Annotated in this window: 37 protein-coding genes, 7 tRNA genes and 1 riboswitch (1 of these 45 running past the window's edge); of the genes, 30 read left to right on the top strand and 14 right to left on the bottom strand. The window is 69.5% G+C overall.

Features of this window, described 5'->3' with window-relative positions:
• From G7A99_RS02525 to thiC, 5 genes are all read right to left on the bottom strand, one after another.
• On the bottom strand, positions 1-371 hold the 5' portion of the coding sequence (locus G7A99_RS02525) for a hypothetical protein (protein WP_163138780.1). It extends 769 nt beyond the left edge of the window; 371 of the gene's 1,140 nt are visible here — the first part of the coding sequence; it begins with the start codon at positions 369-371; its stop codon lies beyond the left edge, outside the window.
• Entirely contained in the window at positions 371-634 is a 264-nt protein-coding gene (locus G7A99_RS02520) for a PAAR domain-containing protein (RefSeq protein ID WP_018717236.1), read from the bottom strand. The genes G7A99_RS02525 and G7A99_RS02520 overlap by 1 nt, the downstream gene beginning before the upstream one ends.
• Positions 635-1,158: 524 nt before the next feature.
• Positions 1,159-1,536 (bottom strand): PilZ domain-containing protein, encoded by a 378-nt coding sequence (locus G7A99_RS02515; RefSeq protein ID WP_163138779.1) that lies wholly within the window; start codon positions 1,534-1,536, stop codon positions 1,159-1,161.
• A gap of 76 nt (positions 1,537-1,612) precedes the next feature.
• Positions 1,613-2,437 (bottom strand): IclR family transcriptional regulator, encoded by an 825-nt coding sequence (locus G7A99_RS02510; RefSeq protein ID WP_018717238.1) that lies wholly within the window; start codon positions 2,435-2,437, stop codon positions 1,613-1,615.
• Between the two features lie 96 nt (positions 2,438-2,533).
• Positions 2,534-4,414 (bottom strand): phosphomethylpyrimidine synthase ThiC, encoded by a 1,881-nt coding sequence (thiC, locus tag G7A99_RS02505; RefSeq protein WP_163138778.1) that lies wholly within the window; start codon positions 4,412-4,414, stop codon positions 2,534-2,536.
• A 94-nt stretch (positions 4,415-4,508) separates the two neighbouring features.
• Positions 4,509-4,614, bottom strand: a riboswitch (TPP riboswitch).
• Between the two features lie 150 nt (positions 4,615-4,764).
• On the opposite strand from thiC, the gene G7A99_RS02500 reads away from it, so the two are divergent.
• Both G7A99_RS02500 and hyi read left to right on the top strand, forming a co-directional pair.
• Positions 4,765-5,004 (top strand): hypothetical protein, encoded by a 240-nt coding sequence (locus tag G7A99_RS02500; protein ID WP_018717240.1) that lies wholly within the window; start codon positions 4,765-4,767, stop codon positions 5,002-5,004.
• 68 nt (positions 5,005-5,072) lie between these two features.
• Positions 5,073-5,855: a hydroxypyruvate isomerase gene (gene hyi / locus G7A99_RS02495; RefSeq protein WP_018717241.1), complete on the top strand. Its 783-nt coding sequence runs from the start codon at positions 5,073-5,075 to the stop codon at positions 5,853-5,855.
• A gap of 9 nt (positions 5,856-5,864) precedes the next feature.
• Here hyi and G7A99_RS02490 read toward each other — a convergent pair whose 3' ends face one another.
• From G7A99_RS02490 to uraH, 4 genes are all read right to left on the bottom strand, one after another.
• Positions 5,865-6,596, bottom strand: coding sequence for a GntR family transcriptional regulator (locus G7A99_RS02490; protein ID WP_163138777.1), 732 nt, complete (start codon positions 6,594-6,596; stop codon positions 5,865-5,867).
• A gap of 88 nt (positions 6,597-6,684) precedes the next feature.
• Positions 6,685-8,046: an 8-oxoguanine deaminase gene (locus tag G7A99_RS02485; RefSeq protein ID WP_163138776.1), complete on the bottom strand. Its 1,362-nt coding sequence runs from the start codon at positions 8,044-8,046 to the stop codon at positions 6,685-6,687.
• Positions 8,047-8,053: 7 nt separating this feature from the next.
• Entirely contained in the window at positions 8,054-9,250 is a 1,197-nt protein-coding gene (locus G7A99_RS02480) for a urate hydroxylase PuuD (RefSeq protein WP_163138775.1), read from the bottom strand.
• A 39-nt stretch (positions 9,251-9,289) separates the two neighbouring features.
• A complete protein-coding gene (gene uraH, locus G7A99_RS02475) occupies positions 9,290-9,643 on the bottom strand; it encodes a hydroxyisourate hydrolase (RefSeq protein ID WP_018717245.1) in 354 nt (117 codons plus the stop codon).
• A 151-nt stretch (positions 9,644-9,794) separates the two neighbouring features.
• On the opposite strand from uraH, the gene uraD reads away from it, so the two are divergent.
• Positions 9,795-10,331: a 2-oxo-4-hydroxy-4-carboxy-5-ureidoimidazoline decarboxylase gene (gene uraD, locus G7A99_RS02470; protein ID WP_018717246.1), complete on the top strand. Its 537-nt coding sequence runs from the start codon at positions 9,795-9,797 to the stop codon at positions 10,329-10,331.
• Here the strand turns inward: uraD and folD are convergent, their stop codons facing one another.
• Positions 10,332-11,186 carry a bifunctional methylenetetrahydrofolate dehydrogenase/methenyltetrahydrofolate cyclohydrolase FolD gene (folD, locus tag G7A99_RS02465; protein WP_163138774.1) on the bottom strand — a complete coding sequence of 285 codons (855 nt, stop codon included), beginning with the start codon at positions 11,184-11,186 and terminating at the stop codon, positions 10,332-10,334.
• Positions 11,187-11,357: 171 nt separating this feature from the next.
• Here folD and G7A99_RS02460 point away from each other — a divergent pair.
• From G7A99_RS02460 to G7A99_RS02385, 16 genes are all read left to right on the top strand, one after another.
• Positions 11,358-11,434 (top strand) — tRNA-Pro (locus tag G7A99_RS02460).
• 63 nt (positions 11,435-11,497) lie between these two features.
• Positions 11,498-11,574, top strand: a tRNA-Arg gene (locus G7A99_RS02455).
• Between the two features lie 29 nt (positions 11,575-11,603).
• A tRNA-His gene (locus G7A99_RS02450) sits at positions 11,604-11,679 on the top strand.
• Positions 11,680-11,687: 8 nt separating this feature from the next.
• Positions 11,688-11,763 (top strand) — tRNA-Lys (locus G7A99_RS02445).
• Positions 11,764-12,002: 239 nt separating this feature from the next.
• Complete coding sequence (locus G7A99_RS02440) at positions 12,003-12,878, top strand: hypothetical protein (RefSeq protein ID WP_018717248.1); 876 nt, start codon at positions 12,003-12,005, stop codon at positions 12,876-12,878.
• A 12-nt stretch (positions 12,879-12,890) separates the two neighbouring features.
• Positions 12,891-13,814 (top strand): hypothetical protein, encoded by a 924-nt coding sequence (locus G7A99_RS02435; protein WP_018717249.1) that lies wholly within the window; start codon positions 12,891-12,893, stop codon positions 13,812-13,814.
• Positions 13,815-13,855: 41 nt separating this feature from the next.
• Entirely contained in the window at positions 13,856-15,661 is a 1,806-nt protein-coding gene (locus G7A99_RS02430) for a hypothetical protein (protein ID WP_026320953.1), read from the top strand.
• A 187-nt stretch (positions 15,662-15,848) separates the two neighbouring features.
• A tRNA-Leu gene (locus tag G7A99_RS02425) sits at positions 15,849-15,936 on the top strand.
• 52 nt (positions 15,937-15,988) lie between these two features.
• Entirely contained in the window at positions 15,989-17,308 is a 1,320-nt protein-coding gene (gene tig / locus G7A99_RS02420; RefSeq protein WP_018717250.1) for a trigger factor, read from the top strand.
• Positions 17,308-17,961 carry an ATP-dependent Clp endopeptidase proteolytic subunit ClpP gene (clpP, locus tag G7A99_RS02415; protein ID WP_018717251.1) on the top strand — a complete coding sequence of 218 codons (654 nt, stop codon included), beginning with the start codon at positions 17,308-17,310 and terminating at the stop codon, positions 17,959-17,961. The genes tig and clpP overlap by 1 nt, the downstream gene beginning before the upstream one ends.
• 181 nt (positions 17,962-18,142) lie before the next feature.
• Positions 18,143-19,423 (top strand): ATP-dependent Clp protease ATP-binding subunit ClpX, encoded by a 1,281-nt coding sequence (gene clpX / locus G7A99_RS02410; RefSeq protein WP_018717252.1) that lies wholly within the window; start codon positions 18,143-18,145, stop codon positions 19,421-19,423.
• A 169-nt stretch (positions 19,424-19,592) separates the two neighbouring features.
• Positions 19,593-22,040 carry an endopeptidase La gene (lon, locus tag G7A99_RS02405; RefSeq protein WP_163138773.1) on the top strand — a complete coding sequence of 816 codons (2,448 nt, stop codon included), beginning with the start codon at positions 19,593-19,595 and terminating at the stop codon, positions 22,038-22,040.
• 300 nt (positions 22,041-22,340) lie between these two features.
• Entirely contained in the window at positions 22,341-22,613 is a 273-nt protein-coding gene (locus G7A99_RS02400) for an HU family DNA-binding protein (protein ID WP_163138772.1), read from the top strand.
• 13 nt (positions 22,614-22,626) lie between these two features.
• Positions 22,627-22,702 (top strand) — tRNA-Val (locus G7A99_RS02395).
• Positions 22,703-22,707: 5 nt separating this feature from the next.
• Positions 22,708-22,784: transfer RNA gene (locus G7A99_RS02390), tRNA-Asp, on the top strand.
• 122 nt (positions 22,785-22,906) lie between these two features.
• Positions 22,907-24,832, top strand: coding sequence for a SurA N-terminal domain-containing protein (locus tag G7A99_RS02385; RefSeq protein ID WP_163138771.1), 1,926 nt, complete (start codon positions 22,907-22,909; stop codon positions 24,830-24,832).
• A gap of 64 nt (positions 24,833-24,896) precedes the next feature.
• Here G7A99_RS02385 and G7A99_RS02380 read toward each other — a convergent pair whose 3' ends face one another.
• Positions 24,897-25,688: an enoyl-ACP reductase gene (locus G7A99_RS02380; RefSeq protein ID WP_018717256.1), complete on the bottom strand. Its 792-nt coding sequence runs from the start codon at positions 25,686-25,688 to the stop codon at positions 24,897-24,899.
• Positions 25,689-25,861: 173 nt separating this feature from the next.
• Here G7A99_RS02380 and G7A99_RS02375 point away from each other — a divergent pair, with 173 nt between their 5' ends.
• From G7A99_RS02375 to der, 6 genes are all read left to right on the top strand, one after another.
• On the top strand, positions 25,862-27,667 hold the full coding sequence (locus tag G7A99_RS02375; protein ID WP_163138770.1) for an extracellular solute-binding protein: 1,806 nt from the start codon (positions 25,862-25,864) through the stop codon (positions 27,665-27,667).
• Between the two features lie 31 nt (positions 27,668-27,698).
• Complete coding sequence (locus G7A99_RS02370) at positions 27,699-28,007, top strand: hypothetical protein (RefSeq protein ID WP_018717258.1); 309 nt, start codon at positions 27,699-27,701, stop codon at positions 28,005-28,007.
• Positions 28,008-28,011: 4 nt separating this feature from the next.
• On the top strand, positions 28,012-29,103 hold the full coding sequence (locus tag G7A99_RS02365) for a microcin C ABC transporter permease YejB (RefSeq protein WP_018717259.1): 1,092 nt from the start codon (positions 28,012-28,014) through the stop codon (positions 29,101-29,103).
• Positions 29,104-29,172: 69 nt separating this feature from the next.
• Positions 29,173-30,222: an ABC transporter permease gene (locus tag G7A99_RS02360; protein ID WP_163138769.1), complete on the top strand. Its 1,050-nt coding sequence runs from the start codon at positions 29,173-29,175 to the stop codon at positions 30,220-30,222.
• Complete coding sequence (locus tag G7A99_RS02355; RefSeq protein WP_163138768.1) at positions 30,215-31,807, top strand: ABC transporter ATP-binding protein; 1,593 nt, start codon at positions 30,215-30,217, stop codon at positions 31,805-31,807. Before G7A99_RS02360 ends, G7A99_RS02355 begins: the two co-directional genes overlap by 8 nt.
• Positions 31,808-31,863: 56 nt before the next feature.
• Positions 31,864-33,291 (top strand): ribosome biogenesis GTPase Der, encoded by a 1,428-nt coding sequence (gene der, locus G7A99_RS02350; protein WP_163138767.1) that lies wholly within the window; start codon positions 31,864-31,866, stop codon positions 33,289-33,291.
• A gap of 15 nt (positions 33,292-33,306) precedes the next feature.
• Here der and G7A99_RS02345 read toward each other — a convergent pair whose 3' ends face one another.
• Together G7A99_RS02345 and G7A99_RS02340 are read right to left on the bottom strand one after the other, a co-directional pair.
• Positions 33,307-34,527 carry an HD domain-containing phosphohydrolase gene (locus G7A99_RS02345; protein WP_163138766.1) on the bottom strand — a complete coding sequence of 407 codons (1,221 nt, stop codon included), beginning with the start codon at positions 34,525-34,527 and terminating at the stop codon, positions 33,307-33,309.
• The gene (locus tag G7A99_RS02340) at positions 34,517-35,815 is read right to left on the bottom strand and encodes a hypothetical protein (RefSeq protein WP_163138765.1); all 1,299 of its coding nucleotides are present in this window, start codon (positions 35,813-35,815) and stop codon (positions 34,517-34,519) included. The genes G7A99_RS02345 and G7A99_RS02340 overlap by 11 nt, the downstream gene beginning before the upstream one ends.
• A 145-nt stretch (positions 35,816-35,960) precedes the next feature.
• Between G7A99_RS02340 and G7A99_RS02335 the strand changes: the two genes are divergently transcribed.
• Positions 35,961-37,577, top strand: coding sequence for a sensor histidine kinase (locus G7A99_RS02335; protein ID WP_163138764.1), 1,617 nt, complete (start codon positions 35,961-35,963; stop codon positions 37,575-37,577).
• Between the two features lie 16 nt (positions 37,578-37,593).
• Here G7A99_RS02335 and G7A99_RS02330 read toward each other — a convergent pair whose 3' ends face one another.
• On the bottom strand, positions 37,594-39,897 hold the full coding sequence (locus tag G7A99_RS02330; RefSeq protein ID WP_163138763.1) for an EAL domain-containing protein: 2,304 nt from the start codon (positions 39,895-39,897) through the stop codon (positions 37,594-37,596).
• A 272-nt stretch (positions 39,898-40,169) separates the two neighbouring features.
• Between G7A99_RS02330 and G7A99_RS02325 the strand changes: the two genes are divergently transcribed.
• The 4 genes from G7A99_RS02325 to G7A99_RS02310 form a co-directional block, all read left to right on the top strand.
• Positions 40,170-41,117: an amidoligase family protein gene (locus tag G7A99_RS02325; protein WP_240466069.1), complete on the top strand. Its 948-nt coding sequence runs from the start codon at positions 40,170-40,172 to the stop codon at positions 41,115-41,117.
• On the top strand, positions 41,090-41,803 hold the full coding sequence (locus tag G7A99_RS02320) for a gamma-glutamyl-gamma-aminobutyrate hydrolase family protein (RefSeq protein ID WP_051088193.1): 714 nt from the start codon (positions 41,090-41,092) through the stop codon (positions 41,801-41,803). The genes G7A99_RS02325 and G7A99_RS02320 overlap by 28 nt, the downstream gene beginning before the upstream one ends.
• Positions 41,800-42,246, top strand: coding sequence for a YqaA family protein (locus G7A99_RS02315; protein WP_018717269.1), 447 nt, complete (start codon positions 41,800-41,802; stop codon positions 42,244-42,246). The genes G7A99_RS02320 and G7A99_RS02315 overlap by 4 nt, the downstream gene beginning before the upstream one ends.
• Positions 42,247-42,407: 161 nt before the next feature.
• The coding region (locus G7A99_RS02310; protein ID WP_163138762.1) for a leukotoxin LktA family filamentous adhesin at positions 42,408-57,671 on the top strand (15,264 nt) is incomplete at its 3' end.

Raw genomic sequence — 57,671 nt, 5'->3', positions numbered from 1 at the left:
ACGATCTGGCCTTCCCCCCATGCCTGACGGTCCCCCCGCGCGAGGAGTCCGGGCAGGGCGTATTCGAGGAGCTGCCGGGCCCTTGCGCCGGGGGCGAGCTCGGCCGGACGGCCGGTCCCGATTCGGTACACGCCCATGAACTCGTCGGCGGCGTTGCGCACGCGCTCGTCGAACGTGTAGTCACAGCCGGCCGGGGCCGGCATCCCGGGCACCAGTTCATCGGTATCGCCAAAACCGCCCAGCAGCCAGGCGTGTGCCACGGCCATGGACTGGGTGTCGAAGTGCCGCGGTGCCGGCGGCGCCTTGTCCTGCCGGGCCGCCGTTCTCTTCTGCAGGCGGTCGTAGATGGAGGGGCGCCGGTACCCGGACATCAGAGCGTCCCCGTGTCTGCGACGGAGGCGATGAGCGTCGCGCCGCAGGCGCACTTGTCGCCCTCTCTGGCGAGGGGGCGGCCGTCGACGAGGGCCGTGGGGTCGCCGGTCACGATCACCGACGGGGTGTGGCCGTCCCTGGGGCAGCTCACGCGGTCGCCGACCCGCGCGACCCGACGTTCCCGAACGAAAGTGCTGTCCGCGCCCTCCAGCACGATGCCGCCGTGGGAGGTGCGGTCTCCCATCAGGATGACCGGCCTCATCGGTGCCGTTCCCCGCGACGTGCGCGTGCTGTCGGCGTGTCCGCGGCCGGGGGCGATGACGGCCGGCCGGAGGGAGCGGTCGCACGACCGGCGATGGCGGAGGCAGTGGACGGGGAGGTCCCCGGTGAGGACGTGCCGGCCTGTACGCGTAGGGGGGACGCGCGGTACGGCGATGCAAAGGCGATGCCTGTCATGAGCACCTTCCGTGGTCTCCAGGTCAATGACAGAGGGTTTTTGCCCGCCTCCCTGGCGGGCATGCGGCCGGTGGGTATCTCCGACCGGCGTTCGCCGCTATCTAGGCCTAAAAGAGAAGGGATGTCAACGGCGGGCGGCGGTCACTGAGACGTCGGTCGCGGTCGAGCGTGGGAAGCGTGGTGGCTGACTTCAGCGGGTGGTGACACGGCGGAATCGGGGCCTTGCGGCGGTGCGTGATATCCCCCGGGTACGCCGTTCGTGCAGCGCTCCCATCGTGGTCTCGGGGGCCGTGTCGTGCGGCGTGCTGTGAGGGCCGGATGACGGCAGGCTCAGTCCGTGCGGTCGCCGAGCCCGGCGAGGGCCTCCAGCTCGCGCTCCAGCAGCTCGGGGTCGCCGAGGTTGAGCTCCACCAGGCGGCGGAGGTGGCCGGCGCTCTCTACCGGCAGGTCGTCGCAGCGCAGGCCGACGAAGCCCGCCTCACGGTGCATGGGCGTGACGTGCATGCGGATGACCACCTCGTCGCCGAGGGGGATCGTGAGGGTGGCGGGGGTATCCGCGATGGCCGCCTCGGCCTCGGGTCGGACCAGGGCGCCGTGCAGGCTGATGTCGATCACCCGCACGGGGATGCCGGCGCCGTCCGCCTCGAGCCGGGCCGGCTGATCCATGTCGATGCGGCTGAAGCGCCGGCGCTCGTCGCTGTCGCTCATGCTCCCCTCTCCGTGTTCCGGCTGCCTGCCGCCAGCGTAGTCCTTCCCGGACGTCGCGCACAGTCCCGGCGGCGGTTCACGGGCCGTCCGGGGCATGGCCGCCCAGGCGGGCGGTGATCTCACGGGCGGTGCGCGAGACCGCCGCGCCGAGCTCGTGCATGAGGCTGTCGGTGATCCGCGCCCTCGGGCCGGAGACCGAGATTGCCGCGAGTGCCGCGCCGGTCTCGTCGTGCAGGGTCGCGGCGACGCAGCGCAGGCCGATGGCGTGTTCCTCGTAGTCGCAGGCGTAGCCGCGCTCGCGGATCTCGGCGAGGTTGGCGTGCAGCCGCGCCGGGGTGTCCAGGGTGTTCTCGGTGACCCGCGAGAGCCCCCGGCGCTGGAGGATACGCTCCACCTCCGCCTCGGTCATGCCGGCGAGCAGCGCCTTGCCCACGCCGGAGGCATGCAGCGGTGCGCGGCTGCCGAGCCTGACGATCATGCGCATCATCTCCTGGGACTCGACCTGGGCGAGGAACACGGCGTAGCCCTCGTCCTGCACGGCGAGGTTGGCGGTCTCGCCGGTCTCCTCCATGAGCCGGTGGAGGTACGGGCGGGCGACGGCGACGTAGTCGCGGGCGCTGATGAAGCCGTTGCCGACGATGAAGGCGCGCACGCCCACGTGCCACAGCCCGAGCTCCTCGTCCTGCTGGACGAACTGCATCTGCTCCAGGGTGTGGAGCAGGCGGTGGGTGGTGGAGGGCGCCAGCCCGGCCATCTGCGAGACCTCGGAGAGCGTCAGCCCGTGGCCGGCGCCGGAGAGGGCTTCGAGGATGCTCAGGCCGCGGGTCAGGGACTGGCTCTGTGCGGCGCTTCGCCCGCTGGTGCGTGGCCGGCCGGTGGATCGTGTTTGTCGTTCCGCCAACGTCGTTCCCCGTGGAAGGATTTTCCACAATTGTATGCCATCGGGATGGCGGTGTGGGAGGCGGCGGCCGCCCCGGCGGGGGCGGCCGCACAGCGGTCAGCGGCGATGGTAGATCGCGCCGCCCTGTTCGCGGAAGGTCTGCGCCTTCTCGGCGAGCCCCGTCTCCAGGGCGCTGTCGGCGTCCAGGCCGCGCTCGCGGGCGAACGCCTGGACCTCCTGGGAGATGGCCATGGAGCAGAACTTCGGCCCGCACATGGAGCAGAAGTGGGCGACCTTGTGCGCCTGCTTGGGCAGGGTGGCGTCATGGAACTCCCGGGCGCGCTCCGGATCCAGCCCGAGGTTGAACTGGTCGTCCCAGCGGAACTCGAACCGTGCCTTGGACAGGGCGTTGTCGCGGATCTGTGCCGCCGGATGGCCCTTGGCGAGGTCCGCGGCATGGGCGGCGATGCGGTAGGTGACGATGCCCTCGCGGACGTCGTGCTTGTCCGGCAGCCCCAGGTGCTCCTTGGGGGTGACGTAGCAGAGCATCGCGGTGCCTTCCCAGGCGATGTTGGCCGCCCCGAGCGCGGAGGTGATGTGGTCGTAGCCGGGGGCAATGTCCGTGGCCAGCGGCCCCAGGGTGTAGAACGGCGCCTCGTGGCAGTGGCGCAGCTGCTCGCCCATGTTCTCGCGGATGCGGTGCAGCGGCACGTGACCCGGACCCTCGATCATCACCTGGGCATCGTGGCGCCAGGCGACGTCGGTGAGCTCGCCCAGGGTGCGCAGCTCCGCCATCTGGGCGTCGTCGTTGGCGTCGGCGATGGAGCCGGGGCGCAGGCCGTCGCCCAGTGAGAAGGCCACGTCGTAGGCCTTCATGATCTCGCAGATCTCCTCGAAGCGTTCGTAGAGGAAGGACTCCCGGTGGTGGGCCAGGCACCACTTGGCCATGATCGAGCCGCCGCGGGAGACGATGCCCGTGAGCCGGTCCACGGTCAGGGGGACGAAGGGCAGGCGCACGCCGGCGTGGATGGTGAAGTAGTCCACGCCCTGCTCGGCCTGCTCGATGAGGGTGTCCCGGAAGATCTCCCAGGTCAGGGCCTCGGCCTCGCCGTCGACCTTCTCCAGGGCCTGGTAGATGGGTACCGTGCCGACAGGCACCGGCGAGTTGCGGATCACCCACTCCCGCGTCTCGTGGATGTCCCGGCCGGTGGACAGGTCCATGATCGTGTCCGCCCCCCAGCGGGTGGCCCAGACCATCTTCTCCACCTCCTCGCCGATGGAGGAGGTCACCGCCGAGTTGCCCATGTTGGCGTTGACCTTCACCCTGAAGTTGCGGCCGATGATCATGGGCTCGCTCTCCGGGTGGTTGATGTTCGCCGGGATGATGGCCCGGCCCCGGGCCACCTCGTCGCGCACGAACTCCGGCGTGATGGTCTCCGGCAGGCTCGCGCCCCGGGGCTCGCCCGGGTGGCGGCGGCCCAGGGCGGGATCGTCGCGACTGGCCTCCAGGCGCTGGTTCTCGCGCACGGCGACGAATTCCATCTCCGGGGTGACGATGCCCCGCCGTGCGTAGTGCATCTGGGTGACGTTGGCGCCGCTGCGCGCCCGCCGCGGGGTACGTTCCGCGGGGAAGCGCCAGGTCGTCGTGCCGGCGTCGGCACGCCGCTCGCGGCCGTAGCGCGAGCTCAGATCGTCGAGGCGCTCGCTGTCGCCGCGCTCGGCGATCCAGTCCGCGCGTAGCGGTGCCAGACCCGCGCACAGGTCGATGGCGGCGGCCGGGTCGGTGTACGGGCCGGAGGTGTCGTAGACCGCCAGCGGCGGGTTGGGTTCGGGCCCGTTGCGGGTGGGCGTGTCCGCCTGCACGATCTCGCGCATGGGCACGCGCACGTCCGCACGGCGACCGCTGACGTGGATGCGCCGGGACCCCGGGAACGGCCGGGTCACGGCCTCGCCGAGGGCGGCCGCGGTGCCGCGGATATCGGTATCGGTGTCGTTCATGATGTGTCGCCTCTGCTCGCAGATAGTGAAAAGGCGACGAAAAGGGGGGAGGGAAGGTTGCACGTCCGCGATGACGGCGGACGCCGGCCGGTGGCCGGTGATGTGCAAAGCTCCCTGCGCCGGTACGAACCGGATCAGGTTCCAAGGGACTCTCTCAGCCCGGCATGCGTCGTCGCACCCGGGCACCCCCGCTTCTTCGTCCAGTAACGTCCCCGGCGCGGCCGGGGACTGTCACCGAGACTAGAACCGGCGTGTCTGCCGGTCAAATGCGGGTTTGATCTGGATCAATGCCCCTGTCGCCCCGTTGCGATGTGATCGTCCGGTCATGTTTTGAACGAGCGGAGGCAGTCATGGCCGTAGTCACGAACCAGTCCTGGGATCACCTCGAGTGCCCGGCATGTGCGGCGTGGCAGGTGGTGCCCCGTGGCGCGGCGGTGTCGCTGGAATGCCGCTGCGGCCGGCCGGATCCGGCGGCGCATCTGCGCCGGCCCGCGACCGGCTACGAGGTAATGCTTGCGAGTCAGCGCCGGTCGCTGTTGACCGTCCACGAGCCCGTGCCCGCGGGCGAGGGCCTGCGCGAGGCGGCCTGACCCGTTACCCGGTCCGGCGGGACCCTGCGCTACACTGGCGGTCCATTGCGGACCGCCGGTGAGTTCCCATGCCCCGTTTCGCCGCCAATCTGTCGATGCTGTTCACGGAGCGCCCATTCCCGGCGCGTTTCGAGGCTGCCGCCGCCGCGGGGTTCCGTGGTGTCGAGTGCCATTTCCCCTACGACTATCCGGCGCCGGTGCTCGCCGGCGCCCTGGCGGACAGCGGTCTGAGCCAGGTGCTGTTCAATCTGCCCGCCGGGGACTGGGCCGCCGGCGAGCGCGGGATCGCCTGCCATCCGGACCGCCGGGATGAGTTCCGGGCCGGCGTGGATACCGCGATCCACTACGCTCGCGCGCTGGCGTGCCCGCGGGTGAACTGCCTCGCCGGGCGGCTCCCCGGGGACGTCTCTGCGGAGTGCGCGCGGGAGTGCCTGGTCGACAACCTGCGCTATGCCGCGCCGAGGCTTGCCGACGCCGGCGTGCAGCTGCTCGTCGAGCCGATCAACACCCGCGACGTGCCGGGCTTCTTCCTCTGCCGCTCCGACCAGGCCCTCGGAGTGATGGACGATGCCGGCGTCGCCAATCTCGCGTTGCAGTACGACGTCTACCACATGCAGGTGATGGAGGGGGACCTGGTGCGGCATATCGAGTCCGCGTTCTCCCGCATCGGCCACGTCCAGGTCGCGGACAACCCGGGCCGCCACGAGCCGGGCACCGGGGAGATACATTACCCCTTCGTGTTCGAGCGACTGGACGCGCTCGGCTACGACGGCTGGGTCAGCGCCGAGTACGTGCCCCGCAGCGGTACCGCGGCCGGACTCGGCTGGCTGATGCCCTACCTCCGGGGGTAGGGCGGCGGGTCAGCGCCGGAGGATCTCGGCGAGGTCCACCGGGCGCTCCTCGTCGCTGAGCGCGAGCCGGGATTCCAGGGTGGAGAGGTGCTGGCGCACCAGCGTGGCCGCCTCGTCGCCGCGGCCCTCGGCCAGGCAGCGCACCAGCTCCTGGTGGTCGTCACCGAGGTAGCAGGCGCTCATCCCGGGGGCCTTGTACAGCGCGATCACGATCGAGGTGCGGATCACCAGCTCCCGGAGCATGCGGCCGAGCACCTCGTTAGGCGCGTTGTCCGCCAGGCACAGGTGGAAGGCCATGGAGTGGTGGACCCGGTCCTCCTGGCGGTCGCCGGTGTGGGCGGCGTGCTCGTCGCGGATGATCCGCTCGAGCCGCTCACGGGCATTGCCGCTGAGGCGGCCGGCGAGCTGGCGGGCCACCTCGCCCTCGACCAGCCGCCGGGCGTCGAAGATCTGCCGGGTCTCCTCGACGCTCGGGTGGGCGACCAGCGCCATCTGGTTGGGGCGGCGTACGATGATCTGGTCGGCCGTCAGGCGCGAGAGGGCCTTGCGGACCACCGAGCGGCTGACGCCGAAGAGCTCGCCGAGGGTGATCTCGGGCAGTCGTGTACCCGGTGGCAGCCGCTGGGTCAGCACCGCCTCGTAGATGGCGTCGTAGATGGCGTCGTCGGATGCGCGACGCCCGCGTCCGGGCGTTTCGAGGCCCGCCTGCTCCAGCGGTCGTGGCTCGCGTTGCTGCGCCATGGTCTCCTGCCGCGTCGGGATGTTTAGGGGTTACGGATACCGCTCGAATGTATCGGTTACCCCCGGGCCTCGCAAACGGTGGCGGCGCTCACGCGTGCGCCGCGATCCGCCGGGCGATGTCGTTGTGCCGGCGAACCAGTGCCGGGAGATCCACGTCCGTGAGCGCACCGTCGCGGCCCCGGAGCCGACCGTTGATCAGGCTGAGTGCGACCTGCGGCGGGCGGCAGAACACGAGCGCGGCGAGCGGGTCGTGGACCGCGCCGCCGGCGAGCGGCAGGGTGTCGAGTCGGTAGCCGACGATATCCGCGGCCATGCCGGGGGCAAGGCGGCCGATGTCATTGCGGCCGAGCACTGCGGCGCCGCCGCGGGTGGCGAGGCTCAGTGCCTCCACGGCGCCCATGGCGTCGGGACCGTCCACGAGGCGGTGCAGCAGCATCGTCTGCCGTGCCTCGCCGAGCATGTCCGAGCCGTCGTTCGATGCGGAGCCGTCCACCCCCAGACCGACACGGGCCCCGGCCCGGCGGAGGGCGCGCACCGGGGCGGCGCCCGAGCCCAGGCGCATGTTGGAGCTCGGGCAGTGCGCCACGCCGCAGCGGTGTGCGCCGAGGCGCCGGACCTCGTCGTCTTCCGGGTGCACCATGTGGGCGAACCAGACGTCCTCGCCGCACCAGCCCAGGTCCTCGGCGTATTCCACCGGGGTGCGGCCGAAGCGCTCGAGGCAGTAGGCCGTCTCGTCGCGGGTCTCGGCGAGGTGGGTGTGGCAGTGCACGCCGTAGTGCCGGGCCATCTCCAGGCTCTCGCGCATCAGCGTCTGCGATACGGAGAAGGGCGAGCACGGTGCCAGGGCGATGCGGGTCATCGCATAGTCCGCGTCGTCGTGATGGGTCTCGATCACCCGCTGGCTGTCGGCGAGGATCGCGGCCTCGGACTCGACCACCGAGTCCGGCGGCAGGCCGCCGTCCGATTCGCCCACCGACATGGACCCGCGCCCGGCATGGAAGCGCAGGCCCATCTCTCGCGCGGCGTGGACCTGGTCGTCCAGGCGGGCGCCGTTGGGCCAGAGATAGGTGTGGTCGGCGGCGGTGGTGCAGCCGGAGAGCATGAGCTCGGCCGCCGCGATCCGCGTGCTCACGTCCATCGCCTCCGGATCCAGGCGTGCCCACACCGGGTAGTGGCTCACGAGCCAGTTGAACAGCCCCGCGTCCTGCCCCGCCGGCAGGTTCCGGGTCAGGGTCTGGTAGAAGTGGTGATGGGTGTTCACCAGCCCGGGGATGAGGATGTGCCCGCGGGCGTCGATCACCCGGTCGGCATCGGTGCCGATGCGCGCCGCGGGTCCCACCGCGGCGATGCGGTTGTCCTCGATACGGATGCTGGCGTCGTGGAGCACGCCGCCGTCGTCGCCTTCCATGGTCGCGACGGCCGCGGCGTTGTCGAGGATCAGGCTCGTCATGCCGCTGTCACTCCTTGTTTCGCTCGATCCACGCGCCGAGGGCGGCACGCTCCTCGTCGGTGATGCCGGTGATGTTGCCGAGCGGCATGTAGTGGCTGTCGACGGCGACGCGCTTGATATCCGCGCGGTGTTTGCGGATCTGTGCGGCGGTCTCCAGCACGATGCCGGCGGGCGGGCTGGCGTATCCCGAGAATGAGGGCTCCGGGGCGTGGCAGGTGGTGCAGCGTTCGTCGATGATCGTGTGCACCTGCTCGAAGCTGACCTCGCTCACTGTCCCGCCGGTCCCGTCGCCCGTCAGCATCGAGCGGACCGGCGGGCTCAGAACGGCGACTACCGCGGCGAAGGCCAGCGCGCTCGCGGGCAGTATGAACTGCTTCGCCGCACCGGGCCGGTGACGGATGTTGAAGTAGTGGCGCACGGCCACGCTGATGATCGATACCGCCGCCAGGATCGCCCAGTTCCATGCCGCCGCGTAGGTGCCGGGGAAGTGGTTGCTGATCATGATGAACAGTACCGGCAGGGTGAGGTAGTTGTTATGGCGGCTGCGCAGCAGGCCGTTCTTGCCATAGCGCGGATCCGGCGAGCGGCCTTCCTCCATGGCCCGCACAAGCTCCTTCTGTGAGGGGATGATGACGAAGAACACGTTCGCCACCATGCAGGTGCCGATGGCGGCGCCCACGTGGATGTAGGCGGCGCGGCCGCTGAACACGGTGCTCAGCCCCCACGCCAGGAGCACGATGAGTACGGTGATCAGCGCCGCGAGCAGCCGCGGGCGCTCGCCCAGCCACCGGCAGAGGCCGTCGTAGACAAGCCAGGCGGCCACCAGCGTGGCGATGCCAATGGCCACCGCCTGCCAGGGCTGGAGGGCGGCGACCGCCGGATTGACCATCATCGTCTGTGCGTTGAGGTAGTAGACGATGATCAGCAGGGTGAAACCGCTGATCCAGGTGAAGTAGGCCTCCCACTTGAACCAGTGCAGGGTCTCGGGCAGCTGCGGCGGTGCCACCGCGTACTTCTCGACGAAGTAGAAGCCGCCGCCGTGCACGGCCCAGAGATTGCCGGCGATCCCCGCGGGCTTGCCCGTGCGTTCGAGGTTGTTCTCCAGCCAGTTGAAGTAGAACGACGCCCCGATCCAGGCGATGCCCACGATCAGGTGGATCCAGCGAACCAGCAGGTTCGCCCACTCCATCAGATGCGCTTCCATATCCGAGGGTCCCCGTGAGTCTCGTGCGGCCGGCGGTCTTTAACTGCCCCGGTAGGTGGTGTAGCTGTAGGGTGAGATGAGCAGCGGCACGTGATAGTGCTCGTCGGCATGGGCGATGCCGAAACGCACCACCACTTCGTCGAGGAAGCGGGGCGCGTCGCCGGGCAGGCCCAGCCGGTCGAAGTACTCGCCGACCTGGAAGACGAGCTGGTACTGCCCGGCCCGGAAGGCGTCGCCTTCGAGCAGGGGGCCATCCACGCGGCCGTCGTCGTTGCTCACGGCGTCGGTCAGCGGGGTCAGCACGTTGTCCTCGACCCGTGCCAGCGCGATGCGGATCCCGGAGCCGGGGCGGCCGTGGGCGGTATCCAGTATATGGGTGGTGAGTCGGCCCATGGCACTCTCCTCCTCGTTATTCGCTCGTCAGCGGGTGGGTGACGGTGGTCCCGGTGGCCGTCCGTTGGGAGGTATAAAACACGTTGTCGACAAACGCAAACAAAAGTGTATACATTTTTGGCCGGCTGGTGATGCCAGCCGGAAATGAGTTATGGGGGAAGTCATGGCGGAAGGCGTACTGGAACCGAGACCGAGTCAGCTCAACGAAGACGATTTCGTCGCCCATTACGGCGACGTCTACGAGCACTCGCCGTGGATTGCCCGGCAGGCGTACCGGCGCGGCCTGAGCGTCACCGAGGACACCCCGGATTCGCTCGCGGCGACGATGGCGGCGGTGCTCAATGCTGCCTCCGCGGAGGACCAGCTCGAGGTAATCCGCGCCCACCCGGACCTCGCGGGCAAGGCGGCGGTGCAGGGCGGGCTGACCGACGACTCCGCCCGGGAGCAGGCCGGGGCGGGCCTGGATCAGTGCACGCAGGAGGAGTACGAACGCTTCCAGCGGCTCAACCGGGAGTACTGGGAGCGGTTCAACATGCCCTTCGTGATGGCGGTCAAGGGCCATGACCGCGGGACGATCCTGGAGTCCTTCGGGCGCCGCCTGGAGAACGGCCCGGACGAGGAGCGGCGCACCGCCGTGGCGGAGATCAACCGCATCGCGCGGCTGCGCCTGCTCGACCGGGTGACGTGATCAGCGGGCGCGGGCGTCGGCGGCCTCGAGCGTGTTCTCCAGCAGGGTGGCGCGGGTCATCGGGCCCACGCCGCCCGGGACCGGCGTGATCCAGGCCGCACGCTCGGCGGCCGCGGCGTAGTCGACGTCGCCCACCATGCGGCCTTCCTCGTCGCGGTTGATGCCGACGTCGATCACCACCGCGCCGGGCTTGATCCAGTCGCCGGCGACGAAGCCCGGGCGGCCGACGGCGGCGACCACCACGTCCGCGGCACGGACCTTCTCCGCGAGGTTGCGGGTGCGGCTGTGGCAGATGGTCACGGTGCAGCGCGCGTTCAGCAGCTCCAGCGCCATGGGCCGGCCCACGATGTTGGACTGCCCGATGACGATCGCGTCCAGGCCGGTGAGGTCGACGCCGGTGTGCTCGAGCAGGGTCATCACGCCGTGGGGCGTGCACGAGCGCAGGCCCGGCAGGCGCAGGGTCAGGCGCCCGACGTTCACCGGGTGGAAGCCGTCCACGTCCTTGGCGGGGTCGATGGTCTCGATCACCTTCTGGGCGTCCATGTGCCCGGGCAGCGGGAGCTGGACGAGGATCCCGTCGACCTCGTCGTCGGCGTTGAGCCGCTCGACCAGGGCGAGCAGGTCCGCCTCCGGGAGGTCGGCCGGGAGGTCGTGGTCGATGGAGCGGATGCCCACCTCGGCGCAGTCGCGGCGCTTCATGCGCACGTAGACCTGCGAGGCGGGGTCGTCGCCGACCCGGATCACCGCCAGTCCCGGGGGGCGCCGCCCCTGGTCGCCGCGCTCCGCCACGTCCCCCGCGATGCGCTTTCGCAGCGCTGCGGCGATCCCCTTGCCGTCGATGATGCGCGCGTTCATGTGCTATAACCTCCGGGTGGACAGTGACCGGCGAGTAAGGCGCCGAATTCTCGCACTTGGGCGCCGGCCGCTCAACTCGAACGCTTGACGGCGGCGGGGGCTCTGCGTAGTATTCCGCCGTCTGCAGCGACGGCTGTAAGGCCTGCCCGGCGTGACCCGGCACGAGAAGCACGGGGTGTAGCGCAGTCTGGTAGCGCGCCTGCTTTGGGGGCAGGATGTCGGGGGTTCAAATCCCTCCACCCCGACCAGTACCGTCGCCGCACTGGCCAGGCGACCCGGCGGGTGTGCCGACGCTTGGGGCTGTGGGTCAAGCGCCCGTAGCTCAACCGGACAGAGCATCGGCCTTCTAAGCCGAGGGTTGCGGGTTCGAATCCCGCCGGGCGCGCCAGATTCGAGGGATTGGCCGATTCGACAATGGTGGGCGTAGCTCAGTTGGTAGAGCACCGGATTGTGGCTCCGGAGGTCGTGGGTTCAAGCCCCATCGCTCACCCCAAACAATACGGGCCGTTAGCTCAATTGGTAGAGCAGCTGACTCTTAATCAGTTGGTTCAAGGTTCGAGTCCTTGACGGCCCACCATACCGCTGAAAGGGGCAGGCCCACGGGCCTGCCCCTTTTCTTTGCGCCTTTGCATTCCCTTTGTGGCTGCCGGGTCCGGCAGCCGGATCCCGTGGCGATGACGGAATAATCCCTGCCGGTGGCCGGTGGCCGGTGGCCGGTGGTAAGTGCGACGTAAGTGCCGGGGCGCTAGGGTGTCACCCGGGGACCGTGGCGCGGGGCGCCGCGGCCGGGTGTCCAGGCCACCGGAGCTCGTCGCCATGAGACAGCGTATTGTCCCGCTCGCCATCCTCGCCGCCGCCGTGGCGCTGCCTGCCCTGGCCGCCGCCGTGCCCCGGCCGGTGCCGGGGCGCTGGGTGAGTGTCGCGCGTCTGGAGGCGATCGGCATTACCCAGCGTCACGAGGGGGTGCTCAGTGCGCGGTGGTGTCAGTCCGGTTTCGTGTTCGCGCCGCAGGGCAAGCCACCGGCGACCTTCACGCTGGATCCGGATGCCGGGGTGTACACGGCGACCACCAAGGCCGACAGCTGCGTCACCCACTGGCGGCTGAGCCCCGGGCAGCGCCGGCTGGAGGGCACCTATACCGGGCAGTGTCAGGGCATGAGCATGGAGGCGCGGGTCACCATGCGCCTGCTCGAGGCATCGGGCTCCGTCGAGTCAGCGCCGCCGAAGCGGGGTGGCGGCGCTGACGGGCGGGCCGGTGGCGCCGGCGGGGATATCTCCGGTGGCCGGGCCCTGGGCGTGGTCGCCTCGGCGCTGACCGCGGTGGGGGCCGCCACCGATCCGGGGGCGTTCGGCGACTATCTCTGGAGCGACGTGAAGCAGGGCTCGCGGCATGTGTCCATGTGGCTGACGGCGGACCGGCAGCCCCGCCGGGCCGCCCGGTCGATGCCCGATCCCTGTGATGTCGCGCCCGGCAGCCTGGAGGGTGCGCGCTATCTCCTCGACTTCGAGATCTACCGCCTGGGCGGCGACGGTACTCACATGGCGGTCGCGCGCGTCGTCGACGTCGAAACCGGCAGGATCCTCCAGCAGCGCATGGGCGAGGGCGGCCGCGGTCGCGACGGTGCGGTCGCCGCGGTCGGCGGTGCCTACGATGCACTGGATCTCGGCATCACCGTGCCGGCGAAGCGGTGAGGAGGCGGGGCGGTGAGCGTGGCAGGCGATCCGGACCGCGAGACGCTCGTGCGGGCGCTTGAGGACGAACGCCGACGCGAGCTCCGGCGGTTGGTGTCCCGCCTGGTGGTGCTCGCGGTGATGGTCGTCGCGGTATTCGGTGTCTTCTTCGCCGGTGCGGATACCGTCGAGGACCGGCTCGTGATCCTGGCAATGGCGCTGATCGTGGGGGGCGTCCCCGCCTGGATGATCGGTCGCGGCGGTCCCAACCGCTGGCGACGGCACGTCGCCGAAATGCTCTATCCCGCGCTCGCGCAGGAGGCGGGGTTCACCGACTACGCCTACCGCGGTCCCGGCCTCGCCTTTGACGGCTTCCGTGAGATGGACCTGGTCCCCGCGTATCACAGTGGTACCCGGACCCATCTGCTGGCGGGGACCTTCAGCGGCGTGCGGCTGCAGGCGGCGGAGGTCGAGCTGCGTCGCGGCCGCGAGGGGCGTGGACGGGTGTTCACCGGCCTGGCGGTCCGGGCGCGGCTGTCCGGCGATCCGGGGGTGAGCGTCCGGGTCGGACCCGACGGCGGGCGAATCGTGGGCGCGGTCCGCGAGGCGGTTCGTGCGCCGGCATCCGGGCTGGCTCTTGTCTCTCATGCCGGGCTGCGCGGTGCCGGACTGGAGGTTCGGGCGGACAACGCCGTGCTGGCCTCGCGGCTGCTCGACGCCGGCCTGGCCGAGGCGTTGAAGGCCCTCCGGCCTTTCGGTGCCGTGCGCGCCGCAGTGGTCGATGATGTATGTCTGGTCACGATCGAGACGGAGGCGGCCTTCTTTCCCGAGCCGGCGGTCCGGCGGCCGGTTCCCGGAGATCATTCCCGCGCCGTCGCCGCCAGGCTGTCGGCGCTCGCCGAGCTCGGCCGCCGGCTGGGTGAGGCACTCGCGAGCGGCCCCGCACGGCAGGGCTGATGCCGGGCGCCGCCAAACGCTGCTGCATGAGGAGAGCCGCGATGAACACCAGCAAACGCCTGTTCGCCGCCGCCACCGCTGTGCTCGCCGGTCTTCTGGCGGGTATGTCCGTCGTCCACGCCGGCAACTGCCGGACCCCCGCCAAGGCCGCTGCCGACCTGTGGGACCGTTACGACCAGGTCGCCAAGGCGGTTGGCTGTGCCGTCGGTACTGCCGGCGCCGCGGTCGCAACCGGCGGTGTCTCCCTGCCGGCCTCCGCGGCGATCTACGCCGGCTGCCTTGGCAAGAGCGAGGCAGCCGACCGGGCAACCAAGGGCATGATTGCGGCCTGGAACCGCATGAACCGCAACGGCTGGGGCACCATAGGCCCGCGCAAAATGGTTCTCGGGGCGTCCTACGAGGGCACCATCCGTGGCCCGGGCAGCCGCATGTACATCACGCCGGCGCCGGTGGGCGCCTTCATGCTCGACCTCTCCCTGGGCAAGCGCGATGAGCGCCGCAACAAGGGTCGAACGGAGGTCACGGTCTGCCGCTTCGCCCCGCCCGGCGATGACGGGCTCGTCGACGGCGAGAAGCTCTGGAGCTTCACCATCGACCGTGGCCGCGGCAACCAGGGCCGGACCTGGCACCGTCGTCTCACCGGCGTACGCGGGTACATCGTCACTGTCGCACTGCAGGGCAAGAGCGCGGTGAAGGCGATGAAGTACCGTGTCTCCGCCAAGGAGAGCGCGCCGGACCATACGGTGGTGATCGACGGCGGTGCCGCCGCCGGGCGCACCGGCTACCGTCTGGTCGCCGGCCGCTTCGTCCAGCCGGTGGACGGCCGCGTCGCGGGCCGGCGCGTCAGCATCGATTCGAACGACACGGCCCGTGGCCGTCGGGCGGAGGGGAGCGTCTCCAGCGGCGCGGACGGCTTCCGCGTATACGGCGACGTGCGCTCGGTGAGCCTCGATAATCCGGCGGCCGCGCGGGTCTACGTGGATGGCCGGACGCGCGCCGTGGACACGGCGGGTCGTGACCGCGGTGGCAACACGCGTGACAAAGCCGGCGGCAACCGGAATGCTTCGGCCGGCGGGCAGGGCGGTAACGGCACTGTCGGCAAGCTCGCCGGGAATCCCGGCCTTGACAGCGGCGTCGAGCTACCCAACGGGGTCGTCAACAAAGGCAGTGGTGCCGGGAATGGCGGTGGCGCCGATCCGGACGCCTTCGCCGGGCGCTGGTCCACCGACTTCGGTGAGCTACGGCTGCACCGCGCCGGGCCCTTCGTGGTCGGCGACTACGCCGACAAGGGCGTAATGGTCGGTCGCGTCTCCGGGGGGTGCGCCGCGGGCGTGTTCACCAACGGCGGGCGTAACGGGATCTTCCGCTTTACCCGTGCCGGCGATGGCCGTTTCCGCGGTCAGTGGGCCTGGCACGGCAAGGACCTGCAGGGCAACTGGACCGGCAGACGCACCGGCGATGCCCCTGCGCGCCTGCGCAACTTCACCCGCGACGGCGGGACCACGCATACCCAGTCCCTCGGCCGTGACGTCTTTGACGGACGTTACACCAGCGATTACGGGCCGGTGGGCCTGTATGCGCGGGACCTGTTCGTGGTCGGTGACTACGGCGACAAGGGGATCCTCGCCGGTATGTGGGACGGCAGTGGCTTCGTCGGTCGCTTCACCAACGGTGCACGCACCGGCTGGTTCGATTTTCGCTTCCTCTCGAAGAACGGCGACTTCCGTTCCGGGCGCTGGGGCTGGGTCGGTGACGACGGCGGCGGCGACTGGTCGCTGCGTCGCCGGCGTGATGGTGTCGACCCGGCGGCCCTGACCCTCGCCGAGTCGGTCGGCTGCCCGCGCTGACTGCCGTGTCCGCCACCGCCCGGGCTGGGGCGCTCGCGTGTGTCCCCGCGATGGTTTAGGATACGCGCGCTTGCGGTGCGTGCACTGTGTCCACCGCGTGGCTGCAGGCCACGCACCGTCTCTCGCCCGGCGCGTGGGCGGGCCGTTTAGCGCGGTTCGCCGCGGATTGTATAATCCGCCGGACACTGCGAAAGTGGCGGAATTGGTAGACGCGCTGGGTTTAGGTCCCAGTGGGGTAATCCCCCGTGCGAGTTCGAGTCTCGCCTTTCGCACCAGACATTGAATCGTGAGGCGCGGACACGGCGTTCGCGCAAGAGGTGGTAGTCGATGCAAGTATCCGTGGAGACGACGGAGGGCCTGGGCCGGCGCATTCGCGTGCAGGTGCCCTCCGAGCGCGTGGACAGCGAGGTCGAGAGCCGGCTGAAGGACCTGCGCGGGCGTGTGCGCATGAACGGTTTCCGCCCGGGCAAGGTGCCGCTCAAGGTGGTGCAGCAGCGCTATGGCGAGCAGGTCCGTGGCGAGGTCCTCAACGAGGTGGTGCAGAGCACCTACAGCGAGGCGCTGGAGCAGGAAGGCCTGCGTCCGGCCGCCGCGCCGGAGATCGAGCCGGTACAGACCGATGCCGGCAAGGACCTCGAGTACCAGGCTTCCTTCGAGGTGCTGCCCAGCGTCGAGGTCCAGGGGATCGAGGAGGTCGCTGTCGAGCGCCCCGCCGCGGATATCGGCGATGCGGACATCGACGCGCTGATCGAGCGTCTGCGTCACCAGCAGGCGGATTACAGCGAGGTGGATCGTCCCGCCGACGAAGGTGACCGTGTCACCATCGACTTCCACGGCACCGTGGACGGCGAGGAGTTCGAGGGCAACAGCGGCGAGGACGTGCCGGTGCAGCTCGGCTCCGGTCAGATGCCCTCGGAGTTCGAGGCCGAGCTCGTGGACGTGAAGGCCGGTGACGAGACGCGCATCGAGTACACCTTCCCCGAGCAGTTCCCGGACGAGACCATCGCCGGCAAGACCGCGACCTTCGAGGTCCGCGTCAAGACGGTGGAGGCCCCGGACCTGCCGGAGGTCGACGACGAGTTCGCCAAGGCCCTGGGCATGGAGAACGGTCTCGAGGAGCTGCGCGAGCGCGTGCGCGAGAACCTCGAGCGCGAGCGTGACCAGGCGGTGCGCGCCCGGGTCAAGGAGCAGGTGATGGATGGGCTGCTCGAGCGCAACCCCATCGACCTGCCCCAGGTGCTCATCGATCGCGAGATCGAGCAGCTGCGCGAGCAGACCAAGCAGCGCATGCAGCAGTACGGTGCCGAGGGCGAGGAGCCGGACCTGCCGGCCTCCCAGTTCGAGGACGAGGCCCGTCGCCGCGTCGCGCTCGGCCTGCTGGTCAACGAGGTGGTGCGCGCCAACGAGATCGAGCTGGACCGCAACCGACTCCAGCAGGCGCTGCAGGACATCGCCAGCAGCTACGGCCAGCCGGACCAGGTGATCCAGGCCTACATGCAGAACCAGCAGCTCATGGAGAGCCTGCAGGTGCAGGTGATGGAGGATCAGGTGGTTGACTGGATCGCCGAGCGCGCCCAGATCACGGACAAGCCCATGAGCCTTGACGTGCTGCTGGGCCGTGCCACTGACGAGACCGCCGGAGAGTGATGATGATGAGCGAGCGCGAGGGCCAGATCCGCAGCGAGATCGAGAACACCGGGCTCGTGCCCATGGTGGTCGAGCAGACCGCCCGGGGCGAGCGCGCCTACGATATCTACTCGCGGTTGCTCAAGGAGCGGGTGATCTTCCTGGTCGGCCCGGTCGAGGACTACCAGGCCAACCTGCTTATCGCGCAGCTGCTGTTCCTGGAGTCCGAGAACCCGGACAAGGATATCCACCTCTACATCAACAGTCCCGGCGGCGTGGTCACCGCCGGTCTGGCAATCTACGACACTATGCAGTTCGTCAAGCCGGATGTGAGCACCGTGTGCATCGGCCAGGCCGCGAGCATGGGCTCGCTGCTGCTGGCCGCGGGTGCCGCGGGCAAGCGTTATGCGCTGCCGAACTCGCGGGTGATGATCCATCAGCCCCTCGGTGGCTTCCAGGGCCAGGCCACGGACGTGGACATCCACGCCCGTGAGATCCTCTCCACCCGGGAGCGTCTCAACCGCATCCTTGCCTATCACACCGGCCAGGACATGGAGACGATCCAGCGTGACACCGAGCGCGACAACTTCATGGATCCGGAAACGGCCCAGGAGTATGGCCTGATCGACGCCGCGCTCAAGGACCGCTCCAGCATCGCCGGCGCCACCGAGTGACCCGCGGCCCGCCCCGGCGACAATCGCCGGGGCGGGCATTGAACCTGCCTTCCCCGCCCCCCATCTCCAGCCCTGGAAGGCGCCGGAAAGGCCGCCGTGCGGCCGTCGGCGTGTACTTGCGTGCCTGCCAAAATGCAGGCAAGGTTTCAGCAAATGCTTCTCCCATGTTCGAGGGTGACCAATGACTGACAGAGAGAACGGCAGGGGCGACGACAACGGCAAGCTGCTGTACTGCTCCTTCTGCGGCAAGAGCCAGCACGAGGTGCGCAAGCTGATTGCAGGCCCATCCGTTTTCGTCTGCGACGAGTGCGTCGAGCTGTGCAACGACATCATTCGTGAAGAGATGGAGGAGAAGGCGGCGGGGGCCGGCAGCCGGCTGCCGAAGCCGCAGGAGATCAAGGAGGTCCTGGACGAGTACGTGATCGGCCAGGAGCCGGCCAAGAAGGTGCTGGCGGTTGCCGTCTACAACCACTACAAGCGCATGGAGGCGGGCCAGTCCAAGAGCGACGTGGAGCTCTCCAAGAGCAACATCCTGCTCATCGGCCCCACCGGCTCGGGCAAGACCCTGCTCGCGGAGACCCTGGCGCGGCTGCTGGACGTGCCCTTCACCATCGCCGACGCGACCACGCTCACGGAGGCGGGCTACGTCGGCGAGGACGTGGAGAACATCATCCAGAAGCTGCTGCAGAAGTGCGACTACGACGTCGAGAAGGCGCAGCAGGGCATCGTCTACATCGACGAGATCGACAAGATCTCGCGCAAGGCGGATAACCCGTCCATCACCCGGGACGTCTCCGGCGAGGGTGTGCAGCAGGCGCTGCTCAAGCTCATCGAGGGGACGACCGCGTCCGTGCCCCCGCAGGGCGGGCGCAAGCACCCGCAGCAGGAGTTCCTGCAGGTCAACACCGCCAATATCCTGTTCATCTGCGGTGGTGCCTTCGCGGGGCTGGAAAAGGTCATCCAGCAGCGCTCGGAGAAGGGCGGCATCGGCTTTTCCGCCGACATCAAGGCCAACAGCGAGCGCAAGAGCACGGGTGACACCCTCCGCGACGTGGAGCCGGAGGACCTGGTCAACTACGGGCTCATCCCGGAGTTCGTCGGCCGCATGCCCGTGGTCGCAACCCTCGCCGAGCTCGACGAGCAGGCGCTGGTGCGGATTCTGCGTGAGCCCAAGAACGCGCTGGTCAAGCAGTTCGGCAAGCTCTTCGACATGGAGGGCGTGGAGCTGGAGTTCCGCGACGAGGCCCTCGTCGAGGTGGCGCGCAAGGCCATCGCGCGCAAGACCGGTGCCCGCGGGCTGCGCACCCTCATCGAGCACGTGCTGCTCGACACCATGTACGATCTCCCGAGTATGGAGAACGTCAGCAAGGTGGTGATTGACGACGCGGTGATCCGGGGCGAGACCCGGCCGTACGTCATCTACGAGGGCTCCGAGCAGCAACCCGCCGCCGCCTCCGACTGAGCGCCCCGCTCCGGGGGAGCCGAACCGGGCCCGGGCACCCGCAGGGTGTTCCGGGCCTTCGAGCGTATGTTGAAAGCGTAGTCGCCCGGCTCCATATCCCCCACATCCGAATCGTCGCGATCGCCGCGCTTGCGGCGGTCGCGGGCACAGGCACGAGGGCCAGAATCCTATGTCCACCGAATCGAGCGCCGAGCGCAACACCCCGGTCACCGGGCGCATGCCGGTCCTGCCGCTGCGCGACGTGGTGGTGTACCCGCATATGGTCATCCCGCTGTTTGTCGGGCGGGACAAGTCCATTCGCGCCCTGGAGGCGGCGATGGAAGGCGAACGCCGTATCTTCCTGGTCGCCCAGAAGAGTGCGGAGGTCGACGAGCCGGGGCCGGACGACCTCTACGGCATCGGCACCATCGCCAACATCCTGCAGATGCTCAAGCTCCCCGACGGCACCGTGAAGGTGCTGGTCGAGGGCAGCCAGCGGGCGCGCTTCTCCGCACTTGTGGAGGACGCCGACTACTTTGCCGCCAACGCCGAGGAGATCCCGGAGATCACCGGCGAGGGCGACCGCGAGCTCGACGTGATGATGCGCTCGCTGATGTCGCTGTTCGAGCAGTACGTCAAGCTCAACAAGAAGGTGCCGCCGGAGATCCTCTCCTCGCTGCAGGGCATCGACGAACCCGGCCGCCTGGCAGATACCGTCGCCGCACACATGTCGCTGTCCATCGAGGAGAAGCAGCGCACCCTCGAGATCGAGGACGTGCGCGCGCGCCTCGAGCACCTAATGGCGCTGATCGAGGGCGAGCTCGATATCCTTCAGGTGGAGAAGCGCATCCGCGGGCGCGTCAAGCAGCAGATGGAGAAGTCCCAGCGCGAGTACTACCTGAATGAGCAGATGAAGGCCATTCAGAAGGAGCTGGGCGAGCTCGAGGACGTCCCCAACGAGGTCGAGGACCTCGAGAACAAGATCGCCGACTCCGGCATGCCCCAGGAGGCCCGCGAGAAGGCGGACCAGGAGCTGAACAAGCTCAAGCTCATGTCGCCGATGTCCGCGGAAGCGACGGTGGTGCGCAACTACCTCGAGTGGATGGTGAGCGTGCCGTGGAAGAAGCGCACCCGCGTGCGCCACGACCTGGATCGCGCGCAGCACATCCTCGACACCGACCACTACGGCCTGGAGAAGGTGAAGGAGCGCATCCTCGAGTATCTCGCCGTGCAGAAGCGCGTGCGCAAGCTCAAGGGTCCGATCCTCTGCCTGGTGGGGCCGCCCGGCGTCGGCAAGACCTCGCTGGGCCAGTCCATTGCCCGTTCGGTCAACCGCAAGTTCGTTCGCATGTCCCTCGGCGGTGTGCGCGACGAGGCGGAGATCCGCGGCCACCGCCGGACCTACATCGGCGCGCTGCCGGGCAAGATCATGCAGAAGCTCTCCAAGGTGGGTAACCGCAATCCGCTCTTCCTCCTCGACGAGGTGGACAAGATGGCGATGGATTTCCGCGGTGACCCGGCCTCGGCGCTCCTCGAGGTCCTCGACCCCGAGCAGAACACCACCTTCAACGACCACTATCTCGAGGTGGACTTCGACCTCTCGGACGTGATGTTCGTGTGTACCGCGAACACCATGAATATCCCCGCGCCGCTGCTGGACCGGATGGAGGTCATCCGGCTGCCGGGCTACACCGAGGAGGAGAAGATCAACATCGCCGAGCGCTATCTCGTCCCCAAGCAGATCAAGGCCAACGGCCTGCGCAAGGGGGAGCTGGACATCAGCGCCAATGCGGTGCGCGACATCGTGCGCTACTACACCCGCGAGGCGGGCGTGCGTAACCTCGAGCGCGAGGTCGCCAAGATCGCGCGCAAGGTCGTCCGCGAGGTGGTCACCGGGGCCAAGAAGAAAGGCAAGACCGAGACCGTGCGGGTCACCACCCAGAATATCGATCGCTACCTCGGCGTGCGGCGCTACCGTTACGGTGTGGCCGAGGAGGGTGACCAGATCGGGCGTGTGACCGGCCTGGCATGGACCGAGGTGGGCGGCGAGCTGCTCACCATCGAGTCGGCGGTGGTCCCCGGCAAGGGCAGGCTGACCAACACCGGTCAGCTCGGCGAGGTCATGCGCGAGTCCATCGAGGCGGCACGCACGGTGGTCCGCAGCCGGGCCGAGGCCCTGGGCGTGGATCCGGAGTTCCACCAGAACCGTGACATCCATGTCCACGTGCCGGAGGGGGCGATCCCGAAGGACGGCCCCAGCGCGGGCATCGGCATGTGCACGGCGCTGGTCTCCGCGCTCACGGGCATCCCTGTGAGGGCGGACGTGGCGATGACCGGCGAGATCACCCTGCGCGGTGAGGTGCTGCCCATCGGCGGGCTCAAGGAGAAGCTTCTGGCGGCGCTGCGCGGGGGCATCAAGACGGTGCTGATCCCGGAGGAGAACCGCAAGGATCTCGCCGAGATCAACAAGGATATCAAGGGCAAACTCGATATCCGCCCGGTGCGCTGGATCGACGAGGTCCTGGACGTGGCCCTGATCCGCCGGCCGGAGCCCGCGGGCAAGGCGGAGCCGGAGGCCGGCGAGGCCGAGACCCCGCGCAAGGGCCGTCGCAAGCGCGAGGGTGCCCGCACCCACTGAGCCGCGCGTGGCCCCGGCGTTGACACGTTTCGGGGGCATTGCTATAAATCGTCCCGCCGGTGAACGGCGGGACGGTTATCCTCCCGTTGACCCCGTGCGGGGCATCCCCTTTGCGGATCGAACGCGGTGGATAGGAACAGGACGTCCCAGGGGTCCGCGCCCCCGGAGTTGTGTGTCTCCGTAGGTGACGCTAGGATGCGGGAAGGCTTACGCCGCGGTGCTTTGCCGACGCGGCCGGCACCAGCCAGAGTCGCGGGCAATGGGTTGGTCCATAAAAGAACACCAAGGGGAATCGTTCTGATGAATAAATCCGAGTTGATCGAAGCGGTCGCGCAGTCTGCGGACATTTCCAAGGCGGCGGCCACCCGTGCCGTCGATGCTTTCGTCGATTCCGTCGCCGACGCGCTTCGCGAGGGGGATCAGGTCACGCTGGTGGGCTTCGGCACCTTTACGGTGCGTGAGCGTGCCGCGCGCACCGGGCGCAACCCGCGCACGGGCGAGACCATCAACATTCCCGCGTCCAAGGTTCCCGGCTTCAAGGCTGGTAAAGCGCTCAAGGATGCGGTAAACTAGCGAATCTCAGTTGGGGTGGTTAGCTCAGCTGGGAGAGCGTCGCCCTTACAAGGCGAATGTCGGGGGTTCGATCCCCTCACCACCCACCAAAAACGGAGCGGTAGTTCAGCTGGTTAGAATGCCGGCCTGTCACGCCGGAGGTCGCGGGTTCGAGTCCCGTCCGCTCCGCCACCGAATTATCCCAGCACTCCAGAAAGGCGCCCGCGCGGCGCCTTTTTGCTGTCCGGAACCCCGGAAAACACGGGTTGTCTCCCGGGGGACGTGTACAACCCCAGTCGGCATGGTTGGTGACGATGCTTCAGGCTATTCGTGACAATACCAGGGGCTGGATCGCCTACGTCATCGTAGCGGTCCTGATCGTCCCCTTCGCGCTTTTCGGCGTCTATAACTACTTCACCGGCGGGAGCAATCCGCCTGTCGCCGAGGTCGCGGGCCACGAGATCACCTCGCAGCAGCTCGACCGCGCGGTCCAGCAGCAGCGCCGGCGCCTGCAGCAGATGCTCGGCGACCAGTACGATCCGTCCATGTTCGGTGACGGTGTCCTGCGGCGCCGTGCCCTGGATAACCTCATCGACTCCACCGTGCTCGACAGTTATGCGCGGGAGCACGGCCTGCGGCTCACCGATGCGGCCCTGCGCCGCCAGATCCGCTCACAGCAGGCGTTCCAGGCCAACGGCGAGTTCTCCCAGCAGCGTTATCAGGCGGTGCTTCGCCAGAACGGCATGACACCGGAGCAGTACGAGGCCCGGCTGCGCCAGCAGGGGGCCACCGGCCAGCTGCGCCAGGGTGTCACCGGCTCGGTGATCGTTACCGATGAGCAGCTCGCGCGGTTCGTTGCCCTGCAGCGCCAGCAGCGCAACGTGGCCTGGTTGCGGGTTGACGCCGCCGCCTTCCGCGATCAGGTGAGCGTTGACGGGGATACGCTGCGCGAGTACTACGACGCCCATACCGACGCCTGGCAGCGGCCGCAGCAGGTCAGGCTCGCCTACGTGTCGCTCTCCCGGGACGAGCTCGCCGCCAGCATCGATGTCAGTGACCAGGCGGTGCGCAAGCGCTACGAGTCCGAGCGCGACAGCCGCTTCGTCCAGGGTGGCGAGCGGCAGGTGCAGCATATTCTCGTCCAGGTGCCGGACGATGCCTCCAGGGACGACGTCGAGGCCGCCCGCAAGCGCGTGGCGGACCTGCGTGAGCGGATCGTGGGCGGCGACATCGATTTTGCCGCGGCGGCCCGGGAGTACTCGGACGACACGGGCTCCGCCGACGACGGCGGCTCCCTCGGCTGGGTCGCCCGGGGCGATCTCTCCGAGCCGATGGCGAAGGCGGCGTTCTCCCTGGACGAGGGTGCGGTCAGCGAGCCGGTGCGTACCGATTTCGGCTGGCACCTGATCCGTGTCTCCGATGTGCGCGAGCGCGAGGTGAAGCCGTTCGAGGCCGTGCGCGACACCCTGCGCAAGGAGATCGCCTCGGAGAAGGCGGAGCAGCGCTACGCCGAGGTACGCAACGAGTTCGCCAACGTCGCCTACGAGAATCCGCAGAGCCTGGAGCCTGCCGCTGAAGCGGCGGGTGTGGCCGTGCAGACCACGGACTGGGTCTCGCGCCAGGGGGGCGACGACGGCATCACCTCGAACCAGTCCGTGATGGAGGCGGCCTTCTCCAAGAACGTCCTGGACGACGGGATGAACAGCGAGCTCATCAAGCTCGGCGACAATCGCTCGGTGGTCGTGCGTATCGCCGATCAGCGTCCCGCGACCACGCTGCCGTTCGATGAGGTCCGCGATCAGGTGCGTGAGCGTTTCGTCTCGGAGCACACCGCGACCCTCGCCCGCGAGCGCGGCGAGGCGCTGGAGAACAAGCTCGCCGACGGCACCACGGCGGAGGACCTCGCTGCCGGTGGTGGCGGTGTCGACTACAAGGCGTTCGGCTGGGTCGGCCGTGACGGTGGCGGCGGGCTACCGCGTGCGGTTACCGACCGGCTCTTCCGTATGGCCCATCCCGGGGACGGCGGGACGACTCGTGCCGGGGTCAGCCTGGCGGACGGCGACTACGCGGTGGTCCTGCTGAGCGGTGTGCGTGACGGCAGCCTGGATGACGTGCCCGATGCGCAGCGCGAGCAGCTGCGTCAGCGTCTGGGGCAGCTCGATGCGGCCAGTGTCGGTTCGGCCCTGGTCGAGGCGTTGCGCGCCGAGACGGACGTCACCATCTACGAGGACCGCCTCTAGGCCGGGGACTCACTGCCGGCCGTCCAGCGCGGCGCCGGGGTTCCGGCACCGCGCTGGGTATGCCTTACTCGAACTCGGCGCCGGACAGTGCCACGGCGTGGAAACCCGCATCCACGTGGACCACCTCGCCGGTAATGCCGGAGGCGAGGTCGGAGCACAGGAACGCCCCCGCCTTGCCCACGTCCTCCGGGGTGACGTTGCGCCGCAGCGGTGCCGCCTGGGCGTTGTAGTCCAGCATCTTGCGGAAGTTGCCGATCCCCGAGGCCGCCAGGGTGCGGATGGGGCCGGCGGAGATGGCGTTCACCCGCGTACCCTCCGGGCCGAGGTCGTAGGCCATATAGCGCACCGACGCCTCCAGCGCCGCCTTGGCCGGCCCCATGACGTTGTAGTTCGGCAGGGCGCGTTCACCGCCGAGGTAGGTCAGGGTCAGCAGGCTGCCCTGGCGGCCCTTCATCATGGGCCGTGCCCGCCTGGCCAGCGCCACGAAGCTGTAGGCGGAGATGTCCTGGGCGGTGCGGAAGCCCTCGCGGGTGGTGTTGTCCACGAACGAGCCCTCGAGCTCCTCGCGGGGCGCGTAGCCCACCGCGTGGACCACGATGTCCAGGCCGTCCCACTGGCGCTCGAGCTCGGCGAACACCGCCTCGATATCCTCGTCACGGCTGACGTCCAGCGGCAGCACGATACTGCTGCCACACGCCTGCGCACACTGCTCGACCCGCGGCTTGAGCTTGTCGTTCTGGTAGGTCAGCGCGATTTCCGCACCCTGCTCGGCCATGGCCTCGGCAACCCCCCAGGCGATGGAGCGGTTGCTCGCCACGCCGACGATCAGTGCCTTCTTGCCATCGAGAAAACCCATCGGCTCGTCCCTAGTCTCTGTCTGAAGTGATAGCCCACCCCGGCCGCGCCGGCGGCCGGGGTCCCGCAGGGGAATGGTACACGAGCGTGGCGGCCGCGGGGTGGGGCGAGTGTTGGCGCCTCGTGATGGAGTGCTACTATGCCCGGCAATGTGTCCGTGAGGAGTCCTCGCCGATGAAGGTCCTGGCGAAGCTGTGTGCCGGCGTACTCGTGCTCGCTGCCGCACCGGCCGCGATGGCCGCGCATGCCGTGGCCATGTACGGCAGCCCCAAGTATCCGTCCGGATTCGAGCATTTCGATTACGTCAACCCGGATGCCCCCAAGGGCGGCACGCTGCGGCTGGCGAACACCGTCGCCGCGACCTTCGACAGCCTCAACCCCTTCATCCTCAAGGGTAATCCGGCGGCGGACCTCACCCGGACCTACGACACCCTGACCGTGCGCTCGCTGGACGAGCCGTTTACCGAGTACGGGCTGGTGGCGAAGGACATCGAGATCGCCCCGGATCGCACCTGGGTGCGTTACCGCCTGCGCAAGGCGGCGCGCTTTCACGACGGCGAACCCATCACCGCCGAGGACGTGGCCTTCAGCTTCCGCATCCTCAAGGAGAAGGGGCATCCCCAGTACCGCTCCTACTACAAGGATGTCACCGGCGTGGACGTGGAGGATGCGCACACGGTGACCTTCCATTTCGCCAGCGGAGACAACCGCGAGCTGCCGCTCATCCTCGGTCAGCTCCCGATCCTGCCCAAGCACTACTGGGCGGAGCGTGATTTCGACAAGACCACGCTGGATCCGCCGCTAGGCAGCGGCCCGTACCGCATCGCCGAGGTCGATCCCGGCAAGCGTATCGTCTATGAGCGCGTGGACGACTACTGGGCGAAGGACCTGCCCGTGAACCGCGGGCGCTACAACTTCGAGCGCATCAGCTACGACTACTACCGCGACGCCACCGTCGCGGTGGAAGCGCTCAAGGGCGGGGCCTACGACATGCGCATCGAGAACGTGGCCAAGAACTGGGCCACCGCCTACAACATCCCCGCGCTGGAGGAAGGGCGGCTGGTCAAGCAGTCCATCGACCATAACCTGCCCTTCGGCGTGCAGGGGTGGTTCTTCAACACGCGCCGGCCTGTATTCCAGGACCCCCGGGTGCGTGAGGCCATCGGCTACGCCTTCGATTTCCAGTGGACCAACCGCAATCTGTTCTACGGCGCCTACAAGCGCCTGGACAGCTATTTCGCGAACTCCGAGCTGGCCGCACGGGGCAAGCCCTCAGGGGCGGAGCTGAAGCTCCTGGAGCCATGGCGCGACCAGCTTCCCGAGCGTGTGTTCAGCAAGGCCTACACGCCGCCGAGTACCGCCGGCGAGGGCGGCCTGCGGGATAACCTGCGCCGCGCGGTGGCGCTGCTGAATGATGCCGGCTACGCCATCCGCGACGGGCGCATGGTCAACGAGGATACCGGCAAGCCGCTGTCCTTCGAAATCCTGCTCGACAGCGCCTCGATGGAGCGGGTCACGCTGCCCTTCGTGAAGAACCTCGAGCGGCTGGGGATCGACGCCAGCGTGCGGACGGTGGATCCGACCCAGTACCAGAACCGGGTCCAGCGCTTCGAGTACGACATGATCGCCGAGCGCATCGCCCAGTCGCTCTCTCCGGGTAACGAGCAGCGTGCCTACTGGGGCTGCGAGGCGGCGAAGACGCCGGGCAGTCAGAACTATGCCGGCATTTGCAGCCCCGCGATCGACGCGCTCGTCGACAAGGTCATCCATGCGCCCGACCGCGAGGCGCTGGTCACGCGTACGCGGGCGCTGGACCGGGCGCTCCTGTGGGGGTTCTATGTGGTGCCCCACTGGTACTCCGGCAGTTTCCGGCTGGTCTACTGGGACAAGTTCGGCCAGCCCGCCAGGAACCCGCCCTACGGACTGGCGCTGGACAGCTGGTGGGTGAATCCGGAGAAGGCGGCGGCACTGTCGCAGTGACGGCCGGGCAGGGAACCAAGGAGGTGCGAGCATGTCGGACGCACTGATGCACGGCGCGGAACGCATCACCGAGCGGGTCCGGGAGCGGGCCAACGCGGCCAACGTGGCCCTGCTCTCGGTGTTCTGGAACGGCGATGAGGGCCTGCGCGGCGACGCCGACCTGCAGACCCTGTTCATCGAGGGTGTGGAGAAGACCGCACGCGTGGCGCTGACCAGCGACCAGGTCAGCGGCGCCAGCGAGGGCGGCGTGACCCCCGACGTGGACGCGCTGCTCGAGGAGGCGCTGAACAGTATTCACGTGCCGGCGGCGCCGTCGCCGCCGGAGGGGGGAGCCGGCTGAGGGGATGCCCGCCTATATCGCGCGACGCCTGCTGCTGATGATCCCGACCCTGCTCGGGATCCTGCTGCTGAACTTCGTGATCGTTCAGTTCGCCCCGGGTGGCCCGGTGCAGCAGATCGCCGCGCAGGTGCGCGGCACCACCGATCTGAGCACCAGCCAGTTCGCCGGCAGCAGCGGCGATACCCGTGGCGGGGACGGCAGCGACACCGGCTCGGGTTACCGGGGTGCGCAGGGGCTGCCGCCGGAGCTGATCGAGGAGCTGCGCCATCAGTTCGGCTTCGACCGTCCGGCCTACGAGCGCTTCCTCAAGATGGTGGGCGACTACCTGCGGCTGGATTTCGGCGAGAGCTTCTACCGTGACCGCAGCGTGCTCGATCTGATCATCGACAAGCTGCCGGTCTCCATCTCGCTGGGGTTGTGGACGACGCTGATCGTGTATCTCGTCTCCATCCCCCTGGGGATCCGCAAGGCGGTGCGCGACGGCAGCCGCTTCGACGTGTGGACCTCCGGCGTGGTGATCGTCGGCTACGCGGTGCCGGGGTTCCTGTTCGCCATCCTGCTGATCGTGCTATTCGCCGGCGGGACCTACCTCGACTGGTTCCCGCTGCGCGGACTGACCTCGGAGAACTGGGCCGCACTGTCGTGGCCCGCGCGCATCGCGGACTACTTCTGGCACATCACCCTGCCGGTGATCTCCATGGTCATCGGCGGCTTCGCGAGCCTGACCATGCTCACCAAGAACTCCTTCATGGAGGAGGTGCACAAGCAGTACGTGGTCACCGCGCGGGCCAAAGGGGTGAGCGAGCGCCGGGTGCTCTACGGGCACGTCTTCCGCAACGCCATGCTGGTGGTCATCGCGGGGATGCCCGCGGCGTTCGTGAGCATCCTGTTCACCGGCGCGATGCTGATCGAGGTGATCTTCTCGCTGGACGGGCTCGGCCTGCTCGGATTCCAGTCGGTGGTCAACCGCGATTACCCCGTGGTGTTCGGGACACTGTTCATCTTCACGCTGCTCGGGCTGATCCTGAACCTGATCGGCGATCTCACCTACGTGCTGGTGGACCCGCGCATCGACTTCGAGACCCGGGAGGGCTGAACGCATGCAGCGGCGAAAGGCATGCCCGGGGGCAGACAGCGGCCGTGCTGCACGGCCATCGGGGGGGGCATGCGCGGATCGCGCCTGAGCCCGATCAACCGCCGGCGCTGGCAGCAGTTCCGGCGCAACCGCCGCGGCTGGTACTCGCTGTGGCTGTTCATGGCGCTGTTCGTGCTGACCCTGTTCGCCGAGGTCATCGCCAACGATCAGCCCCTGTTCGTGTGGTACGACGGCGCCGCGTATTTCCCCGTGGTGGCGGACTATCCCGAGACCACCTTCGGCGGCTTCCTGCCCACCACGGCGGACTACCGCGATCCCGCCGTGCAGGAGCTGATCGAAGCGAGGGGCTGGATACTGTGGCCGCCGATCCCCTACAGCTACGACACCATCAACTACGATCTGCCGGTCCCCGCGCCGGCGCCGCCGAGCGCGGACAACTGGCTCGGCACCGACGACCAGGGCCGGGATGTCGCCGCACGGCTGATCTACGGCTTTCGCATCTCCGTGCTCTTCGGCCTGCTGCTGACACTGACCAGCTCGGTCATCGGTGTCGCCGCCGGCGCCGTGCAGGGGTATTTCGGCGGCTGGACGGACCTCCTCGGCCAGCGGGCGATCGAGATCTGGTCCGGGCTGCCGGCGCTGTACGTCATCATCATCCTCTCCAGCTTCGTGCAGCCCGGCTTCTGGTGGCTGCTGCTGATCCTGCTGCTGTTCAGCTGGACCCAGCTGGTCGGGGTGGTGCGCGCGGAGTTCCTGCGCGTGCGCAACTTCGACTACGTCAAGGCCGCCCGGGCACTGGGCGTCTCCGACGGGGTGATCATCGCCCGGCACGTGCTGCCCAACGCCATGGTCGCCACCATCACCTTCGTGCCCTTCGTGATGACCGGTGCGATCACGGCGCTCACGTCGCTGGACTTCCTCGGATTCGGGATGCCGCCGGGGGCGCCGTCGCTGGGTGAGCTGCTGGCCCAGGGCAAGGCCAATCTCCAGGCCCCGTGGCTCGGTATCACCGCGTTCGTCGCCCTGGCGGTGATGCTCTCGCTGCTGGTGTTCATCGGCGAGGCCGCCCGGGACGCCTTCGATCCGCGCAAGACCCTGCAGGGGGGCATGGATGGCTGACGTCCCCCTGCTCGCCATCGAGGGACTCCAGGTTGCCTTCGGCCGGCAGGTCGTGGTTCACGGCGTCGACCTCACGGTTCGCGGCGGCGAGACCCTCGCGCTGGTGGGGGAGAGCGGCTCGGGCAAGTCGGTGACCGCCATGTCCGTGCTCGGGCTGCTGCCGTATCCCCATGCCAGCCACCCGGCGGGGCGCATACGCTACCGCGGCGGGGACGTCCTGGGGGCCGACGACGCGCGCCTGCGGCAGATGCGCGGCGGCGAGGTCGGCATGATCTTCCAGGAACCGATGACCTCGCTGAACCCGCTGCACACCGTGGAGAAGCAGATCGGCGAGAACCTTGCGATCCACCGCGGACTGCGCGGTGCGGCCATGCGCAGGCGGGTGCTGGAGCTGCTGGAGCTCGTTCGTCTGCCGGATCCCGAACGCCGCCTGGGGGCCTATCCCCACCAGCTCTCCGGCGGCCAGCGCCAGCGTGTGATGATCGCCATGGCGCTTGCCAACGACCCGGCACTGCTCATCGCCGACGAACCCACCACGGCCCTGGACGTGACCATTCAGGCCGAGATCCTCGACCTGCTCGCCGACCTCAAGGCGCGGCTGGGCATGGCGATGCTGTTCATCAGTCACGACCTCAACGTCGTGCGCCGCGTGGCCGACCGGGTGGCCGTGATGAAGGACGGGCGGGTGGTGGAGCAGGGGCTGGCCGATTCCGTGTTCACGGCGCCGCGGCACGACTACACCCGTGCCCTGCTGGCCGCGGAGCCCTCCGGCCGGCCCGAGCCGGTGGCCGCCGACGCCCCGACCGTGCTCGCCGCCGAGGACGTGCGCGTGTGGTTCCCGATCCGCGGTGGGCTGCTGCGGCGGGCGCGGGACCACGTCCGTGCGGTGGACGGGGTGTCGCTCAGCGTGCACCGGGGGGAGACCCTGGGGATCGTCGGTGAGAGCGGCTCGGGCAAGACCACCCTGGCGTTCGCGCTGCTGCGCCTGCAGCCCGCCACCGGGCGGGTGATCCTGCTCGGCGACGACATCTCGCGCCGCCGTCCCCGTGCCCTGCGGCCGCTGCGCCGACGCATGCAGGTGGTCTTCCAGGACCCGTACGGCAGTCTCAATCCGCGTCTGTCGGTGGCGCAGATCGTTGCCGAGGGGTTGAGCGTGCACCGCCTCGCCCGGGACGACGCGGAGCGCGAGCGCCTGGTCGCGGAGGCGCTGGAGGAGGTGGGGCTCGCCCCCGAGCTGGCCGGGCGCTTCCCCCACGAGCTCTCCGGCGGCCAGCGCCAGCGGGTCGCGCTGGCGCGCGCGGTAATCCTCAAGCCGGACCTGATGGTGCTCGACGAGCCCACCTCCGCGCTGGACCGCACCGTGCAGTCGCAGCTGGTCGCGCTGCTGCGGGACCTCCAGGCCCGGCACGGACTGGCGTTCCTGTTCATCAGCCACGACCTGGCGGTGGTGCGGGCCATGAGTCACCGTATCCTGGTGATGAAGGACGGCACCGTGGTAGAGGCGGCGGAGACCGAGGCGCTGTTCCAGCGTCCCGGCGAGACCTACACCCGGCGGCTCATCGAGGCGGCACTGGGACCCGCGTGAGCCGCCGCGTTCTGATATCCTTGCGGCGTTTGGCCCGCTGACGGAAACCTACCCCCATGGACCCGGTCATCGCCCTGGTGGGGCGCCCCAACGTGGGCAAGTCCACCCTGTTCAACTACCTCACCCGGAGCCGCGACGCCCTGGTCGCCGACTACCCGGGGCTCACCCGCGACCGCCAGTACGGCCTGGGCCGCGTCGGCGGGCGTGCCTATATCGTTGTCGACACCGGCGGCATCGGCGAGGACGAGGCCGGCATCAACGAGGGTATGCAGGGGCAGGCCCGCCAGGCGGTGGCCGAGGCGGATGCAGTACTGCTGCTCGTCGACGGCCGCACCGGGCTGACGGGCGCGGACGAGACCCTGGCCGCGACCCTGCGCCGGGCGGGCAAGAGCGTCTGGCTGGTGGTGAACAAGACCGACGGGGTCGATCCCCGCCTGGCCGTCACGGATTTCCACACCCTCGGTGTCGGTGAGCCCCGCGCCATTGCCGCCGCCCACGGCCGCGGCGTGCCCGCGCTGATGGACGAGGTGCTCGCCGCGCTGCCCGCCGAGGGCGCCGGCGACCATCCGCCGGTGGACGAGTCCCCGGACGCCATCCGGGTGGCCGTGGTCGGGCGCCCGAACGTGGGCAAGTCCACGCTCATCAACCGCATCCTCGGCGAGGACCGGGTGCTGGTCTACGACATGCCCGGCACCACGCGGGACAGCATCTTCATCCCCTTCGAGCGCGATGGACAGGCCTACACGCTCATCGACACCGCCGGGGTGCGCCGCCGTGCCCGGGTCCACGAGGCGGTGGAGAAGTTCAGTATCGTCAAGACGCTGCAGGCCATCGAGGCCGCTCACGTGGTGGTGATGGTGGTCGACGCCCAGGGGCTGGCCTCCGAGCAGGACGCCCACCTGATCGGCCACGTGCTCGAGGCGGGGCGGGCCCTCGTGCTTACGGTGAACAAGTGGGATGGCCTCGATGAGGGCCACCGCAACGAGGTCCGGCGCTCGCTGGACGTCAAGCTCGGCTTTCTCGACTTCGCGCGGGTGCACTTCATCTCCGCGCTTCACGGTACCGGCGTGGGGCTGCTCTACGACGCCATCGGCCAGGCTTACGCCGCGGCCATGGCCGAGCTGGAGACGCCCCGGCTCAACCAGATCCTCGCCGACGCCACCGCTGCCCACGCGCCGCCGCTGGTGCGCGGGCGCCGGGTAAAGCTGCGCTACGCCCACCAGGGCGGGCGCAACCCGCCAGTGATCGTCATCCACGGCAACCAGACCGCACGACTGCCGGAGGCCTACCGGCGCTACCTCTCCAACACCTTCCGCCGGGAGCTGGACCTGTGGGGCACGCCGCTGCGCCTGGAGTTCCGCACCGGCGACAACCCCTACGCCGACCGGGCCAACACGCTGTCCGCGCGCCAGCGCGCCCGCCGCCGGCGGCTGATGCAGCACGTCAAGCGCCAGAAGTCCAAGCGCGGCGGCAAGGGGCGGTGACCGGGCGGCGCGGCGCTAGCGTTTTCGCCCGCCGATGATCTTCGCCCGTAGCGTGTCGCCGTGGGCTGCGCCCAGGGACTGCACGCGCTCCAGCAGACCCTCGCTCAGGCGGTGACCGGCCGGGATGAGCAGCAGTCCCTCCGGCGTGGTCAGGTCCTTCGCCAGCACCATGCCCGGGCGGAGCTCCGAGATCGGGACCCCCTCCTGGCCGGCATCGTCGCCCTCCGACTGGAGGTCGTGCCAGCGCAGGAAGGCGTTCACGGCGCGGGGGTCGAAGCGCCCGCCGCGCTCGCGCTGCAGCAACGCCCGGGCGTCCGCCTCGCTGAGCCGGCGTGGGCGGATGTGGCCGTGCATGGCCTCGTCGAAGACGTCGATGACGGCGAGCATGCGTGCCGCCACGGGGATCGCGTTGCCCTTGAGCCCGTCCGGGAAACCCTTGCCGTCGTAGCGCTCGTGGTGGTGGCGCACGATGCTCGCCGCCTCCCCGAGCGGCGCGCTGTGGGCGAGCGCGTCGGCGATGACGACCGGATGCCTCCTGAACGACTCGATGGCCGACTCCGGCAGACGCGACTCCGGCGTGCGCTGAATGGACTCCGGCAGGGTCGCTTCGCCGACGTCGTGCAGCCGTGCCGCCAGTGTCGCCTCGATCACACGGGACTCGCTGAGCTTGAGATGACGGCAGAACCCTTCCATGAGCGTTGCCACGCGGTCCCCATGGCCCTGCTTGGCGGCGGTTTCCAGGGTGTACAGGCCCTCGGCGAGGGTGCGCGCGGCTTCGGGGATGGTCTCCGCCGGCGGCTGCTCGGTGGCGATATCCCGGTCGAGGCGTTTGCCCTCGGCGTTGCTGATGGCGGCGACGAGGGTCGCGTGAAGCTCGTCCGCGGACCAGGGCTTCTCCACCAGGGCGTGGATGCCCGCCTCGTTGATCGCGCGCAGGCTGGTCGCATAGTTGCCGTACGCGGTGAGCAGGATGCGCGGTACCGAGGGCGCGCGGGCGGCGAAATCGATAAGCAGGTCCACGCCGTTCTCGTCGGCAAGGCGGTAGTCGCAGATGATCGCGGCCAAGGATTCCTCGTCGAGCACCGCCTTCGCCTCCGCACCGGAGTTTGCGCCGCGCATGGCGTAGCCGCGGCCGATGAGCTCCCGGCGCAGGGCGGTGAGCACGTGGGGCTCGTCGTCGACGCACAGCACGGTGTGACCGGATCCGGTCTCCGGCGCGGCCGTGTCATCGCTCATCGTCGTGCTCCTCCTCCGTGGTGTCGCCCTCTGAGCGCAGGGCGTTGGCCTCCGCCTCGTCGCGCTCGCGTTCCAGCTCGCTGATGCGCTGCTGCATGGTGATCGCCTGGGCCGCGAAGCGGTCGACTGTCTCCTCCAGCGAGGAGATCGCCTGGCGCTGGTTCTCGTAGGCCTCGGCCTGGCTCATGAGCTTGCGGATCTGGCGGCGGTTGCGGTAATTCTCGTTCTGGAACAGCGTCAGCGATTGCTCGGATTCCTGGATCTGGCGTTCGAGCTTGGCGATGCGGGCGAGGTACTCGCGTTTCTGCTGTTCCTTCTCCTGCTCGGAGCTCTCGAGCTGGGTCCGCAGCTCGCGGATGACGGTGCGCTGCTGGTCGAGTGAGTTGACGATGCGCCGGTACTCGGTGTCCATGCGCTCGGTGCTCTGCTCGATCAGCTGATCCCGCCGGCGGAGACTGTGCGGGCGGGTCGGGCGCTGCACGCCGGCGGCGGGCCGTGCCTCGAACGGGGCGATGTCGCCCCGGTCCATGTACTCGTCCAGGGGCTGGCGGCTGTGCTCGTAGTGAGCCAGGTGCTCGTCTAGACGTCGCCCCAGGGCGCCCTCGTCACCGAACTCGGCCCGCAGGGCATGGCGCATCTCGGCGTTCGCGCGGCGCTCGACGACGTTGGCGCTGTGCATCTCGTTGAAGCGCTCGCGGTATCCTTCCAGGGCGCCGATGCGTTCCTGCAGCCGCTGGACCTCCACGGCCTGGTTGTGCGCCGCCCAGGGGTCATTGCCGCCACTGTCCGGCAGCGACGCGGTCTCCGTATGCGAGCGTTCCCGGGATGACTCCGCGCGGCTGGCGCGCATGGCCGTGGTAATCGCCTTCTCCACCCGGTCCCAGAGGCGGATATCGCGCTCCACGGATTCCTGATGCGTGCGCCAGTAGGCCTCCGGTGGCGCCTCCAGACTGGTGAGCTGGGATTGCAGGAGCGCGTAGCGCATCTGCAGGCAGACCAGCTCCGGGTCACCGGTATCGTCGATGTGGGCCAGCCGGTGCAGCTCCGCGGGCGCGCCCTGCCAGCCCTTGCGGAAGCGGTGTACCAGCCGTTTGACGGCCTCGTGGAGAAACGCGGAGAAGGCCTCGACGTCTTCCGCAGGCGCAACGCCCTCCGCTTGCAGGCCGCGGATCCGGCGGCGCTGGCGGCGGTAGAGCACGGCGAGGACGACGACGGCCACCAGCAGGATGTAGATGACCTCTGCCAGCACGACGACGATGCTGATCCAGATGTTATCCCCGAGATTCATGGGCCTGCCCCGTTTTTGCTGCGCTTTTCCCGGGCGTGAGCCGGCCGGCGGCGGGTGGCGGTCGTCGTGTGAAAAGGCTTTGCCAATACCGGTTCGGCAGCCCATTATCTGCACAATGTGAGAACGCCGCCAACCGGGGCGCGATATGATGCCAAGCTCCTTTCTCCCCGGCCTGCGCGGGCTGACCGGGCGCCTGTTCCGTGTCCTTTCGGGCCCGCGGCGACGCTCGTCCCGGCTCAGCGACGAGATGGCGCGCTCGTGCCTCGTCGATCAGATCGCCACGGTAGCCGCTGCGACCTCGGCCACGGAGGCCGCGGAGGCGGTCGTCGCCCGGCTCGCCGCGGCCTTCGGGCCGGGCGGTGGCGCCTGGCTCACGCTGCCGGAGGGGCGTTTTGCCGCCGGTTACACCGAGGATGATGGAGAGGGTATTCGTGCGCCGGTGCCCGGCGTCGGTGACGACTGCGAGCTGTGCCTCGTGCCCGGCCCGGCTTACCGGGGCGGGCCGGGGGAGCATCTGGCGGCGCTGGTGACCGCTACCGCCGATCTGGTCGGTCTGTTCCGCCGTGGCGAGGCCCACCGTCGGGCCCGTGCGGCGGATGAGGCGTACCTGCGGGTTATCGCCTCCACCGCGGAAGAGGGCATATGCCGGGTCGCCCTCGACGGCCGGGTGCTGGATGCCAACGAGGCGTTCGCCCGGATGTACGACTGCCGGCTCGAGGAGTTGATCGGGCACTGCATCATGGAGTATCTGCCGCCGCAGATCGCCGAGCGCATACGTACCGGCCTGGCGGCGCGTGCCGAAGGCCGTAGTGAGCGTTACGAGCTCCACCTCCATCCCGATACCCCGCAGGAGCGCTGGCTGATGGTCTCGGCCTCTCCGGTCCGTGGACCCGACGGCCGGGTCGAGAGCGCCTTCGCCATGGTCACCGACATCACCGCGCTCAAGCTCGCGACCCGCGAGGCAGAGCAGGCGCGGGAGCGCGCCGAGGCCCTGCAGGCCGAGATGCTGCGTACGGCCAAGCTTGCGGCGGTGGGGCAGATGGCCGCCGGGGTCGCCCACGAGATCAACAATCCGATCGGTTTCGTGCGTTCCAACCTGGGCACGCTGCGTGAGTATGTCGGCGTGCTCGAACAGGCCGCGGCGGGTGACGACGATGTCTCGCAGGAGAAGCTCGCCTTCGTGCGCGAAGACATCCCGGAACTGCTCTCCGAGAGCGAGGCGGGCATACAGCGGGTCGCCGACACCGTGCGCACGCTGCGCGGTTTCGCCCGTGACGACAGCGGGGAGTGGACGGGTGTCGACCTCAACGAGGTGGCGGTGAATGCGCTGCGCATTGCCGGGCCGCGCCTCAAGGGGCGGGCGCGAACGCTGCGCGAGTTCTCCGCCGTGCCGACGGTGCGGGGATCGCCGGTGGAGCTCTCCCAGGTGCTCGTGAACCTGCTTATCAACGCGGCCAACGCCCTGGATGGCCACGGCACCATCCGTGTGGTGACGCGGTGTGAGGGTGACGAGGCGGTGCTCGAGGTCGCCGACGACGGCCGCGGGATGAGCGAGGAAGAGCGCGTGCGGGTGTTCGAGCCCTTCTACAGCCGTTCCGGCCAGGAGGGCACCGGTCTCGGGCTGTCCATCGTGCAGAACATCGTCGAGCGTCACGGCGGGCGGATCGAGCTTGCAAGCGAGCTGGGTGCGGGCAGCCGTTTCAGTGTCCGTCTGCCGGCAGCGGCGGACGTGGAGCCGGCCGTGGAGGCGCCGGGCGGGTGAGCGCGGACGGTACGTATCAGCCCTCGTCATCATCGCCCTCGTGCGGGCTGGTGGAATCGCCGTCGAGATACCGTGCGTGGATGCGGGGCGCCGGCGCCGGGCGGTGGAAGTAGTACCCCTGCAGGTAGCGACACCCCAGCTCGCGCAGGTACAACGCCTGTTCGTGCGTCTCCACCCCCTCGGCGACGACTATCAGGTCGAGCTCGCCGGCGAGGGCGATGATGCCGCGGACTATGGCCTCGCTGGCCTCGTTGTCGTGCATTCGCGCGATGAACGTGCGGTCTATCTTCAGGCCGTCGATCTCCAGCTCCGCCAGGTAGCTGAGTGACGAGTAACCGGTGCCGAAGTCGTCGATGAGCACCCGCACGCCGGCGGCACGCAGCCGGTGAATGCACGGCACCACGGTGCCCTGGTTGCTTACCAGGGTGTCCTCGGTGATCTCCGCGACCACGTTTTGCGGGTCGATATTGAAGCTCTCCAGGCGTTCCAGGAGGCGGTCCGCCATGTCCGGGGCACCGAACTGTTCGCCTGAGAAGTTGATACTGATGGACAGTTCCGTCCCGCGGCTCCTGAACCAGCGCCGCCAGTCGAGGCAGACGTTCTCCACGACGACGTTGGAGAGCTCGCGCATCAGCCCGGCCTCTTCGGCGACGGGCAGGAAGTCTCCGGGGGGGACGACCCGATCCGGGTGGCGCCAGCGCACCAGTGCCTCGAAGCCGACCACGGCGAAGTCCCGGCTGCGCACCACCGGCTGGTAGTAGTTGGTCAGCTCCGCGGTCTCCATGGCCAGTCGCAGCTGGGCGGCGATCTCGATGAACTGCCGCGCCCGGTCGCCGAGCTCGTCGGTGTAGAAGCAGTAGCCCTGGGTGTCGAGCCGTTTCGCCTCGCTGGCCGCGGCCTCGGCGCTGCGTAGCAGCTCGCTGTCGGTGAGCCCGCAGCTCGGGTAGGTGCCGATGCCCACGCCGGAACCGAGAGTGATCGTGGTCCCCTGCAGGGTCAGCGGCCGGGCGACGGCGTCATTGATGGCCTGGGCGGTCAGCGCCGCATCCATCGGGTGGGAGATCTGGTCCAGGCACACGAGGAAGCTGTCGCCGGTGTGCCGGGCGACTTCGCCCTCGTCGTCCACCACGGTCTGGAGGCGTTCGCCTATGGCCTTGAGGACGGCATCGCCGAAGGCGTGACCGTAGGACTCGTTGATCGGGCGGAAATGGCGCAGGTTCACCGCCAGAACCGCGCAGATGTCCTTCTCCGGATCGAGGGCCCCGAGGCGGCGTTGCAGGGTGGCGGTAAAGCCTTCCCGGTTAGGCAGGCCGGTGACCGAGTCGAACGTGGTGAGCACGTTGATACGGTGTTTGTAGGCCTCGATCTCGGCGCAGTCGTAGAAGCAGCAGATGTAGCTGCAGTCGGGGCCATCCTCTCCCACCCGGGTGATGGTGCCCGCCAGCCGCAGGGGCGAGCCGTCGCTCGTCCGGGAGCTGACACTGCCGTGCCAGACGCCGTACTGCGCCAGGCGGTCGTCCATGGCCTGGCGTTCCCGGGGGTGGCCGTCAAGGAGCTCCCGGAAGGGGACGAGCCGGCCGGTCACCGCCTCCGCGGAGCGGCCGGATATCTCCTCGAAGGCGTTGTTGACCGCCATTACCCGCCAGTCCGAGTCGAGTATGGCGACGGCGTTGGTGATGCTGTTGAGGGCGAGCTGGGCCTTCTCGCGTTCCTGTTCCGCGATGATGGTCTCGGTGATGTCGCGGATGACCATGACGTTACGGGGGGCACCGGCGCTGTTACGGTACAGCGCGCTGGTCAGTGCCAGGGTGATCTTTGCGCCGTCCGCCCGGCGTGCGGGGACACGGGCGCGCACGCTACGGTGCCGCCGGCGCCGTTCCAGCAGGTCGGTGATCGCGGGATCGGTCTCGTCGACGACGAGCCCGGGTCCGTTCGAGACCAGTGTCTCCTCCGGGTAGCCGAGGATGCGGCAGGCGGCCGGGTTGGCGCTCAGGATGCGCCCGTCCCGGGCGGTCGTGACGATGCCGTCGGCGCTGTGCTCGATCAGCAGGGCGTATTCTCCCGCGAGGTCGCGTCGGGCGAACTCCGTGCGCAGGGCGTGGTAGACCGGGACCCCGGTGGCAAAGGCGAGATACACCAGGGCCAGGGGGATGAAGAACAGGGTGGTGGGCAGCCCCCAGGGCGCGCCGATCCCGTCGAGCCCGAGGGCCAGCCATCCCACCACGCACACCGCGGCATACGCGAGCGCAAGCACCGACGCCGTAATCACTGGATGAGGCCCGGGGGCGCCGCGTTTCAGGGCAGGCTTTTCGCGCCGCATCGTGCCTCCCTCCGATCATGCAGGGGTGTAGGGAATGTTGATTCTGGCCCGCGTTTCAAGCCGTTGTCGCCGGTTGGTCAATATTCATTCATATTGTGACGTTTGTCACGTAAATTCAGCATCCGGAATGGATGCCGCCTAGCCTGGCTGTGCTGGCCGGTGCCTGTTGCGCGTGCGAGACTGAAAAGATGACCGGTCTATGCCAAATGCCAGGGGAGAGACCCGCCGTGCCATCCCAAAGCCCGCCCTTTTCCGACCATCCCCGATGCACGGTGACCGGTGAGCCGCGTCACGTGGGGGTCGAGATCGAGCTCGCGGGCCTCGGGGTCGAGGCACTGTCTTCGCTGGTCGCCGCCAGTGTCGATGGCCGCGTGGAACGTCTCAGCCGCTACGAGCACCGCATCATCGGCGATGCCCGGGGTGACTGGGGCGTGGAGCTGGATTTCGCGTTCCTCAAGCGACGGGGACGGCGTTCGGGGAATGACGGTGTCCCTGAAGATGCCCTGGAGGCGATGATCCGGCTGGGCGCGGAGCAGCTCGTGCCGGTGGAGGTGGTCTCGCCGCCGCTGCCCATCGACGAGCTCGGCGGGGTGGACCGCCTCATCGAGTCGCTGCGCCGGGCCGGGGCGCGGGGTACGGGGGACGGGCTGACCTATGCCTTCGGGCTGCAGCTCAACCCCGAGCTGCCGGCACTGGATGCGACCACCGTGACCCGCTATCTGCAGGCGTTCCTGTGTCTGCACGACTGGCTCAAGGAGCGCGCCCGGGTGGATCTTACCCGGCGGCTGACGGCCTACATCGATCCGTTCCCGCGGGATTACGTGAGGCGGGTGATCGATCCCGGCTACACCCCGGGCCTGGCGACGCTGGCGGACGATTACCTTGCCGCGAACCCCTCCCGTAACCGGGCCCTGGACCTGTTGCCGCTGCTCGCCCATATCGACAGGGAGCGCGTGCGTGCGGCGGTCGACGACCCCCGCATCAAGCCGCGTCCGGCGCTGCACTATCGCCTGCCCAACAGTGAGGTCGGCCGGCCCGGATGGGGGATCATGGCCGCCTGGGCGGACTGGCTGGCGGTGGAGCGCCTCGCCGCCGATCCGTCACGGCTTGCCGGGGTGTGCACCGCCTACGCCGAGCACCTGGATCAACCCCTGTCCGGGCTCGTGCACCCGTGGAGCGAGCAGGCCGGTACGTGGCTGGACGTCCCCGACGCCCCCTGATCGCGGTCACCGGTCCACGGCGTGGCGGTATCGGTCCGCGCCGGTGCATCGACGTCGCCCTGCGCCTTGCCGGCGGGAGACCGGTGCACTGGCATGCCGGGAGCGTCACTGACGGCGTCGCGGTCCACGCCGTGGTGATCTCCGGCGGCCACGATGTGGACCCGGTACTCTACGCGCAGACCCCCCGGGTCCGGCCCCGCCACGATCCGGAGCGCGACGCCTTCGAGTCGGACGTCATCGCCCGCGCCCTTGCCTGCGGCATCCCGCTGCTCGGCATCTGCCGAGGGGCGCAGTTGCTCAACATCGTGCGCGGCGGCAGCCTGCACCAGAGCCTGCGTAGTCGCCGTCGGCACACCGGCAACCGACGGACCTTGCTGCCGTGCAAGAGCGTGCGTGTGGTCGCGGGCAGCACGGTCGAAGCGGTCCTCGGAACCGGGCGGTTGCGGGTGAACAGCCTCCATGATCAGGGTATCGACCGGATCGGCGAGGGGCTGCGGGTGGTGGCGACGGACCGGGACGCCATCGTCCAGGCCGTCGAACGGCCCGGTGCCCGTTTCGTCATCGGCGTGCAGTGGCATCCGGAGTTCCTGGTTTACCTGCCCTCGCAGCGGCGGCTTTTCCGTTCACTGGTGGACGCGGCCGCGGCGAGCGAGGCCGTGCCTTTCGAGACAGCGTCCCGGCCGTGAGCGGCTATCTCGGGCTTTTCGCGCTCGCCTTCCTGGCGGCCACGATTCTGCCGGCATACTCGGAGGTGCTCTTCGGGGGCATGGTTGCGGCCGGTTATGACCCGTTCGCCCTGTGGTTGTGGGCGAGCGCGGGCAATACCCTGGGGTCAGTGGTCAACTGGTTGCTGGGGCGCTATCTGCTGCACTTCCGCGACCGCCGCTGGTTTCCGTTCCCGGCCGGCGCGCTGGGGCCCGCGCAGCGCTGGTTTCAGCGCTACGGGGTGTGGTCCCTGCTGCTGGCCTGGGCCCCGGTGGGTGGGGATGCACTGACCTTCATTGCGGGCATGATGCGTGTGCGCTTCCCGCTCTTCCTGCTGCTAACGGGTATCGGCAAGGCCACCCGCTATGCGGTCCTGCTCGCCTTGATCGTCGGCGCAGGGACGGCATTCCCCGTCCCGGGCTGAGGCTGGTTCCGGACGGCGCTAACGCCGACTAACGCTCGACTAACGCACCCTCGGATACGCTGCGCTGCAGACAAGGCGTACTCCGCAGTCGGTCGTCACCGCTTTGCCGCAGGCAGCGATCGGGCCGGCCCCCAGACAGAACACGAACGGTGCCGACAGCCATGCGTTATCGAGCGAATCCGACCGTAGCCGCCTCCCGGATCGCGGCCGCCCGGGTGGGCGGCGGCTGTGCCCTGTCCCTCGCAGCGGTCGTCTCGGCGTTGGCGAGTGCGCCAGCAGCGGCCGGCAAGGACATCGTCATCACCGGGGAGACCGCCACCCGGGTGGTGCGTGACGGCGACACCACCACGGTGTCCACGGACACCGTGCGTGGGGAAAACGGCTTCAACGATTTCAAGCATTTCCGCGTGCGCCGCGGCAATACCACCAATATGAAGCTGCCGGCGGGAACCCGGCGGCTGATCAACCTCGTGCACGACAGCCGCGCGGTCGTGAACGGCGAGCTCAACGCCATCCGCAACGGCGCGGTGGGCGGCGAGCTGCTGTTCGCCGACCCCCACGGCTTCGTGGTCGGCGCGAGCGGCACGGTGAACGCCGGCAGCCTCGCGGTGGCGGCGCCCACGGCGGATTTCATGGACCGCGTGGTCGAGGACATCGACGGCGACGGCAGTGCCGTCGACGCGCTCGTGCGCGGCGCGTTCCCGGTCTCCGGCGACGGCGTCATCCGCATCGACGGCGAGGTCAATGCGGACAAGGGCGTGCGCATCGTGGGCACGCGCTACGAGCAGACCGGCACCGTGAACGCCGGGGCTGCGCCCACCGACGGCGACCGCGCCGAGGCCACGTTCCGCGCAGCGGTAAACGTCGAGGGCTTCGCCGAGGCGGACGCCTTGCGCGTGGAGGGCGGCTCGCTGGTGGCCGTGACCACCGGTGACGCGACGATCGACGGCGAGGTCATCGCGCAGGCGCGCGACGGCAACGGCGGCGGCGTGCTGGTCACCGCCGGCGGGGACCTGGACATCGGCGGCAACGCGCGCATCGACGCCGACGCCGACGGTGCGGACGGTGACGGCGGCACGGTCGGCCTGTGGGCGGACCGCAATGCGGTCATGTCGGACGGGGCGCACGTGAGTGCGGACGGTGCCGGGGCCGGCAACGGCGGGTTTATCGAGTTCAGCGCGGGCGAATCGGTCAACATCGGTGCCGTGGAGATTACTGCCCGCGCGCCGGATACCGGCACGGCCGGTACCTTCGTGGTCGATCCCGCGGACCTGACCATCAGTGGACGCGAGGACTACGACGGCACTAACGCCGAGTTCACCGCCACCAACAGCATCACCGTTGCCCAGGGGGCCGTGATCAATACCCGGGACACGGCCGGGGGTGTGTCGGACGGTACGGACCGGGATGACGCCGGCCTGTCCGCGTCCCAGGGTGATTCCGGCAGCATCTCACTGGATGCGCCCACCATCACGCTGACCGGCGACGGCACTAACGGCGCGCAGCTGCTCACCTTCGCCACCGGGAGTTACAGCGCCGGCGATGTGACGCTCACCGCCGGTGGCGACCCGGAGATCAACCTCAGCATCGACACCACGCCGACGGCGACCATCGACGTCCAGGCCGGGGCGCTGGTCGACGCCGGGGCCCGGGGCAGCGGCAGCGCGGGTGACGTGGCGCTGGTGGCGACCGCCGTGGACCGGAAGGTGTCGGGCTTCAGCCAGGTATCCGCGAACGTGGACGTGGCGGGTGAGCTCATCGGCCGTGACATCTCGGCGACCGCGGAGGCACGGTCGCTGATCAAGCTCGTCAATCTCCAGAACGCCAGCGACGTGGTCACCGAGGACATCGGCAGCGGCCGCATCGAGGCGAGCTTCGACGATGTTACCGATCTCAGCCAGCTCGGCTACGAGCTGCCCGCGTCGTTTTCCGTGGCGAAAGTGGACGCGACGGTGGACGTCACTGCCGGTGCCAGCCTCGACGCGGCGCGGAATGTCACCGTGGACGCCAACGCCACCCGGCACGTGGACACCGCGGCGGACAATGCCGTGGGCAACATGGCGCTGCCCATCGGTATTGCCGCCATGTACGGCCAGATCAGCGGCACGACCCGGGCCGAGGTCGCCTCCGGGGCGACGGTTACCGCCGGTAACGACCTCGCGGTACAGGCCCGCAGCGACAACACACTGAAGGCGGCGGCGAGCGCCAGCGGCGAGGCGACCAAGTCGGGCAGCAGCGCCGCCGGTTCCGGCTCCACCTCGTACAAGACGGCCTCCACCGTGGGCGGCGCGCTCAGTATTGGCTATGCCGATACCAGCACCGAGGCCGTGGTTCGCGGCGACCTGAGCGTGGGCCGGGATGTTGCAGTGACGGCCCGGGATCGCAACGCCTACTCGGTGAGCGCGTCGTTCATGCTGCAGTCCGCACCGGACGCGCCAACCGCCGGACTTACCGCGGCGTTCGGCGAGTTCAACGCCGATGCCGACGCCCGCCTGGGGAGCGATGTCAACGGCGTCAGGGACGTCCGGGTGACCGCGGATTCGCTCACCGACGGCAACGCCGTGTCCTCGACCGCCGGGATCGACAGCGCCAAGAAGCGGACCAACCGCGTCAGCTCAAGCGGTGGCAGCTCCCGGGCGGCCGGCGGTGTCGGCGGCGGCATCTCCGGCGGGCTCAACCAGCAGGCCGGCGGCGCCTCCGGCGGCAAGATCCAGCTCGGTGCCGCCATGGCCATCGGCCTCACCGACGTGGGCTCCGATGCGCGTATCGAGGATGGCACCACCGTGAATGCCGACGGCAGCGTCGCGGTCCAGGCCCGGACCAAGCAGCAGGCGATCCGTACCATTGCCAGCAACACCCTGGCGGTGAAGGGCGCCAGCGCCAGCGGTTCGTTGACCACGATCAGCACCGGCCTCACGGTCGCCCGTCACACCCAGCACGCGCGGGCGCTCATCGGCAACGACGCCACCGTCACCGCGGACACCGTGGGGGTGCGCTCGGAGTCGCGAACGCCGATCACCGTGGACTATCCGGATGCCTGGACCGGCCCGGAATACTGGGACTCCGCGGCGGACGTGGTCAGCAGCCTCAAGGAGACGGCCTCGGCGGCGACCGGCGTGCTCGATCTGGGTAACAGCCTGTTCTCCTCGTTCACGCAGACCGAGGCCAAGAGTGCCGGCTCCCTCGGGCTCGCCGGTACGATCAACTATTTCGGCGTCGACCACACCTCGGAGGCGTGGATCGGTGACGGTGCCAGCGTCACCGCCCGCGGCGACGGGGACGGCACCCCGGATACCTGGTCCGCGCCGCTCGTGGCCGGTTCGGACGGCACCGACTGGCAGTACGACCAGGCCATCGACGTGAGCGCCCTGTCGCATACCGGGGTGATCACCGGGGCCGGTGTGCTCAACAAGCTCACCGGCGGCTCCTCGTCCAGTGGCGGCAGCTCCTCGAGCTCGGTCGGTGTCGGCGGTGCGTTCTCCTGGATCGACCTGGATGCGACCACCAGCGCCGGCATCGCCGACGAAGCGGTCATCGACGCGGGCGGCAACGGCCTGGGCGTGAACGCCCACGCGGACGACCTCGTCGTCCAGGTCCTGCCGGCGGCGGGCAAGGGCGCGAGCATCGGTGTCTCCGGCGTGTTCGGTCTCACCCAGGTGGACAACGATACCGATGCCGTCATCGCCGACAGCGCCACGGTCGATGCCGGGCGCATCGGCGTCAATGCGGACCAGTCCCTGCAGGCCTACGGTCTCGCCGGCGCGGTGACCCTCTCCAGCAATGCCGGCGTGGGCGCGAGCGTGTTCGTCCACGACGTCGAGACGGATACCAGCGCGGCGATCGGGGATATCGGCAGTAGTGGCGACAACCTTCTGCCGCCCCCGCTGGACACCGGTGGCCTGTCGCTGCCCGACGGTGGCGGCGTGCTGACCACGGGCGATCTCGTGGTCACGGCGGACACGTCCGGTCGCGTGGTCGGGCTCGGGGTGGCCGCGGCGGTCGCCCGGCAGAAGAACTCGCAAAAGCAGGGCATGACCGGCACCCAGCGCAGTGACGCCAATAACACCAGCAGCTCGGCGCAGAGCAGCACCCAGGGGCGGGTGAGCGATCCGCAGAACGACGGCAGCAACAGCAACGGCGCCGGGAGCACGCTCAGCAACACCGGTTCCCGCCTGGAGCAGCGCTCCGGCGGCAACAACAGCCAGCAGTCCCTGTCCGGCAGCAACGGCAGCCAGCAGCGCAGCAACAGCAAATTCAGCCTGGCCTTGGCCGGCTCGGGGGTCTTCAACCGTTCCCGCATCGATACCGCGGCCGAGATCGCCAACGTCACCGTGCACGCGCCGGACAATAGCAGCGACACGGACATCACCCTGCGCGCGGTCAACAACACCGATCTCATCGGTGCGGCGGGGTCCGGCGCGCTGAGCGTGGGCGGCAACAGCTCGAAGTTCTCCTCGGCGATCGCCGGCGCGGCCGCGATCAACTGGCTCGAGAACGACACCAGCGCGCGGATGATCGACACCACGGCGGATCGCGCCGGCACCGTGAACGTGCAGGCGGCCAATGCCGGCGACCAGGTGGCGGTGGGCCTGGGTCTCGCGGTGAGTAGCGGCAGCTCGGGCAGCGCCGCCGTGTCCATCGCCGGTTCGGCATCCCTCAGCCTGGTGGACGGGAGCACCACTGCCGCCATCGATGGCAGCGACGTCACCGCCGTGGACGCGGACGGAGACGGCACCGCGCCGGACGTCACGACGGTGGCCTTCGACCGTTCGCGCATCCTGAACGGCGGCGGCGCGTTCTTCGCCGCCGCCGGCCAGCAGAGCGGCGGGTTCGGCGCTGCCGCCACCGCGGCGTGGATCGGCAACGACACCACCGCCCGTATCGGCGGGAGCGCGCTCTCCGGGTTCAACGACGTCGACGTGCTCGGGCTCTCGTCCAGCCAGATCCTGCTCGGCGCGTTCACCGCCGGCGCTGGCGGCCGGGTGGCGATCGGTGGCTCGTTCTACGGCGCCTATGTCGACAACACCCTTACCGCGGAGATCGACGAGCGCGACGGCAGCCGTGCCAGCATCAATGCCGACGGCGACGTGACCGTCCACGCGGAGGGCGTCGACGGGTTCTCGCCGCTGGCCGGGTATCTCACCGCACCGGGGGACAGCAGCGCGTGGCTCACCGGCGCCTCCGGGCTCACCGGCGACAGCCGGCTGCAGCAGGAGGTCGAGACCGACAACGACGACGGCACCGCCACGGTGTTCGACGGCGATCTCTCCGGGGAGATGATCCTCGGTGCCGCGGTCAGCGCCCAGGGCAGCACCAACGGACCGGCCGGCGGGCTCGCGTTCGGCTTCACCTACGTGGACAGCGCCTACACCGCCGTGATCGGCGACGCGGACGTCACCGCCGGCGGTGACGTCGACGTCCGCGCCGCCAACAACGCGGCGATACTCGGCATGGCCGTCGGCGCCGCCGCCGGCAACCAGGCGAGCTTCGCCGGCTCGGCGATCGCCAACGTCATCCGCGCGGACGTCACCGCGCGGGTGGGGGCCGAGCGCGACGGCCTCGCCGCCGACCAGCACCGCGCGGTGGTCAACGCCGCCCGGGTGGACGTGGACGCGGCCGCCGACGGCGAGCTGTATTCCTTCATCGGCAGCCTCTCCGCCTCCGGCAAGGTCGCCATTGGTGCCTCCCTCGGCTACAACAGCATCGGCGGTGACGTGGCGGCGCGGGTACGCGCTGCCGATATCACGACGTCCGCCTCGGCCACGGATCAGGCGCCGTGGGCGGTCTCCGTGGACGCCCGCCGACGCTCGGCGGTGCGGACCCTGGCAGTCTCCGGCGGCGCCGCGGGCAACACCTCCGTGGGTGGCTCCCTGGTGGCCAGCGACCTGGTGGGCACCACCGGCGCCACGGTCGATCAGGGCAGCGATATCGACACCGCGAGCCTGCGCGTGAACGCCACCGACGGCGGTGACCCGCTCTCCGGCATCTGGTCCTTCGCCGGACAGGTCGGCGGGGCCGGTACCGCGGCGATCGGCGGTGCGTTCTCCGTGAACACCATCGACCGGGATCAGACCGTCGCCGTCGACGACAGCGACGTCACCGCGGACGGCGACGTCCAGGTGGCCAGCGAGGCGGACGCGAACGTGCGTACCGGTGCGGTCGCCGGTGGCGCGTCCGGCAACGTCGCGGTGTCCGGGTCGCTGACCATCAACACCCTGCTGGGCGAGGAGGAGGCCCGTGTCAGTGGCAGCACGGTCAACGCCGGCGGCCTCGAGGTCGCGGCGCGCGGCGGGCGCAGCATCTGGAGCCTGGCCGGCTCGTTCTCGGCGAGCGGTAATGCCGCAGTAGGCTTTGCGGGGTCGATCAACACCATCAAGGGCAGTCGCACCGCGACGCTCACGGGTAGCACGGCGGACGTCGGCACCGGCGACGTCGACGTCGCCGCCGGCGGCTACGAGAACGGCACGACGCGCCTGGTCTCCGCGGCCGTCGCCGGCGGTGCCGCCGGCTCGGCGGCCATCGGCGGCTCGCTGGCGGTCAATACGGTGCTGCGCACCGAGACCGCGCAGGCGGACGATGCCGACGTCACCGCCGGCAGCCTGTCGGTGACCGCGAACGACGGGGCCACGGAGATCGACGCCCTGGCGGGAGCGGCGAACGCCTCCGGCAGCGCGGCCGTGGGCGCCGGGGTGACGGTCAACACCATCAAGGGCAGCCGCAGCGCCCTGCTCACCGGGAGCGTGCTCGACGTCAGCGACAGCGTGGACGTGCTCGCGCGCCAGGACGGGACCATCCGTTCCGCCGGCGTCGCCGGCTCGCTCGCGGGATCGGTGGGTGTCTCCGGCTCCAATACCACCAACATTCTTGACGGCACCGTCGAGGCGGGCGTCGAGAATACGGCCTCCAGCGACGACGGCCAGGACACCACCGTGCGCGCCACCGACGCCGCGACCATCGAGTCGCTGGCGGGGCAGGTGAGTGGCGGCGGATCGGCGGGCGTGGGTGTGGCCGCCGGGATCAACCGGATCGGCACGGCCGTCAGCGCGTATATCCGTGGCGAATCCGGCGACGGTGCCTACCGCGGCAACGACATCCGCGTGGACGCGCTTGCCCGGCCGGAGATCAAGACCGTGGCGGTGAGCGGCTCCGCCGCCGGCCAGGCCGGTGTCGCCGGCTCGGTGGCGACCAACATCGTCACTGCGACGACCAGGGCGCGGATCGAGCAGGGCGCGCACGTCGTGGCGGCCGACGACCTCGCGGTCACCGCCCGCGACCGCAGCGTCGTGCGCGTGCTCGGCGGCGCCGCCGGCTTCGGCGGCCGCACCGGGGTCGCCGGTACGGCGACCTTCAACCTCATGGAGGGCGAGACCTCGGCGGCCATCACCGGCGGCGCCACGCGGGTGTCCGCCCTGGGCGGGGACGCCGGCGACGACATCACCGTCTCCGACGGCACCATCGCCGGGGATGCGCCGGATCCGGGGGCCTGGTCCGACCCGGAGGACTTCAGTCCGGTGAACGACCTCGCCGAGAACGAGGAGGACGTCAACGGCCTGGCGGTGCGCGCGAGCAGCATCCAGCAGGTGGGCGTGCTCGGTACCGCGGTCTCGGCCACGGTCCCGCGGCTGACCGGCTCCGGCTCCGGCGCGGCGGTGGGCAACGTCAACGTGGTGGCCGGCGCGACCCGCGCGGAGATCGAGAACGCCACGATCAACGCGGCCGCCGACGGCACGCCGGCCTCCGGCGCGGACGTCACCGTGGGCGCGAGCAGCCACGTGTTCGACGTGGACTACGTCCTCGCCGCCTCGGGTGGCGGCTGGGCCGGGGTCGCGGGGGCGATGGACGCCAACGTGATCAAGCGCACCACCCACGCGGGGCTCCACGGTGCGACGGTCAACGCCGGCGACGCCGTATCGGTGGATGCCCGCTCGACCCAGGCGGTCGCCGGCTTCGCGGCCGGGGCGACCGCCGCCGGCGGGGCCGTGTCCGGCTCCGTCGCCCTCGCGGTCGCGCAGGGGAACACCGAGTCGCTGGTCGACGGCGGCAGCGACGTGGACGCCGGCGGCGACGTCTCCGTACGCTCCGAGTCGGACGTCAGCGTCGCCACCACCGGCGGCGCCGCCTCGGTGGGCGCCGTGGGGGCTGGCGCCGCCTTCGGCGTGGGGGTTACCGAGGCGACGACCGTGGCCCGCATCACCGGTGCGGGCACGCGGGTGCTCACCCCCGGGCAGGTGACGGTGGACGCGGATGCGACCACGACTCTCACCACGGCGGCCGCGGCGGCCTCACTGGCCGCCGGCGGCGCGGTCGCGGGCGCCGGCTCCCTCGGCTACGTACGCAATACCACGGAGGCCACCGTCGAGGACGCCACGGTCGGGACAGACGGCGACGCGGTGGGCGGCCTTGATGTGAACGCCGGCGACGACGTGACCCTGAACACGGTGGCGGGCGCGCTGGGTGTCGAGGTCAGCGGGGGTGCCGGTGCCGGGGCGGGCGCCGGCGTGATCCTGGTGCAGAGTGGCACGCGCGCCGAGATCAACGGTGCCGATGTCCTCGCCAGCGGCGACGTCAACGTGGATGCGCGCCGCGACGCCGACCTGTTCCTCACCTCCGTGGCCGGCGGCGCCGGCGTGAACGTGGGGCTGGCGGGTTCGGCGGGCGTCATCATCCTCGGCGACGGCACCGTGACCAGTGACAGCGAGGACTACGGCAGCCCGGACGAGGAGCTGGACAAGGGCGGCAGCGGCACGCTCTCGGAGATCGACGGCCTGACCAGCGGCGGGAAGACCGGCAATTCCTCCGGCAAGTACGACAACCCGCTCCAGGCCAATTCCGACCCGGACGCCGAGCTCGAGACCACGACCTCGGATACCCTCGCGTACGACGACGGCACCGGCGGTACCCGCGATGCCGGGACCACGCTGGAGGACAGCACCGCCTATGACACCGGCGGCCGGTACCGCAACCGCAGCGCCGACGAGACGGCCGCGCGGATCATCGCCAGCGACGTGGACGCCGGCGGCGACGTCTCCGTGACCGCGACCAATGCGACCGCCACGGAGAACATCACGGGTGCGCTGGGTGTCGGCGGCACCGTGGGCGTCGGCGTGGGCATCGGTTTCACCCGGGTCTACAGCGAGGTCACCGCCGAGATCGATGACAGCACGGTCTCCGGTGACGGGATCACCGTGAAGGCGGACGCCGACGACCTCGGCGACGATTACGCCGCGCTGCTGCATTCCTACGTGGGCTCGGTCGGCGGCTTCGGCGGTGTCGCGGTGAACATCGCCGACGCGCGGCTCGACGACACCGTGACCGCCCGGGTGCGCAACAGCACGGTCACCGGCAACGGCGGTGACCTCGACGTGATCGCAAGCGACGGCTCCAGCGTCTCCACCAGTGCCTACGGCGCGGCGCTCTCCGGCGGGATCGGCGTCGCCGCCGTCTATTCCGGCGCGAAACGCGACGGCACCGTGGACGCCTTCCTGGACGCCGACAGCCCGGTGACCGGGTTCCGCGACGTCGGCCTCAGCGCGGCGACCGACGCCGTTACCGGCGCCCGAGGATGGGCCGGTGCCGGCGGTTTCCTCGCCGGTGCCTCCGGCACCGGCGTGGTGGCGGCGGACAAGGTCGCCGCGGACGCGCGGATCAGGACGGGCACCGCCGTGAACGTCTCCGGCGGCGTCTCCGTCGACGCCTCCGCGCGCTCCCGCGTGACGGCGGATGCCCTCGGCATCGCGCTCGGCGGCTACCTCTCGGCGGCGGCATCCATTGCCGAGGCGACGGCGGGCGCCGGTGCGGTTGCCGTGGTCGAGGACAACGCCGACGTCCGGGCGGACTCCCTGGATGTCTCGGCGAGCCGCGGCACGGCGGACGCCGACGATGCCGACATCGCGGACAACGGCCTGGACGGCAGCTTTTCCTCCGACCCCGCCTGTCCGGGGGCGGGCGCCGTCGATGCCTGCGCCTTCGCCCGCGGCGCCTCCGCGGGCGGCCTGGTCGGCGTGAACGCCACCAAGTCCACGGCGACGAGCACCGGCGAGGTCCGCGCCGAGGTGGGGGATGTGACCCTGCCGGGCGCCGACGTCTCGGTGACGGCGGGCGCCACCACCGGCCAGTACAGCGAGGCCACCGGCTACTCCGTCGGTATCGTGGCCGCGGGCGCCAATCTCTCCTACGCCACGAACAGCGTCACCACCAAGGCCATCCTCGACGGGCCCGCCGGCCAGCACGGCGGTATCGGTACGCTCGAGGTCCGGGCGGTCAGCGAGAACGACGCCACCGGCCGCGCCACCGCCGGCAGCGGCGGCGTGGTCTCGGGGGCCGCCTCCAAGGTGGAAACCGACGACGAGGCCGTGACCCGGGCCAGCGTGGCGGCGGGCATCACCGACGATCCCCTGGTCAGCGACGCGCTGCGCGTGCGTGCCTACCACACCTCGCGCTACGACGGCCGGGTGGACAGCGTGCAGGCCTCCGTGGTCGGGGCGAGCGGTGCCCGCGCGGATCACGACATCACTACCGACGTCGATGCGACGATCGCCGGCGGCGCCCACCTGGCCGCCGGTTCCGCCCAGGTGACCGCGCAGACCGACGTCCGCAGGCCCAAGGATACCGACTACGACATCACCTCGGGCTCCGGCGGCGTGATCGACGCCCCGGCGGTAGAGGCGGACAGCCATATCGCGCCGCACACCGATGTCACCGTCGGCGACAACGCCGTCCTGGACGTCTACGGCGACTGGCGCGAGCCCGGTCACCGCCTGGTGCTGGAGTCCGTCAACGACGTGCAGGCCGATCAGCGGGTGAAGCTGGATTCCGGCGGGGCGATCTCCGTCGCGAAGGCGGAGTCCCTGGTGGACATGGACGGTGCGGTGGCCGGCGTCTCCGTCGGCAACGCGACCCTGGAGACGGTCGGCGACCTCGTGCTCGCGGCCTATACCACCGCCGATCTGGATGCCCGCGCGAACGTCAAGACGTACGGCGGTGCTGGCGCGGCACAGGGCAAGAGCCGCACGAAGGCGGCGGTCACCAACCGGGTGGATGTCGCGGGCGGCGCGCGCACGAAGTCCTGGGGCGACACCGCCATCTATGCCGGACGCGATGCCGACGGCACTCAGGGGCTGTTCGATCTCACCGCCCGCACCGAGCTGTGGAACAAGACCGCGTTCCCGGTGGAGACGGACCCGGTGGCGGACGCCATCGCCGATCAGTCCAACCTGATCACGCTCGCCAGCAACGCGAAGGTGCGCAGCGTGCGCGACGTCGAGCTCTACGCCGATGACGGCCGCCGCCTGCTCACCGGCTCCGGCACCGGTACGGACCTCTACCGCAAGGCCGCGGAGGACATCGCCAACGCTATCGGCGACCTGGTCGGGGCCGACGACATCTCCCTGGAGATCACCTACCAGAATACCGAGGACGCCAGCACCGACCGCGTGCAGGTCGATGGCGACGTGCTCACCGGCGTGCACTCGCATCAGACGCTGACCATCGGACGTGACTTCACCGCAACCGAGCAGAGCGACGGCATTACGTTTACCCGCGAGACGCGGGACCTAGTGAGCGAGCTTCAGGACCGCATTGACGAGCTCTACGAGTTGCTGGACAGCTACTCCGGGGTCGAGGCCGCCAAGAACTCCTACGAGGCCGAGATACGCCTGCTCGAACGTCAGGTCGCGAAACTGAGCGGCCAGAGTGAGGAGTCACCCGGTCGGAGCGGCTATGAGGTCGAGTTCATCGAGGTGGATCCGATCCTGGCCCGCCCTGGCTCCATCCATGTCATCGGTGACAGCCTCGAGGGGGGCGGCGAATTGCATGCCCCGGGTGATGCACGTATCGACATCAACAACGACAGCCCGGCGTTCCTCGACATCACCGGTCTTGAGATCCCCGGCGACGCCGGGGGCGAACTGACGTTCAACTATACCTCGGTATCCGGCAATGCCGATCTGAACAACCTCAACGCGGGCAATGGCGCGGCGTTCTCGACCATCGAGACGGCCCAGAACTCGCCGGACCCCCTGATCAGCGTTGATTCCACGTTCGAGCCGGGTCTCGACAATCCGCCACAGAACGTCACTGTGAGTAACGCCGGCACGGTGGATCCGTCGATCTACGTATCCGGCGACATTCGCAACCTTCGCGGCAAGGTCGAGATCGAGAGCAAGACCGGCAACGTCCGTGTTACCGGCAACATCCGGGCGAACACCGTGGACATCGCCGCCGGGAATTCGCTGACGCTCTCTTACGTGGATACCTTCAGGCATGTTGGCGGCGATCCCCGTTCGGGCGGCTATGGCGGGGTGCTTGTCGCGGGCAATAACCTCATTGCCTCAGCCCGGTATCTCAACCTCAACGCAACCGTCCAAAGCGGGATCCCCGAGTGGGACCTTAATCTCGACAGCAACGATCGGGCTGCGATCGACAGCTTCCGGACGAGCTACTGGTTGGCGCGGTACGCGGGTGCCAGTCCGGATCCCACCTTCACGGTGCGCGAGCGCGATAATGCGGCCGGCACGCCGTCGGTGGTCTACGACGTCCGCACCAACCGCCTGGAGCTGGGGAACGTCGAGGTCAAGGGCGGCTACATGGAGCTGTCCGGCAAGATCATGAATACCGGCAAGGGGACGTTCTGGGACACGAGTCTGACGACCTTGGGGGTGAAACACTTCAGCGATATCAATAGCGCCATTACTAATGACTCCACTGTAACGTTGGCGACGCGGTCTATTGGCTCTGACGAGGTTCGTGTTGTCTTTGATGGTGGTAGCGAGGAGTACCGCCTTGAGGGCGCGGCTGTGAGGGAGATGCCCGATTTCAACGGCAAGAAGAGCTATCTCAGCAGTGCTGGCCGGATAAACATTGAGACTGGCGGCTACAGTTTCTCTGCCAGCAATGCCAGTGACGACGCCGATATCCAGACCATCGGCAAGCTCAAGGTGCTCGACGGTTACGGCCGCATCGATATCACGAACGACACCGGCTATGACCTCCATGCCAACGCCCTGAATGCCGGTAACGATATCGAGGGCACCCTGCGGATCAACGACACGGACTCCGCCAGCGGGAACGGCAGTGCGACCACCACCCTCTACAAGCGCCTCGGTAACGACGTCCGGGTTTACAAGGAGCAGAGCGACGGCTCGATGGCCCTGGATCACACGAACCAGGACAGCCGTTCGGCGCAGTACACGCCGGACGCTCACCTCAAGTACGCCTGGCTCACCGGCACGGACTCGCGTGAGAGGCGCACGACGCGGCGCTACAGCGACACGGCGATCGGGTTCATTCCCAGTGGCGAGGCGGACTGGGAGAAAATCGATACCAAGACCCTCAGCTCCGCGCCGTTGCCCGACGGCGAGTTCATTACGACGGAACGGGTGGGGCAGGGCCAGGTCGATATCACCCGGGACGACTGGGTCAAAGACTATGAGCGCAGCTGGTCCGAATGCGTGACGAGTTCCCCCGGCGTATGCTGGGAAACCCGCTATCACTACAAGCTCGTGGAAACCCGCGGTCTGCGAACGATCTACCGGCATTCCGTCGCTGCCGATAACCCGGTCGATATCGAGTTTACCGGCCAGGACAGCCCGGTAATCAATGTCGACAATGGTGGTTCACGGCTGACACTCGGTGGTGGGGTTGTCGCGCCCAACGGCAGTGTCGCAGTGGACACCGGCTCCGTGACCGGTGTGAGCGACGGCGCCCGTATCGCCGCCAATCGTATCGACATCGACGCGGTCAGCGGCATCGACAACTTTACGGTCAATGCCGGCGATGCCCTCCGCGCGGTGACGGATCACGGCGACGTGAACGTCAATGCCACGGGGCGTACGCCGCTGGAGCGGGTGGCCTCCGGCAACGGCAACGTCAACCTCAATGCCGGCGGCGACGTGGTCGTCGCCGGCACCGCCGGTTCCGGCGCGGTGGTCAGTGGTCGCAGTATCTCGCTGGGCTCCGGGGCGGGCAGCGTGGGCACGTCGGCGGTCCCGGTGCGGCTCGACTCCAGCGTCGGCGGGGAAGGCACGGTAACGGTCACCGCCTCCGGCGACGCCCACGTCACCGAGACCGCCGGTGACCTGCGTGTCGACCGGATCGTCGGCCGCGGCGGGGATGTGAGTGCCCGGGTGGTCGACGGCGACATCGTCGACGCCAACACGACCCAGCGCCGGGACGAGCGGGCCCGCAGCGAGCTGCTCGACGTGTGGGAGGGCATGGACCTGCGCGCCGAGGACGGTGCGGCGGACGCCGTCGCCATCCAGGAGGACGCCTACGCGGCCCGCCAGGAGCGGGTCTACCGGCTCTACTGGGAGGCGCGCAACGTCCACCAGGACGGCAACGGCGACTATGTCGCCGACAGCTTCGATCCGGATACCTTCGACTATCAGCTCCCGGGCAGCGAGCGCCAGCGCCTGCTCGACGATGGCGTCGCCCAGTCGGCCATCGACGACCTGGAGCAGCAGCGCGAGTCCGCGATACTCGCCATGCACAATGAGGTGCTCAACGATCCCGCTGCCGCCGATTACGATCCCGACTTCAGCTATACGCTCACCAGCGCGGACCGCGACTCGCTCTCGCAGGGCTCGGTCTGGACCACCGAGCAGCTTGAAAGCCGGATCGGTGCCGGGCTCGCCAAGGGCACGACGGATACCACCACCCGTATCGAGGAAGAGAACTTCGTCGCCGGCGGCCGGCTGGACCTCGTCGCCGATCGCATCGGCGCCGAGACCGCCGACGAGATCGTCATCGACCTCAGCGGCGGCTCGGTGAGCCTCACCGATGAGCAGCGTATCGCCCTGGCCGCGGCGGAGCCGGACGACCTCGACATCACCGACGACACCATCCGCATCCGCCAGCGTGAGGACGTGGACGTGGACGCCGGCGCCGCCGTCACCGCGGTTTCCGGTTCCGATGTGTTCCTCGGCGGCCAGCAGGATATCAACGTCGAGGACGTCAGCGGCGGTGCCGTGCGGATCAAGACCGCCGGCGACGTGCTTACGGCGGCCCCCGGGCAGGTGGTGGTGGACGGCAACCGCGTCATCCTGGAGTCCGGCAGCGGCACCCTGGGCACGGCGGCCGACCCGGTGCAGGTCAATGTCGCCGACCGCCTCACCGCCCGCGGTTCCAACGGCGTCTACATCCGCCAGGACGGCACCCTCACGCTCCAGCGCATCGTCTCCGACGCGGGCGTGGGCCTGTGGGTCGACGGCGGCGATTTCCTCGCCGGCGCCGACCAGGGGATCGATATCCAGGCCGGCGGCCCGGTGTCGCTGAACGTCAGTGGCGACGTGGGCGATGCCGGCGAGGCCCTGGACATCACCGGCGGTGATATCGCCCTCGATGTCGGTGGTGACGCCTGGCTGGCGGCACTGCCTTACGCCGGCGCCGTGGCGGACATGACCCTCGCCGCCTCCAGCGTGACCGGCACG

The sequence above is a fragment of the Arhodomonas sp. KWT genome (genome assembly GCF_010993615.1).
This window is presented reverse-complemented; position numbering and strand designations above follow the sequence as displayed.

Excerpts from the sequence above, each read along its gene's own strand:
- G7A99_RS02520 (WP_018717236.1), bottom strand. The coding sequence starts at position 634 with ATGAGGCCGGTCATCCTGATGGGAGACCGCACCTCCCACGGCGGCATC.
- G7A99_RS02515 (WP_163138779.1), bottom strand. The coding sequence starts at position 1,536 with ATGAGCGACAGCGACGAGCGCCGGCGCTTCAGCCGCATCGACATGGAT.
- thiC (WP_163138778.1), bottom strand. The coding sequence starts at position 4,414 with ATGAACGACACCGATACCGATATCCGCGGCACCGCGGCCGCCCTCGGC.
- G7A99_RS02500 (WP_018717240.1), top strand. The coding sequence starts at position 4,765 with ATGGCCGTAGTCACGAACCAGTCCTGGGATCACCTCGAGTGCCCGGCA.
- hyi (WP_018717241.1), top strand. The coding sequence starts at position 5,073 with ATGCCCCGTTTCGCCGCCAATCTGTCGATGCTGTTCACGGAGCGCCCA.
- G7A99_RS02490 (WP_163138777.1), bottom strand. The coding sequence starts at position 6,596 with ATGGCGCAGCAACGCGAGCCACGACCGCTGGAGCAGGCGGGCCTCGAA.
- G7A99_RS02485 (WP_163138776.1), bottom strand. The coding sequence starts at position 8,046 with ATGACGAGCCTGATCCTCGACAACGCCGCGGCCGTCGCGACCATGGAA.
- G7A99_RS02480 (WP_163138775.1), bottom strand. The coding sequence starts at position 9,250 with ATGGAAGCGCATCTGATGGAGTGGGCGAACCTGCTGGTTCGCTGGATC.
- uraH (WP_018717245.1), bottom strand. The coding sequence starts at position 9,643 with ATGGGCCGACTCACCACCCATATACTGGATACCGCCCACGGCCGCCCC.
- uraD (WP_018717246.1), top strand. The coding sequence starts at position 9,795 with ATGGGGGAAGTCATGGCGGAAGGCGTACTGGAACCGAGACCGAGTCAG.
- folD (WP_163138774.1), bottom strand. The coding sequence starts at position 11,186 with ATGAACGCGCGCATCATCGACGGCAAGGGGATCGCCGCAGCGCTGCGA.
- G7A99_RS02440 (WP_018717248.1), top strand. The coding sequence starts at position 12,003 with ATGAGACAGCGTATTGTCCCGCTCGCCATCCTCGCCGCCGCCGTGGCG.
- G7A99_RS02430 (WP_026320953.1), top strand. The coding sequence starts at position 13,856 with ATGAACACCAGCAAACGCCTGTTCGCCGCCGCCACCGCTGTGCTCGCC.
- tig (WP_018717250.1), top strand. The coding sequence starts at position 15,989 with ATGCAAGTATCCGTGGAGACGACGGAGGGCCTGGGCCGGCGCATTCGC.
- clpP (WP_018717251.1), top strand. The coding sequence starts at position 17,308 with ATGATGATGAGCGAGCGCGAGGGCCAGATCCGCAGCGAGATCGAGAAC.
- clpX (WP_018717252.1), top strand. The coding sequence starts at position 18,143 with ATGACTGACAGAGAGAACGGCAGGGGCGACGACAACGGCAAGCTGCTG.
- lon (WP_163138773.1), top strand. The coding sequence starts at position 19,593 with ATGTCCACCGAATCGAGCGCCGAGCGCAACACCCCGGTCACCGGGCGC.
- G7A99_RS02400 (WP_163138772.1), top strand. The coding sequence starts at position 22,341 with ATGAATAAATCCGAGTTGATCGAAGCGGTCGCGCAGTCTGCGGACATT.
- G7A99_RS02385 (WP_163138771.1), top strand. The coding sequence starts at position 22,907 with ATGCTTCAGGCTATTCGTGACAATACCAGGGGCTGGATCGCCTACGTC.
- G7A99_RS02380 (WP_018717256.1), bottom strand. The coding sequence starts at position 25,688 with ATGGGTTTTCTCGATGGCAAGAAGGCACTGATCGTCGGCGTGGCGAGC.
- G7A99_RS02375 (WP_163138770.1), top strand. The coding sequence starts at position 25,862 with ATGAAGGTCCTGGCGAAGCTGTGTGCCGGCGTACTCGTGCTCGCTGCC.
- G7A99_RS02370 (WP_018717258.1), top strand. The coding sequence starts at position 27,699 with ATGTCGGACGCACTGATGCACGGCGCGGAACGCATCACCGAGCGGGTC.
- G7A99_RS02365 (WP_018717259.1), top strand. The coding sequence starts at position 28,012 with ATGCCCGCCTATATCGCGCGACGCCTGCTGCTGATGATCCCGACCCTG.
- G7A99_RS02360 (WP_163138769.1), top strand. The coding sequence starts at position 29,173 with ATGCGCGGATCGCGCCTGAGCCCGATCAACCGCCGGCGCTGGCAGCAG.
- G7A99_RS02355 (WP_163138768.1), top strand. The coding sequence starts at position 30,215 with ATGGCTGACGTCCCCCTGCTCGCCATCGAGGGACTCCAGGTTGCCTTC.
- der (WP_163138767.1), top strand. The coding sequence starts at position 31,864 with ATGGACCCGGTCATCGCCCTGGTGGGGCGCCCCAACGTGGGCAAGTCC.
- G7A99_RS02345 (WP_163138766.1), bottom strand. The coding sequence starts at position 34,527 with ATGAGCGATGACACGGCCGCGCCGGAGACCGGATCCGGTCACACCGTG.
- G7A99_RS02340 (WP_163138765.1), bottom strand. The coding sequence starts at position 35,815 with ATGAATCTCGGGGATAACATCTGGATCAGCATCGTCGTCGTGCTGGCA.
- G7A99_RS02335 (WP_163138764.1), top strand. The coding sequence starts at position 35,961 with ATGATGCCAAGCTCCTTTCTCCCCGGCCTGCGCGGGCTGACCGGGCGC.
- G7A99_RS02330 (WP_163138763.1), bottom strand. The coding sequence starts at position 39,897 with ATGCGGCGCGAAAAGCCTGCCCTGAAACGCGGCGCCCCCGGGCCTCAT.